This is a genomic window from Sporosarcina sp. FSL W7-1349, from assembly GCF_038003045.1.
Classification (GTDB): Bacteria; Bacillota; Bacilli; order Bacillales_A; family Planococcaceae; genus Sporosarcina.
Map to the genome: position 1 here is coordinate 288,358 of NZ_JBBOOK010000003.1, position 56,504 is coordinate 344,861.

Annotated in this window: 53 protein-coding genes, 20 tRNA genes, 2 rRNA genes and 1 riboswitch (2 of these 76 only partly in view); of the genes, 57 read left to right on the top strand and 18 right to left on the bottom strand. The window is 48.4% G+C overall.

All coding sequences use genetic code 11. The annotated features are described in order from the left end of the window. From MKY41_RS19915 to MKY41_RS20020, 22 genes are all read left to right on the top strand, one after another. Positions 1-1,963, top strand: a 23S ribosomal RNA gene (locus MKY41_RS19915); it begins 970 nt to the left of the window's first position. A gap of 143 nt (positions 1,964-2,106) precedes the next feature. Further along, positions 2,107-2,222, top strand: a 5S ribosomal RNA gene (gene rrf, locus MKY41_RS19920). A gap of 173 nt (positions 2,223-2,395) precedes the next feature. Then, positions 2,396-2,471: transfer RNA gene (locus MKY41_RS19925), tRNA-Val, on the top strand. 16 nt (positions 2,472-2,487) lie between these two features. Next, positions 2,488-2,563: transfer RNA gene (locus tag MKY41_RS19930), tRNA-Thr, on the top strand. A gap of 6 nt (positions 2,564-2,569) precedes the next feature. Next, positions 2,570-2,645, top strand: a tRNA-Lys gene (locus MKY41_RS19935). Between the two features lie 14 nt (positions 2,646-2,659). Then, a tRNA-Leu gene (locus MKY41_RS19940) sits at positions 2,660-2,741 on the top strand. Positions 2,742-2,749: 8 nt separating this feature from the next. After that, positions 2,750-2,824, top strand: a tRNA-Gly gene (locus MKY41_RS19945). Between the two features lie 6 nt (positions 2,825-2,830). After that, a tRNA-Leu gene (locus MKY41_RS19950) sits at positions 2,831-2,919 on the top strand. 12 nt (positions 2,920-2,931) lie between these two features. Continuing rightward, a tRNA-Arg gene (locus tag MKY41_RS19955) sits at positions 2,932-3,008 on the top strand. Positions 3,009-3,021: 13 nt separating this feature from the next. Continuing rightward, positions 3,022-3,098: transfer RNA gene (locus tag MKY41_RS19960), tRNA-Pro, on the top strand. Between the two features lie 6 nt (positions 3,099-3,104). Beyond that, positions 3,105-3,180 (top strand) — tRNA-Ala (locus MKY41_RS19965). A 20-nt stretch (positions 3,181-3,200) separates the two neighbouring features. After that, a tRNA-Met gene (locus tag MKY41_RS19970) sits at positions 3,201-3,274 on the top strand. Between the two features lie 6 nt (positions 3,275-3,280). Continuing rightward, a tRNA-Ile gene (locus MKY41_RS19975) sits at positions 3,281-3,357 on the top strand. Between the two features lie 19 nt (positions 3,358-3,376). Then, positions 3,377-3,469 (top strand) — tRNA-Ser (locus MKY41_RS19980). A gap of 254 nt (positions 3,470-3,723) precedes the next feature. After that, positions 3,724-3,798 (top strand) — tRNA-Met (locus MKY41_RS19985). 3 nt (positions 3,799-3,801) lie between these two features. Next, positions 3,802-3,877, top strand: a tRNA-Asp gene (locus tag MKY41_RS19990). Positions 3,878-3,941: 64 nt separating this feature from the next. Further along, positions 3,942-4,014: transfer RNA gene (locus tag MKY41_RS19995), tRNA-Phe, on the top strand. 8 nt (positions 4,015-4,022) lie between these two features. Further along, positions 4,023-4,096, top strand: a tRNA-Gly gene (locus tag MKY41_RS20000). Between the two features lie 2 nt (positions 4,097-4,098). Further along, positions 4,099-4,175: transfer RNA gene (locus MKY41_RS20005), tRNA-Ile, on the top strand. A gap of 1 nt (position 4,176) precedes the next feature. After that, positions 4,177-4,251, top strand: a tRNA-Asn gene (locus MKY41_RS20010). Between the two features lie 6 nt (positions 4,252-4,257). Beyond that, a tRNA-Ser gene (locus MKY41_RS20015) sits at positions 4,258-4,348 on the top strand. A 7-nt stretch (positions 4,349-4,355) separates the two neighbouring features. Further along, positions 4,356-4,427, top strand: a tRNA-Glu gene (locus tag MKY41_RS20020). Positions 4,428-4,763: 336 nt separating this feature from the next. Here MKY41_RS20020 and MKY41_RS20025 read toward each other — a convergent pair. Together MKY41_RS20025 and MKY41_RS20030 are read right to left on the bottom strand one after the other, a co-directional pair. Then, the gene (locus MKY41_RS20025) at positions 4,764-5,504 is read right to left on the bottom strand and encodes a TraR/DksA C4-type zinc finger protein (protein WP_340746721.1); all 741 of its coding nucleotides are present in this window, start codon (positions 5,502-5,504) and stop codon (positions 4,764-4,766) included. Between the two features lie 216 nt (positions 5,505-5,720). Beyond that, positions 5,721-6,632 carry a 1,4-dihydroxy-2-naphthoate polyprenyltransferase gene (locus MKY41_RS20030; protein ID WP_340746722.1) on the bottom strand — a complete coding sequence of 304 codons (912 nt, stop codon included), beginning with the start codon at positions 6,630-6,632 and terminating at the stop codon, positions 5,721-5,723. Positions 6,633-6,796: 164 nt separating this feature from the next. On the opposite strand from MKY41_RS20030, the gene MKY41_RS20035 reads away from it, so the two are divergent. The 5 genes from MKY41_RS20035 to MKY41_RS20055 all read left to right on the top strand — a co-directional run bounded on the left by MKY41_RS20035 (position 6,797) and on the right by MKY41_RS20055 (position 13,063). Continuing rightward, the gene (locus MKY41_RS20035; RefSeq protein WP_340746723.1) at positions 6,797-8,182 is read left to right on the top strand and encodes an isochorismate synthase; all 1,386 of its coding nucleotides are present in this window, start codon (positions 6,797-6,799) and stop codon (positions 8,180-8,182) included. Beyond that, complete coding sequence (menD, locus tag MKY41_RS20040; protein ID WP_340746724.1) at positions 8,175-9,887, top strand: 2-succinyl-5-enolpyruvyl-6-hydroxy-3-cyclohexene-1-carboxylic-acid synthase; 1,713 nt, start codon at positions 8,175-8,177, stop codon at positions 9,885-9,887. The genes MKY41_RS20035 and menD overlap by 8 nt, the downstream gene beginning before the upstream one ends. Then, positions 9,880-10,698, top strand: coding sequence for a 2-succinyl-6-hydroxy-2,4-cyclohexadiene-1-carboxylate synthase (gene menH / locus MKY41_RS20045; RefSeq protein WP_340746725.1), 819 nt, complete (start codon positions 9,880-9,882; stop codon positions 10,696-10,698). The genes menD and menH overlap by 8 nt, the downstream gene beginning before the upstream one ends. A 12-nt stretch (positions 10,699-10,710) precedes the next feature. Further along, positions 10,711-11,529: a 1,4-dihydroxy-2-naphthoyl-CoA synthase gene (gene menB / locus MKY41_RS20050; RefSeq protein ID WP_041070666.1), complete on the top strand. Its 819-nt coding sequence runs from the start codon at positions 10,711-10,713 to the stop codon at positions 11,527-11,529. A 61-nt stretch (positions 11,530-11,590) separates the two neighbouring features. After that, a complete protein-coding gene (locus MKY41_RS20055; RefSeq protein ID WP_340746726.1) occupies positions 11,591-13,063 on the top strand; it encodes an o-succinylbenzoate--CoA ligase in 1,473 nt (490 codons plus the stop codon). A 210-nt stretch (positions 13,064-13,273) separates the two neighbouring features. Here MKY41_RS20055 and MKY41_RS20060 read toward each other — a convergent pair whose 3' ends face one another. Together MKY41_RS20060 and yidD are read right to left on the bottom strand one after the other, a co-directional pair. Next, on the bottom strand, positions 13,274-14,278 hold the full coding sequence (locus tag MKY41_RS20060) for a metal ABC transporter solute-binding protein, Zn/Mn family (protein ID WP_340746727.1): 1,005 nt from the start codon (positions 14,276-14,278) through the stop codon (positions 13,274-13,276). Positions 14,279-14,408: 130 nt separating this feature from the next. Further along, on the bottom strand, positions 14,409-14,645 hold the full coding sequence (gene yidD / locus MKY41_RS20065) for a membrane protein insertion efficiency factor YidD (RefSeq protein ID WP_340746728.1): 237 nt from the start codon (positions 14,643-14,645) through the stop codon (positions 14,409-14,411). 153 nt (positions 14,646-14,798) lie between these two features. Between yidD and MKY41_RS20070 the strand changes: the two genes are divergently transcribed. The 5 genes from MKY41_RS20070 to MKY41_RS20090 all read left to right on the top strand — a co-directional run bounded on the left by MKY41_RS20070 (position 14,799) and on the right by MKY41_RS20090 (position 17,177). Next, on the top strand, positions 14,799-15,248 hold the full coding sequence (locus MKY41_RS20070) for a Dps family protein (protein ID WP_340746729.1): 450 nt from the start codon (positions 14,799-14,801) through the stop codon (positions 15,246-15,248). Positions 15,249-15,310: 62 nt separating this feature from the next. Further along, a complete protein-coding gene (locus MKY41_RS20075) occupies positions 15,311-15,493 on the top strand; it encodes a putative motility protein (RefSeq protein WP_340746730.1) in 183 nt (60 codons plus the stop codon). A gap of 85 nt (positions 15,494-15,578) precedes the next feature. Continuing rightward, positions 15,579-15,887 carry a transposase gene (locus tag MKY41_RS20080; RefSeq protein WP_340746731.1) on the top strand — a complete coding sequence of 103 codons (309 nt, stop codon included), beginning with the start codon at positions 15,579-15,581 and terminating at the stop codon, positions 15,885-15,887. Positions 15,888-15,934: 47 nt separating this feature from the next. Next, positions 15,935-16,396, top strand: a complete 462-nt coding sequence (locus MKY41_RS20085; protein ID WP_340746732.1) for an NUDIX domain-containing protein — start codon at positions 15,935-15,937, stop codon at positions 16,394-16,396. Next, positions 16,386-17,177 (top strand): alpha/beta hydrolase family protein, encoded by a 792-nt coding sequence (locus MKY41_RS20090; RefSeq protein ID WP_340746733.1) that lies wholly within the window; start codon positions 16,386-16,388, stop codon positions 17,175-17,177. The genes MKY41_RS20085 and MKY41_RS20090 overlap by 11 nt, the downstream gene beginning before the upstream one ends. Positions 17,178-17,252: 75 nt before the next feature. Here MKY41_RS20090 and pckA read toward each other — a convergent pair whose 3' ends face one another. Beyond that, positions 17,253-18,839 carry a phosphoenolpyruvate carboxykinase (ATP) gene (gene pckA / locus MKY41_RS20095; RefSeq protein ID WP_340746734.1) on the bottom strand — a complete coding sequence of 529 codons (1,587 nt, stop codon included), beginning with the start codon at positions 18,837-18,839 and terminating at the stop codon, positions 17,253-17,255. 182 nt (positions 18,840-19,021) lie between these two features. Further along, positions 19,022-19,141: riboswitch (SAM riboswitch) on the top strand. 190 nt (positions 19,142-19,331) lie between these two features. On the opposite strand from pckA, the gene metK reads away from it, so the two are divergent. Beyond that, entirely contained in the window at positions 19,332-20,537 is a 1,206-nt protein-coding gene (gene metK, locus MKY41_RS20100) for a methionine adenosyltransferase (protein WP_340746735.1), read from the top strand. A 323-nt stretch (positions 20,538-20,860) separates the two neighbouring features. Here metK and MKY41_RS20105 read toward each other — a convergent pair whose 3' ends face one another. Next, positions 20,861-21,373: a gamma carbonic anhydrase gene (locus tag MKY41_RS20105; RefSeq protein ID WP_340746736.1), complete on the bottom strand. Its 513-nt coding sequence runs from the start codon at positions 21,371-21,373 to the stop codon at positions 20,861-20,863. A gap of 114 nt (positions 21,374-21,487) precedes the next feature. Between MKY41_RS20105 and MKY41_RS20110 the strand changes: the two genes are divergently transcribed. The 7 genes from MKY41_RS20110 to MKY41_RS20140 all read left to right on the top strand — a co-directional run bounded on the left by MKY41_RS20110 (position 21,488) and on the right by MKY41_RS20140 (position 28,422). Further along, entirely contained in the window at positions 21,488-22,276 is a 789-nt protein-coding gene (locus MKY41_RS20110) for an alpha/beta hydrolase (protein ID WP_340746737.1), read from the top strand. A gap of 174 nt (positions 22,277-22,450) precedes the next feature. Beyond that, complete coding sequence (locus MKY41_RS20115; protein WP_340746738.1) at positions 22,451-24,442, top strand: methyl-accepting chemotaxis protein; 1,992 nt, start codon at positions 22,451-22,453, stop codon at positions 24,440-24,442. Between the two features lie 149 nt (positions 24,443-24,591). Then, positions 24,592-25,119: a signal peptidase I gene (lepB, locus tag MKY41_RS20120; RefSeq protein ID WP_340746739.1), complete on the top strand. Its 528-nt coding sequence runs from the start codon at positions 24,592-24,594 to the stop codon at positions 25,117-25,119. An 85-nt stretch (positions 25,120-25,204) separates the two neighbouring features. Beyond that, positions 25,205-25,384 carry a hypothetical protein gene (locus MKY41_RS20125; protein WP_340746740.1) on the top strand — a complete coding sequence of 60 codons (180 nt, stop codon included), beginning with the start codon at positions 25,205-25,207 and terminating at the stop codon, positions 25,382-25,384. A gap of 103 nt (positions 25,385-25,487) precedes the next feature. Further along, entirely contained in the window at positions 25,488-27,671 is a 2,184-nt protein-coding gene (locus MKY41_RS20130; protein WP_340746741.1) for an ATP-dependent helicase, read from the top strand. Next, positions 27,668-28,045 carry a fluoride efflux transporter FluC gene (locus tag MKY41_RS20135; protein ID WP_340746742.1) on the top strand — a complete coding sequence of 126 codons (378 nt, stop codon included), beginning with the start codon at positions 27,668-27,670 and terminating at the stop codon, positions 28,043-28,045. Before MKY41_RS20130 ends, MKY41_RS20135 begins: the two co-directional genes overlap by 4 nt. Then, on the top strand, positions 28,042-28,422 hold the full coding sequence (locus tag MKY41_RS20140; protein WP_340746743.1) for a fluoride efflux transporter FluC: 381 nt from the start codon (positions 28,042-28,044) through the stop codon (positions 28,420-28,422). The genes MKY41_RS20135 and MKY41_RS20140 overlap by 4 nt, the downstream gene beginning before the upstream one ends. 72 nt (positions 28,423-28,494) lie before the next feature. On the opposite strand, the gene MKY41_RS20145 is transcribed toward MKY41_RS20140, so the two are convergent. Then, positions 28,495-30,147, bottom strand: coding sequence for an alkaline phosphatase (locus tag MKY41_RS20145; protein WP_340746744.1), 1,653 nt, complete (start codon positions 30,145-30,147; stop codon positions 28,495-28,497). A 367-nt stretch (positions 30,148-30,514) separates the two neighbouring features. Here MKY41_RS20145 and MKY41_RS20150 point away from each other — a divergent pair, with 367 nt between their 5' ends. Together MKY41_RS20150 and nhaC are read left to right on the top strand one after the other, a co-directional pair. Next, on the top strand, positions 30,515-31,219 hold the full coding sequence (locus tag MKY41_RS20150) for a thermonuclease family protein (RefSeq protein WP_340746745.1): 705 nt from the start codon (positions 30,515-30,517) through the stop codon (positions 31,217-31,219). A gap of 284 nt (positions 31,220-31,503) precedes the next feature. After that, positions 31,504-32,883 carry a Na+/H+ antiporter NhaC gene (nhaC, locus tag MKY41_RS20155; protein ID WP_340746746.1) on the top strand — a complete coding sequence of 460 codons (1,380 nt, stop codon included), beginning with the start codon at positions 31,504-31,506 and terminating at the stop codon, positions 32,881-32,883. A 32-nt stretch (positions 32,884-32,915) separates the two neighbouring features. Here nhaC and MKY41_RS20160 read toward each other — a convergent pair whose 3' ends face one another. Then, positions 32,916-33,464: an isoprenylcysteine carboxyl methyltransferase family protein gene (locus tag MKY41_RS20160; protein WP_340746747.1), complete on the bottom strand. Its 549-nt coding sequence runs from the start codon at positions 33,462-33,464 to the stop codon at positions 32,916-32,918. Between the two features lie 10 nt (positions 33,465-33,474). Then, a complete protein-coding gene (locus MKY41_RS20165; protein WP_340746748.1) occupies positions 33,475-34,554 on the bottom strand; it encodes a type III polyketide synthase in 1,080 nt (359 codons plus the stop codon). A gap of 247 nt (positions 34,555-34,801) precedes the next feature. On the opposite strand from MKY41_RS20165, the gene MKY41_RS20170 reads away from it, so the two are divergent. Both MKY41_RS20170 and MKY41_RS20175 read left to right on the top strand, forming a co-directional pair. After that, positions 34,802-35,806, top strand: coding sequence for an LLM class flavin-dependent oxidoreductase (locus MKY41_RS20170; RefSeq protein WP_340746849.1), 1,005 nt, complete (start codon positions 34,802-34,804; stop codon positions 35,804-35,806). Between the two features lie 22 nt (positions 35,807-35,828). Then, positions 35,829-36,128 carry a hypothetical protein gene (locus MKY41_RS20175; RefSeq protein WP_340746749.1) on the top strand — a complete coding sequence of 100 codons (300 nt, stop codon included), beginning with the start codon at positions 35,829-35,831 and terminating at the stop codon, positions 36,126-36,128. A 97-nt stretch (positions 36,129-36,225) separates the two neighbouring features. On the opposite strand, the gene MKY41_RS20180 is transcribed toward MKY41_RS20175, so the two are convergent. Then, the gene (locus MKY41_RS20180) at positions 36,226-36,684 is read right to left on the bottom strand and encodes a YaiI/YqxD family protein (protein ID WP_340746750.1); all 459 of its coding nucleotides are present in this window, start codon (positions 36,682-36,684) and stop codon (positions 36,226-36,228) included. Between the two features lie 129 nt (positions 36,685-36,813). Here MKY41_RS20180 and MKY41_RS20185 point away from each other — a divergent pair, with 129 nt between their 5' ends. Then, positions 36,814-37,050 (top strand): hypothetical protein, encoded by a 237-nt coding sequence (locus tag MKY41_RS20185; RefSeq protein WP_340746751.1) that lies wholly within the window; start codon positions 36,814-36,816, stop codon positions 37,048-37,050. Positions 37,051-37,074: 24 nt separating this feature from the next. Here the strand turns inward: MKY41_RS20185 and MKY41_RS20190 are convergent, their stop codons facing one another. The 4 genes from MKY41_RS20190 to MKY41_RS20205 form a co-directional block, all read right to left on the bottom strand. Further along, positions 37,075-37,986, bottom strand: a complete 912-nt coding sequence (locus MKY41_RS20190; protein WP_340746752.1) for a DUF4097 family beta strand repeat-containing protein — start codon at positions 37,984-37,986, stop codon at positions 37,075-37,077. Next, positions 37,976-38,539, bottom strand: a complete 564-nt coding sequence (locus MKY41_RS20195) for a DUF1700 domain-containing protein (RefSeq protein WP_340746753.1) — start codon at positions 38,537-38,539, stop codon at positions 37,976-37,978. The genes MKY41_RS20190 and MKY41_RS20195 overlap by 11 nt, the downstream gene beginning before the upstream one ends. Before the next feature lie 68 nt (positions 38,540-38,607). Then, positions 38,608-38,946, bottom strand: coding sequence for a PadR family transcriptional regulator (locus tag MKY41_RS20200; RefSeq protein WP_340746754.1), 339 nt, complete (start codon positions 38,944-38,946; stop codon positions 38,608-38,610). Between the two features lie 128 nt (positions 38,947-39,074). Beyond that, positions 39,075-39,755 carry a DNA alkylation repair protein gene (locus MKY41_RS20205; RefSeq protein ID WP_340746755.1) on the bottom strand — a complete coding sequence of 227 codons (681 nt, stop codon included), beginning with the start codon at positions 39,753-39,755 and terminating at the stop codon, positions 39,075-39,077. Between the two features lie 108 nt (positions 39,756-39,863). Here MKY41_RS20205 and MKY41_RS20210 point away from each other — a divergent pair, with 108 nt between their 5' ends. The 6 genes from MKY41_RS20210 (at position 39,864) to MKY41_RS20235 (ending at position 47,026) form a co-directional block, all read left to right on the top strand. Beyond that, on the top strand, positions 39,864-40,022 hold the full coding sequence (locus tag MKY41_RS20210) for a hypothetical protein (RefSeq protein WP_340746756.1): 159 nt from the start codon (positions 39,864-39,866) through the stop codon (positions 40,020-40,022). 53 nt (positions 40,023-40,075) lie between these two features. Next, positions 40,076-41,455 carry a leucyl aminopeptidase family protein gene (locus MKY41_RS20215; protein WP_340746757.1) on the top strand — a complete coding sequence of 460 codons (1,380 nt, stop codon included), beginning with the start codon at positions 40,076-40,078 and terminating at the stop codon, positions 41,453-41,455. Positions 41,456-41,629: 174 nt separating this feature from the next. Next, a complete protein-coding gene (locus tag MKY41_RS20220) occupies positions 41,630-42,997 on the top strand; it encodes a sensor domain-containing phosphodiesterase (RefSeq protein WP_340746758.1) in 1,368 nt (455 codons plus the stop codon). 29 nt (positions 42,998-43,026) lie between these two features. Further along, positions 43,027-44,757: a methyl-accepting chemotaxis protein gene (locus MKY41_RS20225; RefSeq protein ID WP_340746759.1), complete on the top strand. Its 1,731-nt coding sequence runs from the start codon at positions 43,027-43,029 to the stop codon at positions 44,755-44,757. A 104-nt stretch (positions 44,758-44,861) separates the two neighbouring features. Then, entirely contained in the window at positions 44,862-45,509 is a 648-nt protein-coding gene (locus MKY41_RS20230; protein WP_340746760.1) for a response regulator transcription factor, read from the top strand. Beyond that, a complete protein-coding gene (locus MKY41_RS20235) occupies positions 45,506-47,026 on the top strand; it encodes a sensor histidine kinase (RefSeq protein WP_340746761.1) in 1,521 nt (506 codons plus the stop codon). The genes MKY41_RS20230 and MKY41_RS20235 overlap by 4 nt, the downstream gene beginning before the upstream one ends. 308 nt (positions 47,027-47,334) lie before the next feature. On the opposite strand, the gene MKY41_RS20240 is transcribed toward MKY41_RS20235, so the two are convergent. After that, positions 47,335-48,276, bottom strand: coding sequence for a TRM11 family SAM-dependent methyltransferase (locus tag MKY41_RS20240; protein ID WP_340746762.1), 942 nt, complete (start codon positions 48,274-48,276; stop codon positions 47,335-47,337). Then, the gene (locus tag MKY41_RS20245) at positions 48,277-48,735 is read right to left on the bottom strand and encodes a hypothetical protein (protein WP_340746763.1); all 459 of its coding nucleotides are present in this window, start codon (positions 48,733-48,735) and stop codon (positions 48,277-48,279) included. Positions 48,736-48,893: 158 nt separating this feature from the next. On the opposite strand from MKY41_RS20245, the gene argH reads away from it, so the two are divergent. After that, positions 48,894-50,222 (top strand): argininosuccinate lyase, encoded by a 1,329-nt coding sequence (argH, locus tag MKY41_RS20250; protein WP_340746764.1) that lies wholly within the window; start codon positions 48,894-48,896, stop codon positions 50,220-50,222. 320 nt (positions 50,223-50,542) lie between these two features. Here argH and MKY41_RS20255 read toward each other — a convergent pair whose 3' ends face one another. Continuing rightward, positions 50,543-50,716: a hypothetical protein gene (locus MKY41_RS20255; RefSeq protein ID WP_340746765.1), complete on the bottom strand. Its 174-nt coding sequence runs from the start codon at positions 50,714-50,716 to the stop codon at positions 50,543-50,545. Positions 50,717-50,966: 250 nt separating this feature from the next. Further along, a complete protein-coding gene (locus tag MKY41_RS20260) occupies positions 50,967-51,749 on the bottom strand; it encodes an SDR family oxidoreductase (RefSeq protein WP_340746766.1) in 783 nt (260 codons plus the stop codon). Positions 51,750-51,919: 170 nt separating this feature from the next. Between MKY41_RS20260 and fabG the strand changes: the two genes are divergently transcribed. The 5 genes from fabG to MKY41_RS20285 form a co-directional block, all read left to right on the top strand. Continuing rightward, positions 51,920-52,684 (top strand): 3-oxoacyl-ACP reductase FabG, encoded by a 765-nt coding sequence (gene fabG / locus MKY41_RS20265; protein ID WP_340746767.1) that lies wholly within the window; start codon positions 51,920-51,922, stop codon positions 52,682-52,684. Positions 52,685-52,799: 115 nt separating this feature from the next. Then, positions 52,800-53,834, top strand: a complete 1,035-nt coding sequence (gene argC / locus MKY41_RS20270) for an N-acetyl-gamma-glutamyl-phosphate reductase (RefSeq protein ID WP_340746768.1) — start codon at positions 52,800-52,802, stop codon at positions 53,832-53,834. Positions 53,835-54,065: 231 nt separating this feature from the next. After that, positions 54,066-55,292 (top strand): bifunctional ornithine acetyltransferase/N-acetylglutamate synthase, encoded by a 1,227-nt coding sequence (gene argJ, locus MKY41_RS20275; protein WP_340746769.1) that lies wholly within the window; start codon positions 54,066-54,068, stop codon positions 55,290-55,292. Then, on the top strand, positions 55,255-56,034 hold the full coding sequence (argB, locus tag MKY41_RS20280; protein WP_340746770.1) for an acetylglutamate kinase: 780 nt from the start codon (positions 55,255-55,257) through the stop codon (positions 56,032-56,034). The genes argJ and argB overlap by 38 nt, the downstream gene beginning before the upstream one ends. Continuing rightward, positions 56,031-56,504, top strand: partial view of an acetylornithine transaminase gene (locus MKY41_RS20285; protein WP_340746771.1) — the start only. 669 nt of this gene lie beyond the right edge of the window; only the first 474 of its 1,143 coding nucleotides appear in the window; the start codon lies at positions 56,031-56,033; its stop codon lies beyond the right edge, outside the window. The genes argB and MKY41_RS20285 overlap by 4 nt, the downstream gene beginning before the upstream one ends.

Below are 56,504 nucleotides of genomic sequence, written 5' to 3' on the forward strand. Positions count from 1 at the left end.
TGATTTAGGTTTGGGAGTCAGACTGCGGGTGATAAGATCCGTAGTCGAGAGGGAAACAGCCCAGACCACCAGTTAAGGTCCCCAAGTATCCGTTAAGTGGAAAAGGATGTGGCGTTGCCCAGACAACCAGGATGTTGGCTTAGAAGCAGCCACCATTTAAAGAGTGCGTAATAGCTCACTGGTCGAGTGGCGCTGCGCCGAAAATGTACCGGGGCTAAACGGATCACCGAAACTGTGGATTGACACCATTGGTGTCAGTGGTAGGAGAGCGTTCCAAGGGCGTCGAAGCCAGACCGGAAGGACTGGTGGAGCGCTTGGAAGTGAGAATGCCGGTATGAGTAGCGAAAGAAGGGTGAGAATCCCTTCCACCGAATGCCTAAGGTTTCCTGAGGAAGGCTCGTCCGCTCAGGGTCAGTCGGGACCTAAGTCGAGGCCGAAAGGCGTAGACGATGGACAACAGGTTGATATTCCTGTACCACCTCCCCGCCGCTATCAGCAATGGGGGGACGCAGTAGGATAGGGTGAGCGCGCTGTTGGTCATGCGCGTCGAAGCAGTGAGGTGTGGAACGAGGCAAATCCCGTTCCTGTAACATTGAGCTGTGACCGCGAGGGGAATTATTCCCCGGAGTCCCTGATTTCACACTGCCAAGAAAAGCCTCTAGCGAGGCGGGAGGTGCCCGTACCGCAAACCGACACAGGTAGGCGAGGAGAGAATCCTAAGGTGATCGAGAGAACTCTCGTTAAGGAACTCGGCAAAATGACCCCGTAACTTCGGGAGAAGGGGTGCTCTGGTAGGGTGAATAGCCCGAGAGAGCCGCAGTGAATAGGCCCAGGCGACTGTTTAGCAAAAACACAGGTCTCTGCAAAACCGTAAGGTGACGTATAGGGGCTGACGCCTGCCCGGTGCTGGAAGGTTAAGAGGAGAGGTCAGCGCAAGCGAAGCTTCGAATTGAAGCCCCAGTAAACGGCGGCCGTAACTATAACGGTCCTAAGGTAGCGAAATTCCTTGTCGGGTAAGTTCCGACCCGCACGAAAGGCGTAACGATCTGGGCACTGTCTCAACGAGAGACTCGGTGAAATTATAATATGCGTGAAGATGCGCATTACCCGCGACAGGACGGAAAGACCCCGTGGAGCTTTACTGTAACCTGATATTGAATTCCGGTGCAGCCTGTACAGGATAGGTAGGAGCCTTGGAAGCCGGAGCGCCAGCTTCGGTGGAGGCATTGGTGGGATACTACCCTGGCTGTATTGGACTTCTAACCCATGCCCGTGATCCGGGCAGGAGACAGTGTCAGGCGGGCAGTTTGACTGGGGCGGTCGCCTCCTAAAGTGTAACGGAGGCGCCCAAAGGTTCCCTCAGAATGGTTGGACATCATTCGTAGAGTGCAAAGGCATAAGGGAGCTTGACTGCGAGACCTACAAGTCGAGCAGGGTCGAAAGACGGGCTTAGTGATCCGGTGGTTCCGCATGGAAGGGCCATCGCTCAACGGATAAAAGCTACCCCGGGGATAACAGGCTTATCTCCCCCAAGAGTCCACATCGACGGGGAGGTTTGGCACCTCGATGTCGGCTCATCGCATCCTGGGGCTGTAGTCGGTCCCAAGGGTTGGGCTGTTCGCCCATTAAAGCGGTACGCGAGCTGGGTTCAGAACGTCGTGAGACAGTTCGGTCCCTATCCGTCGCGGGCGCAGGAAATTTGAGAGGAGCTGTCCTTAGTACGAGAGGACCGGGATGGACACACCGCTGGTGTACCAGTTGTCTTGCCAAAGGCATCGCTGGGTAGCTATGTGTGGACGGGATAAATGCTGAAAGCATCTAAGCATGAAGCCCCCCTCGAGATGAGATTTCCCTTTACATTCGTAAGTAAGATCCCTCAAAGAAGATGAGGTGGATAGGTCCGGGGTGGAAGTGCGGCGACGCATGGAGCTGACGGATACTAATCGATCGAGGACTTGACCTCAATACAAAGGTTGCATGGCTTGTGGCAGACAATGTTGGTTTTATCCGGTTTTGAACGAACAAGCGACGTTCATGAAAAAAATGCTTGTAATTATCATGAGAATTGATATAATGAATACTGTCTTTGAGAAAAGATAGGACAAGTCTGGTGACGATGGCGAAGAGGTCACACCCGTTCCCATACCGAACACGGAAGTTAAGCTCTTCAGCGCCGATGGTAGTCGGGGGCTTCCCCCTGTGAGAGTAGGACGTCGCTAGGCTTGTAAGGTTCATTACATAGTACAATGCGAAGCTTATCGCACTCCCGTTAAAATTGGGAGAAGCGAGCAGAGCAAGGAAGCGATTGAGCAAGGAAAGGAGCGTACTATCGTACGTGACTGACCAAGCGAATGAAGCTGACGCAGCAATGCGAAGCTTATCGCAATTTTAACTTGGAGGATTAGCTCAGCTGGGAGAGCACCTGCCTTACAAGCAGGGGGTCGGCGGTTCGAACCCGTCATCCTCCACCATATGATTTATTGATTTGCCGGTGTAGCTCAATTGGTAGAGCAACTGACTTGTAATCAGTAGGTTGAGGGTTCAAGTCCTTTCGCCGGCACCACTTTTCGAGCCATTAGCTCAGTTGGTAGAGCATCTGACTTTTAATCAGAGGGTCGCAGGTTCGAATCCTGCATGGCTCACCATTTTAATTTCATACGCGGGTGTGGTGGAACTGGCAGACACGCTAGACTTAGGATCTAGTGCCGCAAGGCGTGGGGGTTCGACTCCCTTCACCCGCACTTTCAATGCGGAAGTAGTTCAGTGGTAGAATACGACCTTGCCAAGGTCGGGGTCGCGGGTTCGAATCCCGTCTTCCGCTCCAGATTTTGCCGGGGTGGCGGAACTGGCAGACGCACAGGACTTAAAATCCTGCGGTAGGTGACTACCGTACCGGTTCGATTCCGGTTCTCGGCACCAGTTATATCAAGTGCGCCCGTAGCTCAATTGGATAGAGCGTCTGACTACGGATCAGAAGGTTATGGGTTCGACTCCTGTCGGGCGCGCCAACAACACATAGTACGGGAAGTAGCTCAGCTTGGTAGAGCACTTGGTTTGGGACCAAGGGGTCGCAGGTTCGAATCCTGTCTTCCCGACCATTTTCTGGGGCCTTAGCTCAGCTGGGAGAGCGCCTGCCTTGCACGCAGGAGGTCAGCGGTTCGATCCCGCTAGGCTCCACCAACAATTTCAATAAAGATCCTGGCGGCGTAGCTCAGCTGGCTAGAGCGTACGGTTCATACCCGTAAGGTCGGGGGTTCGATCCCCTCTGCCGCCATCTTAAGGACCTTTAGCTCAGTTGGTTAGAGCAGACGGCTCATAACCGTCCGGTCGCAGGTTCGAGTCCTGCAAGGTCCACCAGAATTTATTACTACTATACGGAGGAATACCCAAGCCTGGCTGAAGGGATCGGTCTTGAAAACCGACAGGGGTGTTAAAGCCCGCGGGGGTTCGAATCCCTCTTCCTCCGCCATTTTTACTAAAATGGTGTACCTGAAAAAAAGAGTTTCTTAATTCCCAAAGTTGTTGTATACTTATTAGTGTCGGCAACGAAGCGTAAGGCGTACCTTATGCGAAATGTGTTAAAGTCATTATGACTAATGAATATTATTATCGCGGGGTGGAGCAAATCGCATTACGAAGAATGTGATTAACACCGACAGCGGAGCGTAAGGTGTCCCTTATGCGAAATGCGTTGAAGTCATTATAACTAATGAATATTATTATCGCGGGGTGGAGCAGTGGTAGCTCGTCGGGCTCATAACCCGAAGGTCGCAGGTTCAAATCCTGCCCCCGCAACCAAATGGTCCCGTGGTGTAGCGGTTAACATGCCTGCCTGTCACGCAGGAGATCGCCGGTTCGATCCCGGTCGGGACCGCCATTCTTTTCAAAGGTTATACATAAGGTTTGAAAAGCATCGAAAACGCTTCTTCAATCAAATCTGTGGCTCAGTAGCTCAGTCGGTAGAGCAAAGGACTGAAAATCCTTGTGTCGGCGGTTCGATTCCGTCCTGAGCCACCTTCTACGCGGGTGTAGTTTAGTGGTAAAACCTCAGCCTTCCAAGCTGATGATGAGGGTTCGATTCCCTTCACCCGCTCCAATGGGCCTATAGCTCAGCTGGTTAGAGCGCACGCCTGATAAGCGTGAGGTCGGTGGTTCGAGTCCACTTAGGCCCACCATTCCGCAGTAGCTCAGTGGTAGAGCAATCGGCTGTTAACCGATCGGTCGTAGGTTCGAATCCTACCTGCGGAGCCATATAATGGGGAAGTACTCAAGAGGCTCAAGAGGTGCCCCTGCTAAGGGCATAGGTCGCGAAAGCGGCGCGAGGGTTCGAATCCCTCCTTCTCCGCCATATGTTTGGCCCCTTGGTCAAGCGGTTAAGACACCGCCCTTTCACGGCGGTAACACGGGTTCGAATCCCGTAGGGGTCATAATGAAAAAGCGAGAGAATCCTATTTTTGTAGGGTTCTCTCGCTTTTTTTATTACTTTGCTTAGATTGTGTATCAGCGTCTCACTTCGAGCCTCTAATGCTCGAAGTGGGATGCGAGTCAGTCCTCCGTTGCCAATCGAACAGCCAAGGGTTCGTTTGGCTTTAATTCATCTTTGCGGAAATTAAGGCATCCTCAGGATGCGGCGAAGCCAGGCTTTTCAAAACGGCTCCGTTTCCAAAGCCTACCGCAACTGTTGTTTGTCGGGCAGCTGCTCTGTACTTTAGGTTCTTTTGAATTCGTAACATAGGATTCTTCCATGATACAAGATGCCCTTGTTACTTCTTTCGATCATTTACATAACTGTCTTTTTCATGATACGGGATATTTCCCAATGGGGATTCGAGGTTTTCCGCATCTAATCGTTCTTCATATTCTTGTGCTTCCTCGGTCCGGATGAATCCACGTTCTTTTCCGCTCATATCCGTGCCCGTGAACTCTTCTATCTCTTCTGCTGCTCCATTTTGGAGACCGGCATCATATAGCGAGTTGTAGTCATCATAATCCCCTGTAAAATCAGATGGAGTCTCTGAAGTGCCGAACGTCGCGATTTCTGCAAAACTGTCCTTCCCGTCCCTTGATCTTCTTTTGTCAGCAAAGGTGTTCGGATTGGCCATGACGAGGACGTCTTCCTCTGAAGGCCGGTCGCTCGGTACATCTCTTTCCCTTTCTGGAACATGGTCGATGCAAAACGTCGTATATGGAAGGGCCTCCAGCCTTTCGATATCAATTTCCCTCTGACATACTTCGCATTTGCCGTAAGAGCCGTCCTCCAATGCTTGTAAAGCCTGCTCCACTTTGCCGAGTTCTCCCTCCGCATGAATATTGAGTGCCAGGTCCTTTTCTCTTTCAAACAGTTCAGTGCCCATATCACCTGGATGGTTATCATACATGGAGAGCTCTCCGACTTCATCCCGGGGGCTATCCTTAAGATCCGTTTCTCGTTCTGTCTTTCGTAATTCACGCTTCATCATAAGCAGCTCTTGTTTCAACTTCTGCTTTTGTTGATCGGTCAACATAGAGGTCACGTCCTTTTTGGTTATTTCTATAGCATGCTCAATTTTGAATTGATTCATGAATTCAGTGGAGTTCATTCTTTTTAATTCCCTTTCGAAGGCATCGTTTAAACCTACATGCCAAAAAGCCGCACCCGTCATTATATGAAGGGTACGGCTTTTAAGTCCCAGATGCTTGTCCGATGGCGCAGCAGGGACTCCTGGGCTGTTTAGGCCAGCTTACAGTAAATGTCCAATTAGGATTCCGATACCGAGCAGCGTGGCAAACAAAGTGTTGGTCACTGCCGTGTTTTTCATAGCCGGCATCATCTGGATTGGTAACCGATTTTTTCGAAATTCCGAAATGGCGGAAGCCGGCTTTTTCACTGCCAAAAAGATCAGCAACGCCCAAGGGGTCAAGTGACCGAAAAGGACAAGTGCCAAAATCCAGATATACGAAAGGATGAAAAACGACATCAATATCGTGATTGCTTTGGATCGGCCAACTAAGATGGCGAGTGTTCTCCTTCCGCCTTCCTTATCGCTCTCCAAGTCCCGGATATTATTGGCTAGCATGATCCCACCAACCAATAGCACACTCGGAATGGAAAGCAGGACAGCTTCTCTCGTGATTTCTCCCGTCTGGATATAAAAGGCGATGAGAATCAAAAACATGCCCATCACAACACCTGAAAACAATTCCCCAAAAGGCGTATACGCTATCGGATAAGGGCCTCCTGTATAGAAATAGCCGACCATCATCGACAGTGCCCCGACCAGAGCAAGCATCCAAGAGGTTTCGGAACAAATATAAATGCCAATCAGCACGGAAATCCCGTAAAGAGCCAGCGCGAGATTCAGTACTGTTTTCGGCTTCACCCCATTGCGGACGATTGTTCCGCCGATTCCAACGGAGTGTTCCGTATCGAGTCCTCTTTTATAGTCATAATACTCATTGAACATATTTGTCGCCATTTGAATGAGTATACTTGCGATTAGCATGGCGAAAAATAGAGGAAGATGAATTGGTCCTTGTGTTAAAGCAATCATCGTCCCTAAAAAAACAGGCGCAAACGCAGCGGTCAATGTATGGGGACGTGTCAGTTTCCACCAAATGCGCCAGCCGGTATCCGCCTTCATCGTCTGTTGCAAGATTCGTTCGCTCCTTTTTATTCAGTACTCGTCTCTATTGTACTCCAAAATCAAGTTTCTGGACATCCCACCTGCATAAATAATGCCGAATCTTGAAGAATTCTGTATGATAGAATAGAGGTATCAACATACTATGGGCTTCACGAAAATACGGAGGGAACAGAATGAATCGGAAGTTGACCGCTACTCGGGACGCCAAGACCGGCGTCGGCCAAAAAGATATTCGTTTTTTTACAGAGACCATTGATGTAGGCCGAATATCTCCTCTGGCATTTTTTGAAGCGGGGGATTCTTGTTATAAAAACGAACGTTTCTTTTGGCAAAATGCAAATAAAACATTGACTTTGGTCGGCATTGGGCATGCAACAGTCCTGACGACAGATTACGGGGAAGACCGATACACGAGCATATCCAACAGTTGGAAGCAGTTGAGGGAAGCGCTCATCAAAGAAGAAAAGGATATGGAACCTGTTTTGTTCGGCGGATTTTCATTTGACCCGGAAGTGGGTGGGGAGGAGGAATGGAAAGGATTCCCTTCCTCCTATTTCGTTGTCCCTTCCTTCCAATTGAAAATCCAGGACGGCAAGACGATGATTGCCATCAACTTGGTGACGGATCGCGCTTCGTCTGCGGAGGAATTTGAGAAGCTTCGCGAGGAACGGGACAGGCTCCTCCATATTGCACAAGTGGAGGACTTTCCTGAGGTATCGAAGCCTCAAGTGCTCGCAATCGAGGAACGGGAGAAAGAGGGCTATTTAGCAGCTGTGGAACAAGTGACGGAACGGATTCGAGCGGGCGAGGCGGAAAAAGTGGTCATTGCCCGTTCAATTGACCTGCGCTTCCAAGAGCCGGTCCCGTCCATTTCAGCGTTGCATCATATTACGAATGAACAACAAGAGAGCTATCAATTCGGTTTGCAGAAGGATGACCGCCTGTTTTTCGGGGCGACTCCGGAAAGGCTGATCCGGATAGAAAATGGAAAAGCATTCTCCGCTTGTGTCGCCGGCTCGACTCGCCGTGGCAAGTCTGCCGTGGAGGACCGGCTTCTTGGCGAGGAATTGCTTGGAGACCGCAAGAACCGGGAGGAGCATCAATATGTGGTTCATATGATTTCTACAGTGTTCCAATCGTTATGTAAATCGGTGACTGTGCCGAAAATGCCGAAACTGATGAAAATCCGGGATATCCAGCATCTCTTCACACCAGTTGTCGGTGAGTTGGAAGAGGAGATTGATATTTTTGATTTGGTCCGTGCGCTCCATCCCACCCCGGCGCTTGGGGGTTCGCCCACTCATGTTGCGATGGAGATGATCCGGGAGTTGGAAAAGATGGATCGTGGCTATTATGCGGCCCCGATCGGCTGGACGGACACTGCGGGGAATGGAGAGTTTGCCGTTGCAATCCGCTCGGGCCTGCTTGATGGGAATCGTGCTCATTTGTATGCGGGAGGCGGAATTGTCGCAAATTCTGAGAAGGACATGGAATACGAAGAGACTTGGGTCAAATTCAGACCGGTGCTCCGAGCACTTGGAGGAAAGTTGAATGGATAATCGACAAATATTGACCGCTCACGTACGGCGGATTACCGGGGCATTGCTCCAAGCAGGCGTCCGATCGGCGGTTATCAGCCCGGGATCCCGTTCCACTCCGCTTGCCTATGCGTTTGCTTCGACGCCTGACTTGCAGACGCATATACAGGTGGACGAGCGTTCTGCGGCTTATTATGCACTTGGAATGGCCAAGGCATCCGGGCAGCCTGTCGCCTTGCTCTGTACGTCTGGCACGGCAGCTTCCAATTATCACCCTGCCATCACGGAGGCCTATTATGCACGGATTCCACTCGTTGTCATTACAGCGGACCGGCCGCATGAATTAAGAGAAGTCGGCGCTCCGCAGGCGATCGATCAAATCCGGATGTACGGCGGCCATGTAAAGTATAGCGTGGATTTTCCTATGGCTGAAGAGAGCGCCGTGATGGACGATTTCATCGATCGCCATATCCGCAGGGCCCTATCGGTGGCGCAGACCGTTCCGCAAGGTCCTGTCCATTTGAATATGCCTTTCCGAGAACCGCTTTTGATCGACTTTGATTTGCCGGCGTCGCCAACGACGTTCCAAGGGCGGATTCGTTCAAATGACTGCCTGGATGAAAACGCCAAACGGGAGATTGTCGATGTATTGACGAAATCGAATAACGGAATGGTCGTTGTAGGCGAGTTGTCTGCGACACTTGATAAAACCGCCTTTTGGCGATTTGCACAGCAATTGGGCTGGCCGGTCCTTTGCGATCCTTTATCTCAGCTCCGTTCGGAAGTACCGGCTTCTTGTTCATCACTTTGCATCGACCATTACGACGCTATCTTGAAGAGTGAAAGTTTCCAAGAGAAAGCGGTGCCTCAGACGGTGATCCGATTCGGCTCGCACCCGGTGTCGAAGCCATTGGCACTTTATTTATCCGGCGTGCGTCCATCGACAGTACTCGTCGTGGATGAATCGCCTGAATTTCGTGATCCATTCGGTGTGGCGACGCATCATATCCAGGCATCACCCGAAGCGGTCTGGCAACTTGAAGTGTCTGGCTCCAATTCGTCCTACGCAAAGCTTTGGGCACAGGCGAATGAGATCGCATCCGATATTACATCCAATTATGCTGGCAGTATCGGCGACGAAGGGATCTACGCTAAGATGCTATTCGATCATTTGCCGGATGGGAGCGATTTATTTAGCGGCAGCAGCATGCCGATCCGGGATGTCGATACGTTCTTTCGTAAAACGGACCGAGACATTGCAGTATTTGCAAATCGGGGTACAAATGGCATTGATGGCGTCATTTCCTCGGCATTCGGTGTCCAAGAAACACGGAAACGGCCGACTTGGCTGTTAATCGGGGATTTGTCCTTCCTTCATGACGTCAATGGCCTGATCATCACTCGCTTCCAAGAGACGGATTTGACGATTGTTATTATGAATAATGACGGAGGCGGCATCTTTTCCTATCTGTCCCAGTCCCAAGTGAGCCAGCATTTCGAGCAACTATTCGGGACCCCGACTGGGCTGACGTTCAACCATATTGCGGCGATGTATGACGCCCAATATTCCGATGTCCGGACGCCCGAACAGTTTGCGGAAGTGCTTGCCGAGCCGAAAACGAAGCCTGTCCGGATCATTGAGGTGTTTACGGATCGACCGTCGAATGTCAAGGCGCATCGGGAGCTTTGGTCAAAGATCGTGGAAGGGATCGATTCGATTGAATGATAGGGTGTTATCGGTCCGGGGAATAGAGGTATATGTGGAAATTCAAGGGGACGTCCATCTCCCAACGATTGTCATGCTCCATGGGTTTACAGGCAGCACACGGACGTGGCAAGAAATTACACGGCGGCTTCAGGGGCGATTCCGTACAATAGCCATTGATTTGATTGGCCATGGAAAGACTGCAAAGCCTTCGGAGCTTAGCCGGTATTCGATGGACGAGCAAATCAAAGACCTCGATGACGTGGTAATACAGCTTGGCCTGGAACGTTTCACATTGCTTGGCTATTCCATGGGCGGGCGCACGGCACTTGCCTACGCGGTGGGATCCCCTGAAAAAGTAGAGATGTTGATTCTCGAAAGCACCTCACCAGGACTTCAAGGGAAAGAGGAGAGGGAGTCCCGAAAAAATTTGGATAATCAGCTTGCCAATCAAATCATCGAGAAGGGACTCACTGCTTTTGTGGATAGGTGGGAAAATATCCCTTTATTTGATTCGCAGAAAGCCTTGGATGAAAAGACCCGTTCTGCCATCCGGGAAGAACGTCTAAGTCAAAGTGAAATTGGACTCGCGAATAGCTTACGGGGCATGGGAACGGGATGTCAGCGCTCCTACTGGAGTGAACTCGACAAACTAGATATTCCCGTTCTTCTCATTACGGGGGAATTCGACAAGAAATTCGTCAATATTTCCCGGGAAATGGCCGCGCACTTGCCCAATAGCGTCCAAAAGACCGTTTTGGGAGCGGGCCATGCGATTCATGTGGAAAAACCGGATGTTTTTGCTACAATGATAGAGGAGTATATAAATTAGAGGAGGAGTAAAATGACACGTCAATGGGAAACAATTCGTACATACGAAGATATTAAATACGAAAAGTATAATGGGATTGCCAAAGTGACGATCAACCGTCCGGAAGTGCGGAATGCTTTCAGACCGAAAACAACAGCGGAACTGATTGATGCTTTTACACGGGCCCGCGATGATGAGAGCATCGGAGTCATCATCCTAACAGGTGAAGGGGAGATGGCGTTCTGTTCAGGCGGTGACCAATCGGTTCGCGGCCACGGCGGCTATGTCGGGGAAGATGAAATTCCTCGTTTGAACGTATTGGATCTGCAACGGCTGATCCGCGTCATTCCAAAACCGGTTGTCGCAATGGTTGCTGGTTATGCAATCGGCGGAGGCCATGTCCTTCATGTCGTTTGCGATTTGACGATTGCTGCTGAAAATGCTCGATTCGGGCAAACGGGTCCAAAAGTTGGATCATTTGACGCAGGATACGGTTCCGGGTATCTGGCTCGTATCATCGGCCATAAAAAAGCACGGGAAATTTGGTATCTCTGCCGTCAATACGATGCGCAGCAAGCGTTGGAGATGGGGCTAGTCAACACGGTTGTCCCATATGAGCAATTGGAAGATGAAACGGTGAAATGGTGTGAGGAAATGTTGGCGATGAGCCCGACTGCCCTTCGTTTCATCAAAGCGGCGATGAATGCCGATACGGACGGCTTGGCTGGTTTGCAACAGCTTGCCGGAGATGCGACGCTCCTATACTATACAACGGATGAAGCGAAAGAGGGACGCGATGCGTTCAAAGAGAAACGCAAACCGGACTTCGGCCAATTCCCGCGTTTCCCTTAATCTGTAATTATGAAGCTGCCTTGAAATGGGCAGCTTTTTCTGACGAAAGGAAGGTGATTGCATGATTCCAAACTGGCTCATGCAGCGCGCTTATTTGACACCGCACAAAACGGCCTTCTCGTTCGGCGAGGAACGTTGGACCTTTTGGGAAATGAAAGACAGGGCTTTACAGCTTGCCGGGAAGTTGAAAGGGCAAGGCTTGGCCTCCGATAGCCGCATTGCATTGCTCGGTTCGTCCAATCCGGAAATGGTCTTCATGATCCAGGCGTGCCTTTTGGCCGATCTGGAAATCGTCATGCTTAACAGCCGGCTGACAGCGGAGGAGCTTCAGTGGCAAGTGAAGGATTCGAAAGCCGCGACGGTGTTGGTTCAAGATTCGCTGCGCCACCTCGTCCATCCCAATTTGCCGGTTCTCCTGTTTTCGGAAGTGGAAGCGGGGCAAAGCATGGCGCATGTTCCCCAAGAATTATGGGGACCCGACCGCACGATTACGATCATGTATACATCCGGCACAACCGGATTGCCTAAAGGCGTCCGCCAAACTGCGGGAAATCACACATCCAGCGCATTGTCTTCCGTGTTGAACCTCGGACTGGAGGAACAGGATGTCTGGTTATGCGCAATGCCGTTGTTCCATATTAGTGGCTTTTCTATCTTAGTCCGTTCGCTGCTATACGGGATGGAAGTGAGATTGTATGAGAAATTTGACGCGGTTGCTGCGGCGGAGGAAATCCGACAAGGGACAGTGACTCGGATGTCCGTTGTAGCCACGATGTTGAATCGGATTTTGCAGGAACTGGAGAAGCAGGATCAGATGGCGCATCCTTCTTTCCGGACCATGCTTCCCGGAGGCGGGCCGGTGCCCGTGAATTATTTGGAACGAGCTGCTGAACGGAACATGCCAGTCCTGCAAACGTATGGCATGACCGAAACGAGCTCCCAAACGGCCACCTTGGCTGCACAGGATGCAATTCGGAAAATCGGTTCCGCAGGGAAACCGCTCTTTTTTAACCAAATCAAAATAAACGGCGCCCACGCTGCAGGAGATGTGGGGGAAGTACTCATTCGAGGCCCGCATGTCACGCCAGGGTATATTGGCCATGCGGCGACGGAAGATCCGCTACGGGACGGCTGGTTGCCGACGGGAGACCTCGGTTATATTGATGAGGAAGGGTATTTATTTATCGTCGACCGGCGTTCGGACTTGATCATTTCAGGCGGAGAGAATATTTATCCGGCCGAGATTGAAAACATCCTTGCTTCGCATCCAGCTGTGTTGGAGGCGGGCGTCTGCGGACAAGCCCATCCGGAATGGGGCACCGTACCGGTGGCGTTTATCGTGAAGCAAGGCGAGGTGACGGCTGATACGCTGACCGCATTTTGCGAGGAGAGACTCGCCCGTTATAAATTGCCAAAAGCATACTACTTTGTGAACCAGTTACCTCGCAACGCGTCCAATAAACTGCTGCGGCGCGAATTGAAACAGTGGGCCGCCCAACAGGAAGGCCATGGGAACTTGGAACGTTCGGATTAATGTGCTTGGCGAACTGTCATGGCTTGTGCGAACTGTCACGGCAATTCCGCGAATTGTAAGGACAACTCGGAGAACTGTCATGGCCCTGCGCAAAACTATCATGGCGCGTACGGACCACCATGGTTCAGCGTGAAACGGTCCCATTTTGTCCAAAATTCCAAATTCCACAAAAGGACCGCTCCCAAATCCAAATCCAGGAGCGGTCCTTTCTCATTCACTACTTAGCGCGGTGCGTAATGTTTCTAAATTATGTTCCATCAACGTAAAATAGGTTTCTTCGTGTTCTACATCTTCTTTCGTCAACACGCCTAAATTATGGAGTGTTAGCGACTCCGCTCCGATTTCCTTGCGGATGACTTCCGTCAATTTGGATGAGACATTCTGTTCAAACAGGACAAACTTGATGTCCTTTTCTTTTGCTTCCTCGACAAGGATCGCTAGTTGTTTTTGAGATGGTTCGCTTTGCGAATTTAGGCCTGCGACTGCGACTTGGTCTAAACCGTAGCGATCTGCCAAATAACCAAAAGCGGCATGGGACACGAAAAAGGTTTTATTCGGAGCTTCGTCAGCCATTTCTTGGAATTTCTTATCCAGTTGTTCCAAGTCTTCTTTCAATTGCTCGAAATTCTTTTCAAACTCCTCTTTTGCTTCAGGTGCTGCATCGATAAGCGCCTCTTTGATAGAGGTAGCGAGTTCGATACTCAGATTTGGCGAGATCCATACATGCGGGTCATGCAGATGAGATTCGTGCCCGTGGCCATCATGTTCTCCTTCGTCATGCTCGTGCCCGTCGTGCTTGTCATGCCCATGCTCCTCGTCTTCATGGCTATGTCCCTCTCCAAGCTGCTCCTCCGGAATCAGGTCCGCAGTCGGAATCAATTTCACATGCTCATTCTTCAAAGTTTTTTCTGCATTTTCCACAAAACCTTCCAGTCCAAGTCCGATATAGAAAAATAAATCCGCGTCGGCAAGGGCCATCATATCCTTTTGAGTTGGGTCGAATGTATGTTCATCGGCCCCGGCAGGATAGATGGAATGGACGTCGACATGGCTGCCGCCAATCCGTTCCGAGAAATACTGAAGCGGATAAACCGTCGTATAGACAGTCAATGTTTCCTCGTCTTTCTCATTCGCTTCGTTATTCTCATTCTTGCCGCAAGCGCTCAGCAAGAAAAGAACCGATAGACAAAGAATAAAAAATCGTTTGTATCCCATCATTCTGAATCTCCTTTTCTTAATAGTAATGATTACGATTTAGGTAGTGCGCTTTTTTATCATACATAAGAGTCGGGGTTTTGACAACCCATTTATACAAAAGAAAAAAGTCCGGTTCACAAGACCGAACTTACACTTTGTTCTTTTCTTCCACTTTTTCCGGAACAGGATCGAATCCGCCTTCATGGAATGGGTGGCATTTTGAAATCCGTTTGATGGTCAACCATCCCCCTTTCCACGTTCCATGTTTTGCAATGGCCTCTATACCATAATGGGAACAAGTCGGATAGAAGCGACAAGAGGGAGGTGTCAGTGGAGATATGACTTTTTGATATATTTTAATTAAACCGATTAGCAATTTTTTCAAATTATTTACTCCTGAATATGTCATTATGTTTATTCTAGAGCTATCTGTGGTAAATTAAAAGAGAGATGATTTTTCATTCAGCAAAAGCCTTCCATCATCCATGAGTAAACGTTCGCTGAATGGGAATAGAGTAGATAAAAGGAGCTGTTTTTTATGTCTAAAGAGCTATTAGAAGAGTTGAACACACAGGTTTCCACATGGTCAGTCATGTATGCGAAACTCCATAATTACCATTGGTATGTAAAGGGGAATCAATTCTTCACCCTCCATGCGAAATTCGAGGAACTTTATAATGAGGCTACGCTACATATGGATGAAATCGCCGAGCGTATTTTGACACTAGGTGGAAATCCGGTTGCCACGCTAAAAGAGCACCTGGAGCAATCTGTCGTGGAAGAAGCGAGCGGAAGCGAGAAGGCGGAAGGCATGGTTCAAACCTTGGTGGAGGATTTCGATAAAATCATGAAATCGCTGAAAAAGGGAATGGACCTCGCTGCAAAAGACGGCGATGATATGACCGAGGATCTATTGAATGCGACGTATCAAAGCATCGAAAAACACCAGTGGATGCTGAATGCCTTCCTCGGAGAGGATAATAAATAAAAGCCCGCCTTGAAAACAAGAGGGAAAAACCGATAGTAGAAGTGTGAAAGGAGGGATGGGAAATGGATATCAACTCCATGATGGCCAGTCAACTGCGCAGTTTGCAGTCCACTGTCCAAATGAGTGTGATGACGAAAGCCCTCTCGATGAACACAGCTGCGGCGACAGAAATGTTGGACAGTTTGCCGGCTCAGCCGGTTGCCGCACATCCTACTAAAGGGATTTCCGTCGATGTGAAAGCTTAATTGCGGAAGAGACATGCATCTCCATAACGGAGGTGCATGTTTTGTTTTGCACGGACCATACTAACCGGAAAAAAGGATGGTTCGTATGGAAAAGATGAAATTATACGTATCGGTCGTCAATCAGCAAGTATATCCGCATCCCCATGATTCTCCGTGGGAATATGAAGTGGAAATTACGAGGGAGGCTGCGCCCGTCTTCAAGCGGATTTTCAATCAAATGGACCGTTTGGAATTCCGGAATTTCCTTCGTGCTCATCTTCCTTACGTTCCGTATCACTCTGACAAAGACAATTATGACGTGGACCGGAGAACGATGATGATTTATGCACTGATTCATGAATTCACGGATGAAGAGTCGAAGCGGTTCATCGAACAACTGCCATATTTCCGTTGAAAACGGTTTTGTCCTTCGCTACACTGAACAAAAGGATGTGAAGTGACATGATGGTTTTTACGGATGTCAACGGGGGACGTGTGGAGCTGACATTCGGTAAGAATCCGGATGGAATGGAAGCGAGACACGTCCTCGTTGTGCTGAAGCATGAAGGGAAATGGCTAATGACCCGGCATCCCGGACGCGGTATCGAGTTCCCTGGCGGAAAGGCAGAAGAAGGGGAAACGATCGAGGAAGCGGCCGTTCGCGAGACGATGGAGGAGACCGGTGTCTCCATTTCTGGCCTGGCCCACGTGGCCGAATACGTCGTACGCAGCAACCAGACGTTTTGCAAGGCGGTTTTCACGGGGACAGTCGACTCGATCGAACTACACCCGGAACTTCATGAAACGGAAGGCGCTTTGTGGTTGACGGACGAAGAGATCGAGACTTGTGGCGAGTTAAGTTTCCATATGACAGGCACCGGGATGGAGCAAATCAGGAAGCGGGTGGAAGCATATGCAGAGTGATGGAATGATTTATCATCGAAGACCTTACCCGTCCCCGAACCCGAATGTCCAATTAGAGGAAATCACCTATTGGTCGGATGGTCTGAGGGTGAAAGGGCTTCTCGCTGAGCCGATTGCGGAAGGGGAGTATGAAGGTCTCCTCTATTTGCGTGGTGGCATTCAGCATGTCGGCATGGTCCGGCCTGCCCGCATCGCCCAGTTCGCATCACAAGGATTTGTCGTGTTCGCCCCTTATTATCGTGGGAATCGTGGAGGGGAAGGACGAGATGAATTCGCCGGCGCCGATCGATTGGATGCAGTCCATGGGGTGGATGTCTTAAAGCAGTCCCCGAAACTGCGGGACGGACGGATTCACCTATTTGCCTTTTCAAGAGGAGGCATCATGGCATTATGGACAGCCATTTTACGCGAAGACATTGCGTCCGTCGTCACCTGGGCAGGCGTCTCGGATATCGTTTTTACATACAAGGAACGGAAAGATATGCGGCGGATGATGAAACGCGTCATCGGGGGAACGCCGAATAATATGCCGGATGAATATCGGGAACGGACCGCCCTCTTCCGGGTGAATGAAATCGCGTGTCCTGTTTTAATTATTCACGGAATGAAAGATGATAATGTTTCCTTTGAACAAGCGATCCTATTGGAAGACGCATTACGCGAACACGGGAAGCCGTACGATACTTGGTATTTCCCTGACTATACCCACTATTTCCCGCCTGCCATCAATGCGAAAACCGTCCGGGACGCCTGTCTCTGGATGAAAGAACAGACCGTTTAAGGTGCCTGTGGACGACCAATAAAACAGGTACCAAAAAACCCCAGGTATGATTTCATACCTGGGGTCGCGTATTTATTAGGCGATCGGTCCGCCTTTTTGGACGATATCCTCTGACACATGACCGAATTTTTTGAAGTTCTCACGGAAAAGTCCCGCCAATTCTGATGCCTTTTCATCATAAGCCGCTGAATCCGCCCAAGCGTTGCGTGGGTTCAATACCTCGCTCGGAACGCCTTCGATGGCAACCGGCATTTGGAGTCCGAAGATTTCATTCGTTTCGGTTTCCACATCGTTCAGTTTGCCCGCCAATGCTGCGCGGACCATCGCACGTGTATATTTCAGATCCATCCGTTTCCCAACGCCGTAGACGCCGCCAGTCCAGCCTGTGTTGACCAGAAAGACTTGTGCGTTGTGCTCGTCGATTTTATTTCCTAGCATTTCCGCATAGACCATCGCTGGAAGCGGTAGGAACGGTGATCCGAAGCATGTGGAGAATGTTGCTTCCGGAGAAGTGATGCCACGCTCTGTACCTGCCAATTTAGAAGTGAATCCGCTAAGGAAGTGGTACATCGCTTGTTCCTTCGTCAATTTTGAAATCGGAGGCAATACGCCGAATGCATCCGCCGTCAAGAAGACGATGGTTTTCGGGTGGCCTGCGACAGACGGCATGACAATATTCTCGATATTCTGAATCGGGTAAGCTGCACGCGTGTTTTCCGTCAACGAGTTATCATCGTAATCCGGAATGCGTGTATCTTCGTCGATAACGACGTTTTCCAGAACTGAACCGAATTTGATCGCACCGAAGATTTCCGGCTCTTTTTCTTCGGACAAGTTGATGCATTTTGCATAGCATCCGCCTTCGATGTTGAAGACGCCATTATCGGACCAACCGTGCTCATCGTCACCGATCAGCTTGCGGTCAGCATCCGCTGAAAGTGTCGTTTTCCCTGTGCCGGAAAGGCCGAAGAATAGGGCAACATCGCCTGCTTCGCCGACGTTCGCCGAGCAGTGCATCGGAAGGACACCTTGTTCAGGAAGAAGGTAGTTCATGATGGAGAAGATGGATTTTTTCATTTCCCCAGCATATTCCGTACCACCGATCAAAACAATGCGCTTTTCAAGTGAAACGATGATGAAAGTCTCAGAATGAGTACCGTCTACAGCCGGATCTGCTTTGAATGAAGGAGCCGCCAGAATGGTGAACTGGGCTTCGTGCGTTTTCAATTCTTCTTCCGTCGGACGGATGAACAATTGGTGGACGAAGAGGTTCTGCCATGCATATTCGTTGACGACTTGGATAGCCAAGCGAGAGTCCTTATCTGCACCTGCAAATCCTTTGAAAACGAAAAGCTCATCCTTTTTGGAAAGGTGATCCAGCACTTTCGTATATAAGGAATCGAAAATTTCGGAGGAAATCGGCCGGTTCACTTTGCCCCAGTCAATTTTGTCTTTGGAAGACGCTTCCTCGACGATATACTTATCTTCCGGGGAACGTCCTGTATATTTTCCTGTCCGCGCAGTGATGGCTCCGTCTGCTGTAAGCTGAGCCTCTCCACGGGAAGTCGCCTTTTCGACCAGTTGTGGCACCGAAAGCTGGATGTTTACATTTTCTCCTGCAAGAAGATTTTTTAGTGCATCGCCAATTTTCGCTGAAATCATAATGTAAGTACCGTCCTTTGCATATAATCCCTAAATTTTTGGGTGTCCATCACAATTCACGAATAGTATAACACATTACCAATAATAATCTACACTAATTTGCAACCTCAATGAATTAGACACAATTGCCATACATTGTTGACAAGGAAGAAAAAATTTCGTAGCATAGGTATGAACGGATACTCTTATCCCGAGCTGGTGGAGGGGTCAGGCCCTATGAAACCCGGCAACCTGCAAAGACATAATCGTCTGCGAGAAGGTGCCAAACCTGGACCAAGGTAAAATTCCTTGAACGATAAGAGTGAAAGGTGCTTTTCGAAATCATGCCTTTCCTCATGTTTTTACGTGAGTGAAGGGCTTTTTTTATTAGATTGCCCTTTATCCCTCGTGTTAAAGCTCGAAATGGCTTAAAGTTTGTACTTCATTCTGGACAAACTTAACATGGGACTTATGAGTACCGTATCAATCTCGTAGGATATAGGAGGAAATTGTATGTCAAACCGTAAATTGTTCACGTCAGAATCTGTAACCGAGGGCCATCCGGATAAAATGTGCGATCAGATTTCGGACGCTATCCTCGACGCCATCTTAAAGGAAGATGCGAATGCACGGGTGGCTTGCGAAACAACAATCACGACCGGGCTAGTCTTGGTCACAGGTGAAATTACGACAACTACGTATGTGGATATTCCGAAAGTGGTACGGGAAACGGTGAAGGGAATCGGATATACACGCGCGAAATTCGGATTCGACTGGGAAACATCGGCGGTTCTCACTTCCATCGATGAGCAATCTCCTGAAATTGCAGCAGGAGTTGACCAAGCATTGGAAGCACGGGAAGGGACGATGACGGACGAAGAGTTAGAAGCAATTGGGGCAGGAGACCAAGGTCTCATGTTCGGATTTGCTTGTAATGAAACACCGGAATTAATGCCTTTGCCGATCAGTTTGGCACATAAATTGTCACGTCGCCTGTCCGAAGTGCGCAAAGAGGAAATCCTCCCTTATTTGCGTCCGGACGGAAAAACACAAGTGACAGTGGAATACGATGAGGAGAATAAACCGGTACGGATCGACACGATCGTCATCTCGACGCAGCATCATCCAGAAGTGACCATTGAGCAGATCACCCGGGATATGAAAGAAGTCGTCATCGGTGCGGTCGTTCCGGAAGAGTTGTTGGATGAAGACACAAAATATTTCATTAATCCATCCGGAAGATTTGTCATCGGGGGCCCTCAAGGGGATGCGGGTCTGACAGGCCGAAAAATCATCGTCGATACATACGGCGGCTATGCGCGGCACGGCGGCGGTGCGTTTTCAGGGAAAGACGCGACGAAAGTTGACCGCTCTGCCTCCTATGCGGCACGGTATGTAGCGAAAAACATTGTGGCGGCAGATTTGGCGGATCGTTGTGAAGTACAACTGGCTTACGCAATCGGAGTGGCTAAACCGGTCTCGATCAATGTTGATACATTTGGCACCGGTAAAATTGAAGAGAGCAAATTAGTGGACTTGGTACGAGAGTTGTTCGACCTGCGTCCGGCCGGCATTATTAAAATGCTCGACCTGCGCCGCCCAATTTATCAGCAAACGGCGGCATACGGACATTTCGGACGTACCGATATCGAATTGCCATGGGAACAGACGGATAAAGCGAATGCGCTCAGGGAGTTGGCGGAGCGCGTGATTGGATGATTGAATGATTAAAGGAAGGGCGCCCGAAAATGGCGGCCTTCCTTTTGGATTTTGCGAAGCGCTGATACTGTACTCTCACGCTATAACTCTCATCAATCTTTGATGTATTGAGTCAAGTGCTGATAACCCGCGCCATATGCTGATATTTTGCTCCAATGACTGATACTTCATTTCAAACGCTGATACATTGCATCAACAGCCGATACTTAGATCCACTTGCTGATAGTTTGTGCCAAGCGCTGTTATCTTACACCGAACCCTGATACCTCAATCCAAGCGCCAAACTTTATCTTTTCAATTGCCCTCAGCTTCATTCCACCCAATCAGTTTTGCAAACTCTTATAATACTGCCCTTTCTCCGCGTATTCCCGGACGATGCGTTCCATATCTTTTTTATCGTCGTCGTTTAGTTCACGCACGACTTTAGCGGGGGAGCCCATGACCAATGTGTGGGGCGGCACTTTTTTACCCGGAGGGACTAAACTGCCTGCCCCGACAAATGCGCCTTCTCCGATTTCCGCTCCATCCAACACGATGGCGCCCATCCCAACGAGCGCTCCTTTGCGGATTGTGCAGCTATGTAGTGTCACTTGGTGGCCGATCGACACTTCGTCTTCCAGCACCAATGGACGATTGGGGCTTTGATGGAGGCAGCAGAGGTCTTGGATGTTGACCTTGCTCCCGATAATGGTCGGGGAGACATCCCCGCGGATGACGGTGTTGAACCAGATGGAGGATTCTGGACCGATTGTCACGTCTCCCGTAATAGTTGTATACTCTGCAATGTAAACGGACGGATCGATTTTAGGGGTCTTGTCTTTATATGGATAAATCATTTCGTTCTCCCTCTTCCTCTAGTGGTGTATAATTATCCTAACAAAGTTCGGGTTTTTATTGAACTGAAAACGGTAAAAATAAGAGTAGACGATGGATAGATGAGGAGGTTGCTCATGTGGAAATGGGAAGCGGACGGACAGCCTAAGGCGGTCGCAGTCATCGTTCACAGTGCGTATGAACATCATAACCGTTTCGCATGGTTGATCCAGAAACTGAGAGCTAGCGGTTACCATGTCGTAACCGGAGATTTGCCCGGCCATGGGGAGGAGAGCGGCAGAAGGATTCATAATGAATCCTTCCGTACATATGAAGAGTATGTCAAGAAATTGATCGGTGTCGGATTGGCGGATCATTTGCCTCTGTTTGTGTTTGGGCATGGACTAGGGGCGACCTTGGTCGCGCGTCTCCTGCAAATGGAGAAACTGGAAGTCGCGGGCTTGATTCTCAGTTCGCCTTGGTTTTCATTGAAACACCAGCCGCCCAAATTCTCGGCGATGCTGACGAAATTTTCTTCTTCCATGAAACTGAATCATGAGATCAGTATTGAAATGTTGACCCGCAATTACGATGTGTACGTCGATGCGCAATCGGATCGTCTCTATAACCCGGTTGTGACGGCGGTCTGGTATAAAGAATTGCAAACTTTCATGAAGTCGGTCTTCCAGCACGAGGACACCATCCAAGACGTGCCCGTCCTTCTCCACCTTGGCGGCAGTGATCAGTTGAGTGATATTGCCTATGCGCGAAGCTGGGTATGGAAACAGCAGTTGTCGGAAGTCCAAGTCAAACAGTGGAAGCGGCTTTACCATGATATCTACCAGGAACCGGAACGCGAAGACATCTATCTATACACGGAGGCATTTATGGATAATGTCTTGCGGTCCCTTGGATATGTAGTATGAAAGACATCTGAAAAGGTGTCTTTTTTTGGATTTTTTCGAGAAGATTCCCTTATATCAAAATAGTTTTAATCTGTGAGAATATCTATCTTATATAAGACTTGTATATTATAATGAGCAGGATTAACTGACTAGTTTCGGGATTGAAACAACCGGCAGATGAAGGAGAATAGCGAATTGAAGTCCATTAAAACAAAAATAATTGTAAGCGTCTTCGCCATGTTTTTTATAGTGCTTAGCGTTATTAATTTATTTGTCAATGATCAGATGCTGAAGCAGACGAAGCAGGTACTGTATTCCCAAAGCGACGTCGCGGTCACGGTCATGGGCCAGTCGATCGATAATTTCATGCTCCAATATGAGCAGGCGTTGCAGCTGCTGGTCAATCATCCAGCCGTTGCAGATTATGTGGAAGAACAGAAGGCCACCGGGTCAAATGAATCCTTGTCCCATACTGGCATTGAAAACGCACTCGGCAATTTTTTGGAAGAGCTGCCGGCGGCGAGCTTGACGTTTTTTACACTGGAAAGTAATGCAACGATATTTATGCCGCTTGTCGATCTAACCGATTTTGACGCGGTAGGTCGCAGTTGGTACATTGACGCGAAAGCGAATCCCAGCCAGGTCGTCTGGTCTGATCCGTATATCGATCTGACTACCGGGGAATATGTCATTACGGCATCCAAAGCGGTGACGCAAAATAATGAGGTCATCGGTGTACTTGGGGCTGACATCAGTTTGGCGATGATGACCGAACGGGTTTCGGAAAGCGAGTTCGGATTTCAGGGCTATCCTTTCCTGTTGGATAAATCCGGTAACGCGATTGTCCATCCATCCGGCGTCACCGAAAGTGGCGAGAGGGCGGACCTTTCATATATGAATGCGGCACAGCAGAACGGCATTGCGCGTTACGAAGAAAACGGCAAGACGATGACGGCCGTCTCCGCGGAAATTCCGCGCCTCGGCTGGACGGTTGGCGCCGCATTCAATGAAGATGCCATCATGGACACTGCGAAAGAGACGAGGAATCTTGTCATCTTCATATTCATCCTAGCGGAATTACTCATCGGAGCCCTCTTATGGTTCCTGATCACTAAAATGATCAAGCCGCTCGATATCATCGGTGCGGAGATGGATAAAATGGCGATGGGTGAATTGGATGTCCATGCCGAAGTCCGCTCAAAAGACGAATTTGGCAAATTGGCTGCCAACTTTAATGTCATGGCGGCGAAAGTACATGATATTATTACAACTGTCCGGCAATCCGTCCAAGAAGTACGCCTTTCCGCAGAGAGCTTGAGCGCTTCCGCGGAGGAGACGAACGCAATTAGTGAACAGATGGCAGGGGCGGTTGAGGATGTTGCAGCTGGGGCGACCAAATCTGCTCATGATACCGAGGATGCGACACGGACAGTGGATCTGCTAGGTCAGCAGATTATGGGCATCCATGATAAAGCCGGCGTCATGCGATCAATTGCAACGGATGCGGAAGCGGCAAATGCAGAAGGGCGTACTCAGGTTAATGAGTTGCAGACGGCCTTTGCTGACTGGCGGACCAATTTGCTGTCCATGGGGAATTCCGTCCAAGATCTAGAGCATAAAGTCGAAGCGATCGGCACCATTTTGGAGACCATCACGGAAGTTTCCGCCCAGACGAATCTGCTAGCGCTCAACGCAAGCATCGAAGCGGCAAGAGCGGGAGAACATGGAAAAGGATTCGCCGTGGTGGCGGAGGAAGTCCGAAAACTCGCCGAACAATCAAGTCGTGCGACGGATGAAGTGAGAGCGACTGTCGCGGAACTTCAGGAAGGATCTCACCGGGTGGCGACGGAGATGCGGGAGACCGGCCAGTCTTTCCAAGATCGAGCAATTGTCGTCCAAAATACGGAAGCGACATTCGGAAATATTACCGATCTGATGCAGCGTTTAGAACAATCCATCGCGAGCGTCTACGATGAGGTGAATGAAGTCGTCCGTCACAAGGAAACCGTATTGGAGACCATTGAAACGATGGCAGCCACATCTCAGGAAACGGCTGCTGCGAGCGAGGAAATCAATGCTTCGACAACCGAGCAATTGCATGCCATCCGCGAAGTGGCAGGCTCCGCGGATCGGCTGTCAGGCCTCAGCGATGAATTGCATAAGGCAATCAGTCAATTTAAAGTGTAAGGAGCAAGCGAACCCTTGAAAACCGGCCGATTACTGGTTTTCAAGGGTTTTCATTTCCGGTATATTCATAATGAACGATTGAAAAATATCATTTCATGCAAATGAATATGCTAGAATGGAGACATATTTTCGAGGACGGGGGTTGCTGAATGTACGAGAGAAGCCATACTGAATTTTATTCATGGTTGAGATCCATCTTCATCGCCTTCCTCTTGGCTATCCTGATCCGGCATTATCTATTCACGCCCGTCATCGTTTCCGGGCAGTCGATGGAACCGACGTTTGAGCATAATAATAAACTAGTCATTTCCAAAATATATAAAATCCATCATTTTGATATGATTGTATTTCATGCGCCGGGAACGGAGGACGATTTCATCAAACGGGTTATCGGATTGCCGGGGGATGTCATCGAGATGGTCGATGATACACTTTACATCAACGGGGAAGAGTATGAGGAAGAATATATCCAATCGGTGAAAGCGCGGATTGGGGAAGGGCAGAAGCTGACGGAGGATTTCGCCATCCGGGTACCGGAAGGGCAGTTGTTCGTCTTGGGGGACAACCGGCGCAACAGTATGGACAGTCGCGTCTTGGGCTGTATCGATAAGGACTCCGTCGTCGGTGTCGTGAAATTCCGTTTCGCCCCTATCCGAGAAATGGGAGTGCCGAAGTAAGAAGTTTCTCTCGTGTCGGTTTTGATTAAACCTATTTGGAAATGGGTATATTCTAACCGACAATTCACGAATGGGAGTGAACGGCATGCCAAAAGAAAAAAAGGATCCGAATGCGCAGAACAAGATGGAAAATCCGAAGCAGATCGGTCAGGAATTCTCGGATGAAAAGCGCCGCAAGAACGAAGTCGCCTCTTCGGAATATACGGGGGGCGGCGAAGGAAAAGTGGACTTGCAGCAGGATAAGAACGAGACGGGTGGATTTTGAACCCTCTTCAAATAGAGCCTTTGCACATCAACGTGCAAAGGCTTTTGTCTGTTTTTATGGTACAGTAAATGGAGAATAGTTACGGATAAAAGGAGTTCGCACCATGGAAGACTTTTTTGTACGGAAGAAAAGGGAACTGAATATCGATTTGAATGATGTACAACGGCAAGCGGTTTTGCAGACGGAAGGCCCTCTTCTTTTGCTCGCTTGCCCGGGTTCCGGCAAGACGACAACGATGATTATGCGGATCGGCTATTTAATCGAAGAAAAAGGGGTATCCCCTGGACGGATCAAAGCCGTCACCTTCAGCCGTGCCGCTGCCCGAGAGATGGCGGAACGGTTTTCTCGTTTTTTTCCGGATAGCCCGCCCGTTGATTTTTCGACCATCCATAGTTTGGCGTTTTCCATCGCACGGAACTATTTAGGGAAACTGGGAAGCGGATATGAACTGATCGAGGGAGGCGGAAAAGGACGGGGTGCGATTACGAAAACGTCCTTGCTGAAACAGTTGTATAAAGAGATACTGCGCGATGAAGCGACGGAAGATGAACTGTCCTCCCTTTCCACATTCATCAGCGCGCTGAAAAACAAAATGGTCCCGATGGAAAAGTGGACAGCCGTGGAAGGGCCATTCAAACTGGCAGGGGAGATCGCTTTGAAATACGAGCGGTATAAGTCCCGGGACGCTCGGCAGCGGCTTCTTGATTTCGATGATCTGCTCCTGATCGGGGAAGAAGCGCTTCGGGTGGACGAAGCGCTTGCGGGGCAGTTCCGGAGCCGCTATGACTATGTCTTGACAGATGAAAGTCAGGATACCTCGCTCGTCCAACATAAAATCGTGGAGCATCTCGTCGCGCATCATGGAAATCTTTGCGTCGTGGCAGATGACGACCAGTCGATCTATACATGGAGAGGGGCCGACCCTTCCTACTTACTGGATTTCCGGAAAGTGTATCCGGATGCCGCCATCTTGCGGATGGAGCAGAATTACCGTTCCTCGAAAGAAATTGTCGAAACGGCCGCCTCGTTCATCAAATGCAACACACAGCGCTATCCGAAAGAAATGCGGACGGAAAATGGCGGGAAAGGGCCGATCCATATCCAGCGGCTCGATGACGCAAAACGCCAGCTCGAATACATTACATATGAATTGTTGAGTGAAAAAGAGTTGGGGGAAGTGGCGATCCTGTTCCGGAATAATGCCTCCTCGACACTGTTCGTCAGTGAATTGACAAGGCGGGGCATCCCTTTTTATATGAAGGATGCCGACGACCGGTTTTTCTCCCATTGGATTTTGAAGGACATCCTGAATTTCATGCGGCTCAGTTACAATACAAACCGGAAAGACATCTTCTCGCAAATCGTCATGAAGATGAATCTCTTCGTGTCCCGCAATCAGGTGAGCCGTTTTCTTTCGGCAGAAACAGACGGGGATGTATTCGATAGTTTCATCGAAGCGGTTGAATTAAAGACAAACCAAACCGAGAAATTAAAAGAATTTCAGGAAGTGTACAGAAATATTCCCGATATGCGGCCGGCTCAAGTCATCCGTGTTATTCGGTATGAACTGGAATATGAAGAGTCGTTGCGGAGCAGGTCGGAAAAGTACGGATTCCGGCTGGATGGCTTGCAAGGGATTTTGGATACGTTAGAGGAAATTGCAAGTTCGTGCAGGACAATGGTCGAGTTTGCCAATCGCTTGCAGGAACTCGAGCAAGCGGTCCAACAGGCGAAATATGATCCGCCGGAAAACGCAGTGACCTTGTCCACATTCCATAGCGCGAAAGGCCTTGAATTCCGGAGGGTGTTCATGATCGATCTTGTCCAAGGCGTTATTCCATCGGAAGAGGATGTGATGGATACATTAATGCTGGAAGAAGCTCGACGATTGTTCTACGTCGGAATGACGCGGGCAAAGGAACGGTTGGAGTTGCTATCTTATCAAAAGTCGGGAAATACGCGGAAAAGCGACTCCCGGTTTATCAATGAAGTGAAAAGGATCTTGGTGGGGGAACCAATGCAGATTGCTGAAAGAAGAAAAGTTGCCGTCCAGCAGGAACGGAAATCCAAAGGGAAGTCAGTTAATCCTCCTCCGCTGAACCCGAACGGTATCCGAAGTCGGGAGGAATTGACGGCAGGGACTGATGTGTTGCATCGGGTGTTCGGCCAAGGGGTCATTCTGAAAGTGGACGGGGAAGAGATCCATATCCGCTTCGGCAACACAAGCAAAAAGCTGTCTTTGGAGATGGTACTGGAGCGCCGGTTGCTGGAGAAGGCTGCGCAATGAAGGCCTGGCTATGGATTGGTCTAGCGGGTATGGCCGGTGCCGGTTGCCGTTTTTTATTCAGCCAAGTAGTTGCGCAAGCCCATTTTCCTTGGGCTACGTTTGCGGTCAATCTGATCGGTTCGTTTTTACTTTGTTACCTTGTGGGCGGCGTATTGCAAAGATGGACGAGTCGGAAAGAGGTGCAAGATGCCATAACGACAGGGTTTCTAGGGTCGTTCACGACATTTTCCGCTTTGGGCATGGAAGTTATTTTACTAATGGAAGAGGAACGTTTTGGCTTGGCTGCGCTTTACGTCGCCGTCAGTCTGATCGGTGGTCTGACTGCTGGATCGGCGGGCTTTTATTTGAGCGGAAAACAGGAGGGGCGCATATGAATTGGATGACACTTGCTCTAGTCTGTATTGGCGGGTTTATCGGCGCTGTCTCCCGGTATTGGATCGCTCAAAAGTGGAATGCCCCGAAAGGTTTTCCAAAAGGCACATTCATTGCTAATCTGGCTGGATCTGTATTGATTGGACTCGTATTTGGTCTGCCGTTGTCCATTTGGTGGAAAGCGTTAGGAACAACCGGCATCGCGGGATCATTGACGACATTTTCAACGTTGACGAAAGAATGGTGGGAACTCTGGCGAAGTGGACAGAAGCGTTTGGCCATCCTTTATCTACTTCTGACATATGGGGCGGGTATCAGCCTCGTCTATTTCGGATATTTTCTTGGCGGGAGCTTGTTTGACGAGCTAAAAAGGGAATAGAGTAGGGGACTACGATTTTAAAACGAATGCTTCCCCTAGACAAACTGCATAAGGGAATCATTCGTTACAAGATTATTTGGATAGGTTCAATGCAGATTCCGATACATAGAAATCTTTTTCGTTATAAACGGTTACACCGTCAAGTGTCTTTGTATACGATTGGTTTGGCTTCGTTACATGGGCAATGTTTTTATTCACAGGTAGTTCGATCCTGATATTATTCTTTTCTGCAATAAATACAGGGTTGTTTTCATCTGTCACATCAATGCGCGTTTCGAATCCTCTTTGCTCGAAATTCTCTTTTGCATTAACAAATAACTTGTCTGTTGTTTTATTCAGATCAAATCCTAAGAAGGACGCCATTGTTTTCGCAAGATCGGTGTTGTCTACCAATCCGTATGGTTTAGATGGGCCATAGGCGTAAAGGAAGACATCCTCACCAGTATGACCACCTGTAGAGAAGCCGATGTTTGCACGATTTGACAGCATTTTCGACATATCAGCTTGTAAAGATTCTGATGCTTTAAGAGCTTCGATTTCTGTTTCTGTCAGATTGTCCAAACCGTATAATTCAGCTACTTCTTTCATATTGGAACGATCGTCGTTCAATTGCTTTAAAGCACCTTCAACAGTCATCGTTGCTTTTTTCAAAGGATCGATATAAGTAGAAACCGGAATTTCGGGGTAGTTGCTATTTGTGTTGACATTCCCCATTGTAATTCCGCTGTTCCCGTGGTCACTCACTGCAATGACCATTGTGTTTCCGTCTTTTTTCGCAAAGTCCAATGCTTCTTGTACCGCATCGTCAAATGCTAATACGTCACTGATGATGCCAATCGGGTCATTTGCGTGTGCCGCCCAATCCACTTTACTTCCCTCAACAAATAGGAAGAAACCATCTTCATCTGTAGAGAGTGTATCAATCGCTTTTTCCGTCATTTCAGCAAGAGTTGGTTCATGATTACTCGTTGTTTCGCGATCAAAGTCATAAGCTAACGCAGATGGAGCAAAGGATCCCCAAATTTTATCTGAATTTGTTTGTAATAGCTCCTCACGTGTTTCAACAAAGTCATATCCCTTTTCATCAAGGACTTTAGTCAAATCTTCGCCGTCCACTCGTGAATTTTTCCCTTCGCCAGGTAATAGGGATTCTTTACCTCCCCCGAGAACAACATCGATTTCCTGATACACTTGTTGCTCAGCGATATCCTGGTAGTTGCTGCGGTGTGTTGCGTGAGAAGAGAAGCCCGCAGGAGTTGCATGTTGAATTTCGGATGTAGAAATGATCCCCGTTGCCTTGCCTTGCAGTTTTGCACCCTCTAATACATTCGCAACTGGTTTGAAGGCATCCTCAGGATCCACCGCTTCGACACCTGGTGTACTCACTAACTCAGGAAGAAGTCCAACAATCTTATCATTACTCTTATGCCCCGTCGCCAAGGCAGTGGCAGCTGGCGCAGAATCGGTGATCGCTGACTCGGCTGAATGCGTTCGCACGCCTCCGATTACGATTTCATCCATCGCCAGGTTTTCGCCTTTGTACCATCTGGCAAGCGAAGTAGCCCCTGCACTCGTTCCATCCATCACCATCATAATGACATTGGTCGGTTCATTCTGATTGTTCTTCGCCTCAGTGATATGATTGTAGCCAAAGCCTAACGATGAAAAAGCTACAACAGCGGCCATTGAGACAATTGCTGTTTTCTTTCTCAACACATTCTTCATGTTGCCATCCCCCTCAATGAAAGTAGTAACCTCATCAGTTATCATAGGGGGTGTTTATTAATCTAATATGAATCATAGGTAAATAAATTGTTAATGATATTAAAAGTGTGGATTTTGAGCCATTACTTTATTTTAACTGAGAGAGAGGGCTTACTGTTTTTATTCCGGGGATAGTCCTTACAGTTCGTCAAATTGCCATAAGAGTTTCTAAGGGCCCTTACAGTTTTTAAAATGTAGTCATGACAGTTGTCCCCAGCCTCCACTTCTAAACCATGCCCGACTCTTGATTTCCCCCATTTGAACCGATTCTGCGAAACTGGTAACATTGGATGGCACTAGTTGAATAGGAAAGGAAGAGCTTCTTTTGATGAAAAAATTGCAAATGGGCCTAGGAGCTATTTTTCTTGGGTTGGTGTCAGTCTTTTTATATGACACTTTCGGTAATGGAGAACAGTCTCCCACGCGAGAAGGGCTGGTCCCGGTAGAGCTGGTGAAGGTAATAGACGGCGATACGATCAAGATCATATACGAGGGGAAAGAGCAGAATGTCCGCTATTTGCTCATCGACACCCCTGAAACCAATCATCCGCGGCTCGGAAAGCAGCCATTTGGCGACGAAGCCAAAGCACGAAACCAAGAGCTGATAAACAGCGGAACACTTGAAATTGAATTTGATATCGGTGAACGAATTGATAAATATGGCCGACTACTTGCTTATGTGTATGTCGACGGGGAGAGCGTCCAAGAAAAGTTATTGGAAGAGGGATTGGCCCGTGTAGCTTATGTGTATCCGCCGAATACGCGCCATTTAGATCCGTATGAAAAGGCTCAAAATGTCGCAAAGAAGAAAGGGCTCGGCATCTGGTCCATCGAGGATTATGCGACAGATCGCGGTTTTGACAGCGAAGCATATGATAAAGAGAATGCGGAACAGAGTCCAGTCTCGGAACCCGTGGAAGTTTTCAAAAACTGTACGGAATTACGAACGAAATATCCGAACGGCGTGAAGAAAGGGCACCCGGCCTATTCGGAAAAAATGGACGGCGATCGGGACGGTTATGCTTGTGAATAAGCGGCTTTTTCGTTAGATGAACTTACTATGACGCCTTAGTATATGTTACACTAGGGAAGTTGAATATATCTATCATTGATTGGATCCCCTCCTCACTGGATATGCTAAAAGGAAATTAGGCATACCGGATGAAATGTTGGGGGATTGTATGTATACATTCTAACACCAGGGCGTGTTTGAAAGTCCGTCCCATCCGCTCGTTGTAAAAGACTTTTTCATCCCTGACGCGGGGCTGAAAAAGTTTTTTATTTTTTTCATTATTTACACACATCAGGAGGCTCATCATGTTTCAAATAAAATCAGTCTTGCGCCCAGCCTTTTGGGAAGCGCTGCTGCTCACCGGCCTAGTCATTGCTATGATCAGTGTCAGTATCATCGTATTTGACGCCGTACCGCATATCCCCATTTTTTTCGCCATTCTTTTATTAATCGCGTATGGCCTTCTTAAAAAACTGCCTTTTGCACAGTTGGAGAAAGGACTGGTGGATGGAGCGAGTGCCGGGATGGGGGCAGTCTTCCTGTTTTTCTTCATAGGCATTCTGATCAGCAGTTGGATGATGAGTGGCACGATTCCGACGTTGATCTACCTAGGCTTTCAATTGATCACTCCCGCTTTTTTCTTTGCGATCGTCTTCGTTGTGACATCGATTGTCGGTGTATCCATCGGCAGTTCCCTTACGACAGTCGCTACTGTGGGGGTCGCTTTCATCAGCATGGCGGATGTCATGGACCTCTCTTTGCCGATGGTGGCGGGCGCTATCGTGTCCGGTGCATTTTTTGGTGATAAAATGTCGCCTCTCTCGGATACGACGAATCTAGCCTCTTCGATAGTGGGGGTTGATCTGTTTGAACATATCCGGAATATGGGATGGACGACGATTCCTGTGTTTTTCATTTCATTGATTTTCTTCGGTATACTGTCCCCTCGGATGGAAGGGGTGGACTTTGGGAAAATTGATGCTTTCCAGGCGGGCTTATTGGATACGGGGCTCATTCATTGGTACGCCTTCATCCCGCTTATCGTCCTTTTTGTGATGACGATCGGCAAAATACCGGCCTTGTTGACGTTGGCGTCCAGCTCCCTTTCGGCCATCCTTTTGTCGTTCATCCACCGATCTAATGGCATGGCGGACTTGTTCGGTATTTTATTCGGAGGGTATGTTTCCAAGACGGGAATCCAAGATATCGATGCCTTGCTTACCCGGGGCGGGATGGAAAGCATGATGTTCACCGTTGCGCTTGTGCTGCTTGCGTTGAGCATGGGTGGGCTATTGTTTACGCTTGGCATCGTCCAATGCTTACTTGATAAACTGGCCGGCGTTTTGAAACGGGCGGGTTCGGTCATTACCTCTTCAGCACTGACCGCGATCGGCATCAATGTGCTGATCGGGGAGCAATATCTGTCCATTTTATTGACGGGCCAAGCTTTCCGCCCTCAGTATGAGAAAATCGGATTGAAAAGCAAGAATTTAAGCCGAGTGATGGAGGATGCTGGCACGGTCGTCAACCCATTGGTCCCCTGGAGTGTTTGCGGGATCTTCATCACGAAAGTGCTCGGGGTGGCAACCGTTGCCTATTTCCCGTTCGCCGTCTTCTGCTTGCTGTCTCCCGTCCTGACGATCCTGTTCGGATTGATGGGCAAGACATTGACGTACGATAAATGAAAGAAGCTTCCCTCGCGCCGGGGAAGCTTCTTTCATTTGGCCGGATGTTTTTTTAATGAAAAACGTTCTTCATAATCGGTTGTTTCTCGCAATGCTTTTTCTTCTGTGGGAATCCGGACAGATAACATCCAAATATTGAGCAGGGAATAGACGAACGCTGTGAAGTAGGCACTGAATAATAAGGGAAGGACTAGAATTTCAATGGATACGACGACATAATTTGGGTGGCGAAGCCATTTGTACGGACCTTTCCGCACAACATCCGCACCGGGCATAACGAGTATTTTCGTATTCCAGAACTTGCCGAGAGAAGACAGGCACCAAACCCGCATCACTTGGGCCAGCAAAAAGATCGGCAGCAGGAAATGCCAGAGAGGGGAGAGCGGGCGATCGAGCATGGCTACTTCCATGATGAGTGAAACAAAAAAAGCGATGTGCATCATGACCATGAGCGGATAATGCTCAGCGCCTGCCTCAAAAGCCCCTTGGCGCCGCATCCATTTTTCATTACGTTTGGCAATAGCCAACTCGATAATCCGCTGGATAATGACAATTGAAACGACGACAGTAAAAAATAGCATCCCCTTCACCTCATTCCCATTTCGCTAATATTAATTCCCCGCAGAAACCAGGTCCCAGCGCTGCGAGCAACCCATATTCGCCCACGGCAGGCCCTTGCTGCATGAACCGCTCCAATACATAGAGGATGGTCGGGGAGGACATATTGCCGTTCTCCCGCAATATCTCCCTCGATACATTTGTCATGGACGGATCAAACCCTAAAGCCTCTTCATACGCCTGCAATACCTTTTTACCTCCGGGATGAGCGACGAAATGGGTAATCTCTTCTTTCGTCAATCCTTCTTTTTCGAGAAACTCATGGACGAACGGACCGAGCCATTTCGTAATGATGCTCGGGATGCTTTTCGAGAAAATGACATGAAGTCCGTTGTTTTTTACATCCCATCCCATGACCTCCTCGGAATCTGGCATAAGCTTGGAAGTGGTCGTCAGTATGGCCGGCATTGCTTTCAAGGCGCGTACCGGGGAGCGGTCGCCGGACACAAGTGCACAGGCGACTCCGTCGGAAAATAAGGAAACGCCAACCAGATTACTTTTGGAGTAATCTTCTTTCTGGAACGTCAAACTGCATAATTCAATGGATAGGACGAGTACGTTGGCTTCCGGGAAGGCGAGACAATATTCATACGCCCGGCTTAAGCCGGCAGCACCTCCCGCACAACCGAGTCCCCAGATCGGACTGCGTTTCGTATCATCCCGGAAAGGGAGTTGATTCATAATACGTGCATCGATGCTCGGCGTGGCAATCCCGCTGCTAGAAATGAAAAAGATGGCATCCACTGCATCGGGGGAAAGCGGTTCTTCGAGCCAGCCTTCCCCCTGTAAGCAATCCTTCACGGCTTGAACTCCATATTCCAAGGCATGCTCGATATATAAATCATTCCGTTCTTTGAAATCATGTGTTTCCCCATACCAATCCAATGGCATACAGACATGCCGCTTCTCGATATCCCCATTTTGGAAGACGGTCAACAGACGATTGATATCTTTGAATCGTTTGCTGAACAAAGAGCGTGTTAATTCGACCGCTTCGTCTTGTGTCACCTCATATCGGGGTTGTATCGTACTGATTGAAAGTATCTTAGGCATCAGACCCCACCAACCTCCCACTAACATAATAGTATTGCTATTTCCTAGGACCGTATCGCGTAAACATAGGGCAAATCTGCTGTGCTTGCGATTGATTTGAAAAGTATCTCACTTTCATAATTATGAAGATGAAGGTAAGATTGGATATACAACTAAGATAATTCGAGTTTCCTGTAAAAAAGCTTACACTGCGTCCCTTTTGCGCCTCTGCCTTTGCACGGAAAGGGGACGACGGAAGGGGATTCTGATAGTGGTCAAATTAAGTATCTTGGATCAGTCGCCGATTTCCGAAGGGAGCGACGCCCGGACCGCTCTGCAACAGACGGCGGAACTTGTGCAGCGGGCCGAACAATGGGGGTATGAACGTTTCTGGGTTTCCGAACATCATGACACGGCGACACTTGCCGGTTCTTCTCCGGAAATCCTTATATCCCATCTGGCTTCCGTGACGTCAACCATCTGCCTCGGCTCGGGCGGTGTCATGCTGCCCCATTACTCGGCCTATAAGGTAGCGGAAAATTTTCGCCTGTTGGAAGCGCTGTTTCCCGGCAGGATCGATGCCGGCGTCGGCCGTGCCCCAGGTGGCATGCCGCGTGCCACGTATGCGTTGAATAATGGGGAATACCGAAACGTCCATCAATTTCCCGACCAAGTGGATGATCTGCTCATGTATTTGCATGATACGATGCCGGAGGATCATCCGTATTTCGGCTTGAAGGCGACCCCGGTGACGGAATCGGCACCGCCTGTCTGGATGCTCGGGTCCAGTCCTGATTCGGGCCTGCTTGCGGCTGAAAAAGGCTTGCCGTACATGTTTGCCCAGTTCATCAATGGGGAAGGGGGACCTGTATACGCTGCCAAGTATCGGCAACAGTTTGTCCCGTCTGCGTATTTACAAAAGCCGAAACAGGCGGTTGCCATCTTCTTCGCTTGCGCCGAAACGGAGGAAGAGGCGGAACGACTCATCTCTTCCTTGGATTTATCGTTGATCATGTCGGAGCAGGGGATGCGTTCGGCAGGTACTCCTTCTCCGGAAAAAGCACTGTCTTATGAATACAGTCATTATGAGCGGTTGCGTGTACTCGAAAATCGCAAGCGGATGATCGTCGGCACTCCGAAGACGGTCCGTTCCCAAATAGAGCAGCTTGCGGAAGAATATGTGGCCGACGAAGTGATGCTTGTCATGAAAGCGTACGATTTTGCTGCCAAATTGAAGTCCTATGAATTGATTGCAAACGAAATGCTAAATTGAAAAAGAGAGGGGACCAAGCACTATGGAAGTGATTCCTACGCCATTGAAATTAATTGAAAAAGCAAAGCATTTGGAAAAGGTTGTATCCTTGCCACAGGCAGCCATCATGAACATCCAACTGAAAGCGGGCGAAGAAGTTGCGGAACATCATTCCGAACGGGACGTGATCATTGTCGCTCGGAAAGGGATCGTCCGATTCGAGGTGGAGGGGAATGAAGTCTTCGTCTCCCCGGAAAACCTCCTTCATATGGCGCCATTTGAAAAGCATAGCCTACGGGCGATTGAAGATGCCGACATCCTGGTCATCCAAGTGGAACCATGATTGGTTAAGTATATGATTTTCTGTTTTGACATATGAAAAGCCTGCCAATCGTGGCAGGCTTTTCATATGTCGTGCGCTCTGAATTCAGGCGAGCGCCTCATGTATTCGATTCGATTTTGGCAATACGCTGGCATAGTGCCCGCATGCTCGCTTCGAACTTCACATTGCTTTCTTTGGAGCGTTTTTTCGGACCGCGCAGCCTTCCTCCGGCCATCCGGATCTTTTGTGCGGTGTGGCGTGCGTAGAGCAGTTGATCCATATTATCTTCCGTATAGAGCCGGCCGTTCTGATCAATCGGATGCCCTTGTTTGGCAAGGACCATGGCCGCTAATCCATAGTCCTGTGTTACGACGATATCGTTTTTCTGTACACGGTTGACAAGTACGAAGTCGACTGCATCCGCTCCCTTCGAAACGATAATGGTTTCCGCGCCATCCCGGTGCATTTCATGCGTCGTATCGCAAATAAGCATGCAGCGGAATCCGAACTGCTTGGCGATGCGAATGGTTTCATCCACTACCGGACAGGCATCCGCATCGATAAGAATTGTCGCCATCCAGCAACCTCCCTCTCTATTGTCTTATGATTAGTATAGCAAACATAGAACGGGGAAAATCATCGGTTTGAAACTAGATGGGCCAGGGTAAAGTAGAAAAAATTGTACAAACAGGAAGGAGAATGGGCCATGTTCGAAAAACCGGAAGACGTGCGAATGTCGCGGGAAGAAATGGAAGAGTATGGGCGCGCGATTGATGCGCGAAATGCTGCGCTCGAGAGGACGGAAGTGGAGCCGGATACGATAGAGCTTGCCGCCGACCAAGTGCCACCTCCTCTATCCGAAGAGGAAATCAAGCGCCGGGTCGGGGAACAGAATTACGTCAATATGAAAGACGCGAAAATCATGAACTCCATCAATAGCTGAAAGAGGATGCGCGCGCATCCTCTTTTAGCGTTTCCCCACTTCAATTTTTCCATTCTTAGTGGAAAGCTGAATCAAATTCTCCCCGGCACCGTAACTTCCCGCTCCGTTCTTTTCTCCGAAAACGGTAATGGACCCATTACTGGCATGTGTTTGGATGATTGCGTTTGTAGGCTCCCGATCCGTTTGGATGGATATGGAACCGTTATTCGTTTTCAAGTCCATCGGATGATTTAGCTCGTGGGCGAGAAGTGAAATTCGACCGTTTTTGGCAACGCCTATAATTTGACCTTGGACATGTTGCAAATCGATTTTGCCATTATCCGCTTCCAGCGTCATTGTTTCAGCCGTACTATTTTTCATCGTAATTCGCCCATTGTTCGATTTGGCTTGGATGGTGGAACTGGTCAGTTGATCGGCGCGAATTTTTCCATTTCTTGTATCTGCCCTCAGCTTTTCCGTATCAATATTTGTCAAATCGACAGAACCATTTCTTGTTGTAGCTACAATTTCATGAGCCTGGATCGTGTCCATCTTCATTTTTCCATTGCGGCTTTCCATTTGAATTGCGTCGTATCGGTTTGCGGGCACATATACTTTGACAGCCGGTGTTTTGAAGCTAAAGTTAAAATTAATAAGCTTTTTATTCTTATCCTCTAGATGGACGACTAGGCGATCCTCTTTCGCATCCGCTGACAGTTTATATTTTCCTTGTTGTCCGGAAACCTCAATGCGAGCAGTCGGTTCGTTTGTCGGCAAAAGTTCTGCACTTCCATTGTCCACGGTAATTTGGATGTCCTGAAATCCATTATTTTCTACATTCACGACTTCGGTCATCCATTCCGTATTTTCCATTTTCCCGAATGTCCACGCGCTCCCGACCAGTCCAACGATAAGAAGTACCAAGGCGACGAGGGAGAGCTCTTTTCTATTCAGCATGACGCAAACCACCTTTTACAAGCCTCATATTAAATTTCAAATAGCGGAGAAAGCCACTTTGCAAAAATTTTGTTACGGAATACATGCCCATCGCCCCGAACAGACCTAACCCACAAAATGCGGAGGAGGCAAACACGTCAAACCATTCAAATGTATCCGGATAAAGGAAATAATTTACAAGCACGAGAAGCGGCGCGGCGATAAAACCGGCACTGGCCGCCCATCCGCCAATCAATACCCCGACCAATCCGACAAAAGGTCCCAATACGAAGATCAGATTAAAAAATCCTAACCCCAAGACCGCCCACATAGCCCGGAATACATTGCCGGACGAAATCGTTGTTTCCGCTTTTTCCAGATGATGCGCGGCCAATAAATCCCTCGCCAATGCTTTCGGGGAACCGAGCGCGGCTGTAATTTCCTCTTCGGTTTTTCCGTCCAACATTCCATCCGTAAAATACTCCTCCAAATCCTGTAAGATTTCAGCTTGGTCATGTTCGGGAATTTTGTGAATCAAGCGCTTCAGCTCTTGTAAAAATTCATTCTTTTTCATCTTTCCACCCCTGTGTCTCCCATTTTTAATGTGTTGGAAATTAAAACTCCAGGTCTATAGATCAGTTTCTAATCTGAGGAATCTATGTCATTTCGGACACTCTCCTCGATCAAATTATTAACGCCTTCCGTGAAACTACGCCATTCTTCCAGTTGTTCCTGCAAATAAGCCCGGCCTGTGTCGGTCAACTTATAATATTTACGAGGCGGGCCTTCGGTCGATTCTTGCAAATACGTTGTAAAATACCCATCTTTAGTTAACCGGCGCAGCAACGGATAGACGGAGCCTTCCGAAATGGAAATCTGATCTGAGATTTTCTGGACGAGCTCATATCCGTACCGGTCTTGTTTGTCTAGAAGGACGAGCACGCATAGATTCAGTACTCCTTTTTTAAATTGCACATTCACCTGCTGTACGCTCCTTTCACTACTAATCAATAGACAGTAGCGTTTCATGCTAGGTAGTTATTGACAATAATATATCACACGGTACTATTCTATGCAAGGTACTGTTTAAAGTGAAATAAAAAAGCATCTCATTCGATGCTTGTAAAGTGTTTCAATGCTTCCCGTTTGCTTAACGGTTTCAATGAGTGTGTCGCGACGAAGGTCTGCACCCAATTCGGGTCGGTTTTGGCATACTCGCGCAAGCTCCAGCCAATCGCTTTCTGGATGAAAAATTCGCCGGAGAATGAATGCTGCTCAATGATTTTAGATAAAAGGGAAGTATCCGTTTCGTTCTTATATTTCAGTTGGTGAAGGATGGCTGAACGGTTTGTCCACATATTGCCGGATTGCGACCATTCCGCCATCACGAGGCCCCCTTGCTCCCGATTATGGAATACAATATGGCCCACGAGCTTTGGAGCGATGGTATCCACGCTATCCCACCAAGACTTGGATTCGATCAGTTGACGTAAAACTGGCAAATCATCGATTGTCAGATGCTTTTTCATTTTTTCCAATAAAGCGATCGCTGCATATTGGTACTCCCGTTCCGGCAATTTGTATAATGTCCACACTTCCTCGAAGAGCAGATCCTTTCCAGGCAACTCATATTCTTCGAATTGTTCTTTTAGTAATTGTTGGCGCAGCGGGCTTTTGATCCCGAGGAATGGGAAATGGTTTTTCATATAGGCAGCCATCGGAGTCGCTTGTGCGTCATCGCGATTTGCTTCGAATCGATCAATAATGCCTTGGTGATCCCATCGTTTCATATAGGTCAACCTCCGTTTCGGTAATTAGGAAAAGTGTACCACAGTTGTTCAGGAACTTTCCTTGCTGAAGAACGTAAACGTAGTAGTAGCAAAATCGGAGGGATTCAGATGGATAATGGAAGTTATGTCGTCGGATGGGGGACGTTGGCGCTCATCAATGCGGGAATTGCCCAAGGGAAAAACCGAAGTGGATTGAACTGGTTTCTCCTATCTTTATTTCTTGGTCCAATCGCGACGTTTTTCCTTGTTCTTGCGGAGAAGCGATGAAAATACGTATGATAGAGTGTGAAGATCAATTGGACGTATGAGGAGGAAATGAATTGACGAATGCCGTGAAAATCATGTATCAGGACGATGCGACCATACAGAAAAATGAGACAGTCAAGCGGTTTGTATCCAATCAGCCCGGCGATCATTGCTCTGTGTTCTTCGAGGATGTTCATTATGTAGTTATAAAGAAGATAGCCGATCCGTCTTTGGAGAAAATCCGCAACTTGGCAGGGAATATCTCCAGGAATGTAAGTGCTTCAAAGGTGAATGTCGCGAAACTGAAGGAAGAATCCCTGACTGTTTTGTTCCCGTCTAGTGAAAAGGGGGACTTGCTCACGGCCTTTGTGGAAGGTTGGGAATTGGGGGCCTATCAATTCACCCGTTACCAATCGGATACCACCCCGTTCCAGACGGAATTGGAATTATCCGGCGAAGGGGTAGAACCCTTCGTTGCAGCGGGAAAAAACCGAGCCGAAGCGGTCACTTTTTCCCGTGATTTGATGAATGAAGTACCAAATGTCCTGAATCCCGAGACATTTCCTGAAGTACTGAAGCTCCACTTTAAAGGCACGGACGTGGAAGTGGATGTATGGGATGAAGGGAGGATCCGCCAAGCGGAAATGAACGGCGTTCTGACCGTCTGCCGAGGAAGCAAGTATCAACCGCGGTTTGTCGAACTCATCTATCAAGGGGATGCTTCCAAGCCTCTCGTGGCACTGGTCGGAAAAGGGGTTACATTTGATACGGGCGGCATCAGCTTGAAGAGCGGGAAGGATATTAGCGATATGCGGATGGATATGGGAGGAGCCGCTGCAGTCGCGGGGGCAATGTCCTTGCTAGCCAAATCGAAGGCGGAAGTGAACGTCGTCGCCCTCATCCCGATAGTGGAAAATATGCCGGATAGCCAATCCGTCTTGCCGGGCGAAGTGATTCATTATAAGAATGGATTGACTGTCCAAGTCGGTAATACGGATGCGGAAGGCCGGCTCATCTTGGCGGATGGGTTGATCCGAGCAGGCGAACGCCAAGCGGAGTATATCGTCGACATTGCCACGTTGACAGGAGCCATCGTCAATGCGCTTGGCACGGAAATCGGCGGTGTCTTTGGGGATGAGGAGCTATCCGCGACAATGAAACGGATCGGGGAACGCAACGGTGATTTCATTTGGCCGATGCCGTTGATCGAATCATATGATCAGTCGCTGTCGAGCGATTACGCGGACATGAACAATATCAGTTCCATGAGTGAAGCGGGCGCAATCACCGCCGCCCTCTTCCTGCGGCGTTTCGTGCCGGACGGGGCCAAATGGCTGCATGTCGATATGGCGGGCGTCATGGACAAATCAAAAGCTTCCGGCTATTATACGAAATCGGCGACGGGTTACGGCGCAAGGCTGTTAGCGGATTATACGGTAGAATTGAGCAACTGAAGAAAGGGCATTCCATCGATAGATGGGGTGCTCTTTTAAATTTGGGGAAATACGGTGGTTTATTCCATAAAACTTTAGGGTTTTTCCTTATAGTGGGTTAATCGTCAACTTGCGATAATGTAAGCATCAGCAAGAAACGGATGAGAGAAGAAAGTAACTGAGGAGGGGTTGGATTTGACGGATAGTCAGCGTGTACGGGCTTGGCGGGATCAAGCGACCATCATCCGGCATATTTCTTCCGGTATGCCGCTGCATGAAATATTGGATGTCATGATGACCAGTTTGGAGCGTTCTTGTGAACCGCGTGAAATGAGCGGGTCCATCCTTTTGTATGATCCAGAGCGGAAGTCGCTGAATCGGCTGGTCGCCTCTTCCTTGCCTAAGCTTTATTTGGACAGTCTTCAAACGATCAAAGTGGAGTCGGAGGGACAGCTTTTACATCCTTCTTTTTTAGGCCCGGCTCAAAATGGAGAAGTAGATAGTGTATCTCCCGCTTGGGTAGTATTGCACAAGGAGGCGGGCAAGCTTGGATTTCAGTCGAGTTGGTTGTTGCCGATTGTTTCCACGCAGCGTCGGTTACTCGGCGTCTTTGTCCTTCATTTCCGGGACGTCCTTGGTTCGGACGAAACGTTGTTGGATTTGATCGACGTCTATAATAATTTGGCCGTCATTGCAATTGAAAATGCGCAATGCTGCCGGAATTGGCAAATCGAGCAAATGCTTCCTCATATGGAACGTTCGGCTGATGCAATCGGACATCAAACGGATCTTGAAATTTTATCCCAACTGCATGACGCATTGGAGAAGGAGCAGTTTGAGGTATATTATCAACCTTATTTCGGCTTGGGAAATGGAGGGCGCGGGATGGAGGCGCTCATCCGTTGGAACCATCCGGAAGCTGGCATGTTGCCGCCGGCCGCTTTTCTCGGTGTAGCGGAAGAGTCGGGGTTGATCTTGGAAATGGAGATTTGGGTGTTGCGGCGAGCGTTGCGGGATGCGCTGCAGTTGCAAAAGAAGGGACTCGACGATTTGCTTCTATCCGTCAATATCTCTGCACAGCAACTTGATAGTCCATACTTTCCGAGACTGTTGGCAGATCTTTTGCAAGAAGTTTCCTTCCAGCCGGAACAGTTGACGTTGGAAGTGACGGAGCGGTTCTTGATCAAGAAAAGTACCATCCAAGCGATTGAACGGATCAAACGGCTTGGCGTGCGCATTTCCATTGATGATTTCGGGACTGCCTATTCTTCCTTGCAATATTTGAAGGATTTGCCAATCAATGAATTGAAGATCGACCGAAGCTTCATCTCCGATATGGAAACAGATAGCACCAAACAAAAAATTGTGGAAATGATCATTATGCTTGGGCACCAATTGGATTTGACTGTCGTGGCCGAAGGGGTCGAAACAGAGAAACAGCTCCAGTTATTGGCGGATCTAAAATGCGACAAGGTGCAGGGATTCCTATACAGCAAACCGATTCCGCTGCCGATGTTTGAAAAGCTGTATGTCCCGGTACATAGCACAGCCCATGGTATTTGACAGATTTATTCATCACGGAGGATTGAAAAATGAAATTCAGAGTACAGTCAGTCCGGACAAAGATGATTGCGCTGACAGCAATCTTAGTCATACTGCCGAGTTTATTCATTGGTTTCTATTCGTACTTCAAAGCAAGTGACTCGCTGGACGACTTAGGGCGGAATGAAATAAAAGATAAAGTGGAAATTGCGGTATCGACGTTGGCCTTGCTCCAACAGCAAGTCGATAAAGGGTTCATCACGGAAGAAGAGGCCCAGCAAATCGCCAAGACCGAATTGATTGGGCCGTTGACTGGGGAAGGAAAGCGGAACATCACCTCCGATTATCATTTCGGAGAAGAAGGGTATTTGACCGTCATTAACCATGAAGGGTTGGCACTCGGTCATCCAATGATTGAAGGGGACAATGTGCTCGGCTTGGAGGACCAGAATGGCGTCCGCTATATACAAAAATTTATCGAACAAGCGGATGCAGGCGGGGGATTTACGGAATACATCCATGACGGCGTAAAGAAAATAGCGTACTCCACTACTTTTGAAGAGTGGGACTGGATATTGTCGGGAAGCGCCTCTTACAAGGACTTCAACGCATCAGCGAATCAGCTGCTCCATTCATTATTCATCACGGTCGCGTTGACGGCCGTGCTCGGGGTGGCGCTTGTTTTCATCATCGTCTCCCGGATGACGACTCCCATTATTACAGTACGTGATCATATGCTAGAGCTTGCCGAAGGGAATCTGTCTTTGGATGAACTCGAAATCAATCGGAAAGACGAGCTGGGAGATTTAGGGCGAGGTTTCAACCAAATGCTGCGCAATTTGCGAGGGATGGTGACGAATATCCAGGTGAATGCGGCCGAGGTGGCGGCGACATCGGAAGAATTGAGCGCCAGTGCGGAACAGTCGGGCAGCGCGAGTCAGGAAGTCGCCGCTTCCATCCAAGTCATTTCTGAAGAGACAGCTGAAACGTTGATAGGGGCGCGGCATTCCAAGGATACAGTCCAAACGATTAGCCACGGAATAGAAATGATTACCCGAAGCGTGGAGGACCTGTCCGAATCCGCTATCGGCACCGAGAATAACGCAAAAGAAGGCTATGACATATTGAATCAGGCGAAAGATCAAATGCTGGCGATCCAAGAATCCAGCGATGAGATGTCAAAGGTGATCATGTCGCTCGGCGGTACATCGGCGGAAATCGGCCGGATCATTTCGTTAATTGACGATGTGTCCAATCAGACGAACTTACTTGCTTTGAATGCAGCGATTGAAGCGGCAAGGGCGGGAGAACACGGAAAAGGTTTTGCAGTTGTCGCCGACGAAGTGCGCAAGCTGTCTGAGCAATCGCAATATGCGACGAATCAGGTAAGTGAGTTGGTAAATGACATCCAGCAAAAGGTGAACGAGACGATTGAAGCCGCGAAGCAAGAAGAGACGGAAATACTAGAGGGCCGGAATTTGGTCGATTCCGCAAGCCAATCGATCACTCGGATCCATGCGGATATTGAGAATGTCGCAAGTCAAATCCAAACGATCAACGCATCCATCCAAGAAATCAATGCGGGAACGGAGGAATTGGTCCATACGGTTGAACATGCGGAACAAGTTGCAATTCAAACAGCAGATAATAGTACATCGGTCGCTGCTGCAGCAGAACAGCAGAGCGCTATTGTAGAGGAGATCACATCGGCTTCCGAATCCTTGGCCAATATGGCGACCGACCTGCAAGAAATCATCGGTCAGTTTAAATTGGAAAAGTAAAATTCCTTACACACAGCAAATGACAAAATTTACCCTTTAAAAGTAAAATAATGAAAACTCATGGTATAATGTGTCTAAAAAGCTGTGTAGAGGGGGCAAGATTCATGATATCGGTCCTAGTTGCAGATGATCATGCAATCGTCCGGTCTGGAATCAAACTAATGATTGAGAGCCAGCCCGATATGAAGGTCGTTGGGGAAGCGGAAGATGGAGAAGAGGCGGTCCATAAAGCATTGGAATTAGTGCCTGATATCGTCATTATGGATTTGAAGATGCCGAAAAAGAGCGGTATGGTGGCCATCAAGCAGATTACCGAAGCAAATGATCAGATTAAAATCATCGTTTTGACGATGCACGACGATAAAGAATATATCTTCCGTACATTGCAGGCGGGGGCGACAAGTTATTTATTGAAAAGTCATCATGAAAATGACTTGATTGAAGCGATCCGAACGGTCAGCATCGGCGAGGCTTATTTATATCCGAACGCGACGAAGCTTCTTTTGGAAGATTATATTCAGAAATCGAGTTCGACCCATGATGATAATTTGATGAAACTGTCCGGACGTGAACAAGAGGTCCTGTCCTATCTCGCCAAAGGGTATACGAACCGGGAAGCCGCTGAGCAGCTGTTCGTTTCGATTAAAACCATTGAATCACATCGATCGAAAATCATGGAAAAGTTGAATTTGAAAACTCGTCCCGCTCTTGTGGAATATGCGGCGAAAAATGGGTTTCTGGATTTCTCATGAGCAGTGTCAACTTTGAAAATCCGGTCCGTTTACGAAAACACGAGCTTCGCTATTTATACATAGCAATTCTGGGCATCCTGCTCATGGGAGCCGTTCGCGCGTTTTTTAACTATGAAATGATCAGCATTCCCGGCCCTCAGTTTTTATTGATTCATACGGTGTTGGAATCATTCAGTATTTTCGTGTCGTTTTGCATATTCATTCAAGCGATGATTACTCATTCAAGGGATTCGCGAAATGTGAACCTCTTTATCGGAATGGTCTTTTTCGCGGTCGGTACATATGATTTGCTCCATACGCTATTTTACAAGGGAATGCCATTTTATGAAGATGAATTTTCGGGTAATCGGGCGACGTGGCTATGGATTTTCGCGAGGTTGTCTGAAAGTATCGGCATGGCGGTTGCCGTGATCTTGCCGTATAAAGTGATGGGATTGAAAAGATCACGGGCCCTTTCCCTATCCATTTTATGGGTCAGTTTCATCAGTGCGTCCCTATTTTTTCGGCAAGATCTGTTGCCGACCTTGCTGGATGATGAATATGGGATTACGAGCATGAAAGTGAGTTTGGAATACATTATTTGTACATTTATGCTCGTGACACTGATCGCCTTAATGGCAGAGTACAGAAAAACTCGGAAACTGCATACTCTCCAATTGGCTTTGGCGATCTTTATCATCATGACAGGTGAATTGTACTTTACCCTTTACGATAAAGTGTATGATATTGAAAATCTAATCGGTCATATTTATAAATTCGTTGGATATTTGTATTTATTCCGTGCGGTGTTTTATCCGCAAATCCAATATATTTTGACGAGCAAAGAAGAAGCAGAATCTAAATGGAGGGAGGCCGAGCATATGCTGTTTGAAGCTGAAAAGAACTTGTCGAAACTCGTTTTACAAGCACATGAGGAAGAAAGGAAACGGGTGTCGAGAGAGCTGCATGACGGAATCGGCCAATCGCTATATAGTATTTTAATGACATTGAATTTGGCGGAGAATGAAATCCCGGGAGCAGCGAAACCTCCGAGCTTGCAAAAAGCAAAAAAGATGACTGCAGATGCTATGGTAGAAGTGAAAGAGATTGCCCATTCTTTGCGGCCGAGTTCACTCGACGATCTCGGGTTTTTACCTGCATTGAAAATGTACATCGATCATTTTGAAAAAGTGCATGATATCGAAGTAAGGCTTACGACATCAGGCGATAAGCAACGGCTGGAACCTGAAATTGAAACAGCTCTCTATCGGATTTGCCAAGAGGCTTTGACGAATAGCGCCAAATATGCAAGCCCTCAAACAGTTGAAATCATCTTGGAAAACAATCCGGGAGACATCCGGCTCACGATCCAGGACGACGGCATCGGATTTTCAGTTGAGAGCTATTTGAAGGGGAATCAGCGGAAAGGAATCGGGCTGTTCAGTATGAAAGAGCGCGCCGAAACATATGGCGGCACAATAGACATACAATCCATGTTGAATGAAGGGACAACCACCATCGTCTCCATTCCGAAATAAAAAAGAACGGGTTGCCGTATGGGACGAGGCTGTGCATTGTCCCAGGGCAGCCCGTTTTTTATTGTGTAAAAGGTTTTCAATTACAAGTGATTGGCGGGTGAGTGCAAGGAATGCCGAGATGAGTGCAAGCAAACATTCGGTAGGTTATGTCAGGAAAATCGTTCAGGAACGGCGAGACTCTTGTGGGAGTAGGGTCAGCCGAAGACTCCGGAGGGCGCGAAGCGACCGAGGAGGCTGAGGCGACGCCCACGGAAAGGGAGCCTTCCTGAACGATTTTCCAGGTTTCAGGATAGCCCCCTTCAAGCCGTTCATTCACAAACGAGAATTTGTCTGGAAAAGGTCCCTTTCTTCGCGACACATCGGTCCATGATGGAAAAACCGGCCTCGTGGATCATGTGATCGATCGTATCGATAGTTACGACGACCAATTTCTTCGTGAAGCGCCGCGCCTGCTTCAAAATGTCGAGCTGGCCTTCGTCCGTAATATGGGTGAATAGGTTATACGGCATGTCGATGATGGCAACGTCATATTCGTCCGCAACCGCGGCAATCGGTCCAATGGCCACGTCGCCTTCCAGTCCGAAATGCTTGATGTTCTTCCTTGATCCCCAGACGACGAGCGGATTGATGTCTCGGCCTTTCATCTCAATGTCCATCGAGAGCGCTTCGACGAGCACGGTCCCGATGCCGCAGCACGGATCGATCGCCCGGATGCCTTCCGGGAAGGGGACTGCAATATTCACTACGGCCCGTGCCAGCCGGGTGCCGAGTGCCGTGGAATACATATGCGGCTTTTGCTGGTGCTGGTACCACACCGCTTCACTTAGCTTGTGCTCCCCGAAATACCATCGGTTGTCCTGCTGCACGATCCCATACGTTATTTGCGGTTCATTCAAATCCGGTTCGCCTGGAATCTGCAAGCCGGCATCCCGTTCGATTTTCCGCCGATCTGCGTGGCCGATCTTTTTCGTATCCCCGAGGTCGGTTGAATTCAAACAGAGCACTTTGAAAGTCCGATCACCGCAATCGACAGATTCGATTTGGCGATACAGTTCCTCCAACGTGTCAGCTTCCCATTGCACATCCAGCCGTTCCTTCATGAAAGGGCTTCGGCTCGGATCGATTTCCATAGGGCTGATCAAAATATTGGACGCCACATCTAATCCGAAAAATGCCCGCATTTCCAGCCGGCACAGATCATGCTCATCCCGATGCCGGCTATACGTATAAATAAACTGTCTGTTGTTCAATCAATTCCCATCCTTCGCCGCGTCAACTAAGTCGGCAACGAATCGGACCACCAATTGAACCGCCTGTTCCAACGTAAGAGTTTCATCAAAGCCTTCCATCCCATTCAACGTCACATTGACATCCCAAACCCCGTCATCCCCGGAGAACAGCATGCTGTATTGGATGCCGTCCCCTTGCAAATTTGCATCAAGGAATGATTTCATTGGCTCGCGTAATTTCTTTTGCAGCCCCAATCCGAACAGAGCGGTGTACGTTTGGAAGACATCATCGATTTCGAGCACTAACGCATCGATCCGAATGGCCTCAAACGCAGGTGACTCGATATATAGAAATTCTTCCGTGTTTTCTTTCAGATAAGAAACGCTTCTGCTCAGAAAGTCGCCTGTCTCTTTCTGTATGACTGCTTCCGTCTCTTTATGGCAACGCTCGATCGTTTCAATCGGAAAATGTTTCTCCATTCATTTCAGCTCCTTCATCCATAAAGTATACCGCATCTGTTGGCAGATAGGCGCATTCGGTGCAAATGAAAAACCGCAGAATGTATTGCAATATACAGTTTGGTTAATTATAATACACTATATTGTATAAAAATTCATTCTGGAAGGTTGAGATAGATATGAAGCTTTGGGGTGGACGCTTTACGAGCCGTGCGGATGAAATCATGGAACAGTTTAATACATCATTGCCAGTCGACCATCGTTTATATAAAGAAGATATCACGGGCAGTTTAGCGCATGTGACGATGCTCGTCCATTGTGAATTACTGACACAGGAAGAAGGAGAACTTCTCATCAATGGCCTGCAATCGATCCTCCAAGATATCGAATCAGGGGAATTAAAAATCGAGGGAAATTATGAAGATATCCATTCTTTCGTAGAAATGCAGTTGACGGAGCGCATCGGGGAGACGGGGAAAAAACTGCATACGGCGCGCAGCCGGAATGACCAAGTGGCCGTCGATATGCGCTTGTATGCAAAAAATACGGCGGCAGAAGTGATGGACAGCCTGCAAATGCTCATCGATTCATTGCATGAAAAAGGGGCTGCCAATAATGTCATCATGCCGGGATATACCCATTTGCAACGAGCACAAGTTGTGACGTTCGGCCACCATCTCGGCGCCTATGCCCAAATGTTTGCACGGGATAAAAAGCGGATTGCTTGCGCCATTGAAATTTTGGATGAAAATCCGCTCGGCTGCGGCGCATTGGCGGGGACGACGCATCATATCGACCGCACGGTGACGACATCGCAGCTCGGCTTTGCAAAACCGGTTGACAATTTTCTGGATGGCGTCAGCGACCGCGATTACTTGCTGGAGCTGATGTCCGATTTCTCCATCATTATGATGCACTTGAGCCGTCTGAGCGAAGAACTCATCCTCTGGAGCAGCCAGGAGTTCAAATTCATCACGATGTCCGATGCGTATTCAACGGGAAGTAGCATCATGCCGCAGAAGAAAAACCCGGATGCCGCCGAGTTGATCCGCGGAAAGACAGGGCGCGTGTACGGGTCGCTCTTTTCATTGTTGACGACGCTGAAAGGGCTGCCGTTGACGTACAATAAGGATATGCAGGAAGACAAGGAGCAGTTTTTCGATGCGCTTGATACGGTCATGGACTGCATGGAAATCATGTCAAGAATGATTGATACGCTGGAAGTGAACGCGGATCAGATGAAAGCGGCCATCAAGGCAGGCTTCCTAAACGCAACAGAAGTGGCGGATTATTTAGTAAGCAAAGGGACCGCATTCCGGGATGCGCATGAGATTGTCGGGAAGCTGATCATCTATTGCGAGGAACAGAAGAAGGCGATCGAGGATTTGACGATCGAGGAATTAGCGAAGTTCAGCGGCCAGATCACCAATGATATTTACGAATATATCGATTACGAAAACATTATCACCAAAGGGAATAAGCAATTGATGAAACAAGTGAAGAAATGAGGAAAAGGGGCTGCCTGGGAATGGACAGCCCCTTTACGATTTGGCTGATCTGCTAATACCGCATGATTTTTTCGGCAATCACTTCGGCAGCAAAGAAATATCCGTCAAGTTCACAGCTATATCATCCACTTCTGTTAAAGTATCAGTCAAATTTACAGCGTTATCCGTCCTATTCCTCGTCTTATCCGTCAAGTTCACAATTTTATTCCCAAAACAGGACTTTCGAATCGGAAAAAAGCTGTCCGAGTTTGTTTCGGACAGCTGGTGGTTCACCCTGTAATGTTTCAATAAAAGCCACGCCGTATAGACAGGACCACATCCTATTTCAATGACTTTCTCTCCTGGGTACTTTCGGCAATAGTGGAATTGGCTTGTTTGAAATTTTGATTAATCGGAGGAGAAGAGGATTTCACGGGGTCTCCATAGGCTGTATACGTATTCGGGTCCTCCTTTTTCTTGCCGGCATTGAAATTCGTGTTAATGTTTTTCGTCATTTTCGAGCCTCCCTTTTGTGTTTATTCCTTCTATAATCACCAGTAACACGGTTATTATGTTTCTCAAATAGTAAACGGGGAGGTATTAACCTCCCCACAGTCATCAGTTGATTTAACACCTGATTGCCCTAGTGTAAACATTAGTTGCGGCGGCTATACGAAGAAATATTTGGTTGGTTTAGATATGTTACCAAGAATCTTTATTATGCAAAACAGCTGCCCCGAATTCATCGGGACAGCTGTAATTAATTCAACCCATAATATGATAGCCGGCATCGACGTAGATTGTTTCGCCGGTGACGCCGCTGGACAGTTTGCTGAGCATGGCGATGGTCATTTCAGCGACTTCTTCTTGCGTGACATTGCGCTTCAATGGAGCTTTCTCCTCAATTTGAGACAGGATCGTGTTGAATGAAGGAACCCCTTTTGCGGAAAGTGTCCGGACGGCGCCAGCGGAAATCGCGTTGACACGGATATCGTCTTTCCCGAGGTCGTTGGCCAAATAGCGGACGGATGCTTCCAATGCCGCTTTCGCGACGCCCATGACATTATAGCCGTCGAGTACTCGCTCGGCTCCGAGATAACTCATCGTCACGATGGATCCGCCTTCCTTCATATATGGACGCGCTTCTTTCGCTGCAGCGATGAGGGAGTACGAACTTGTATCTTGTGCGAACGCATACCCGCTTCTCGTTGTTTCGACGAAATCATTACGGAGGTCTTCGGCATGGGCAAATGCTACGGAGTGGACAACGCCGTGAATGACGCCGACTTCCTCGCCGATTTTCGTGAATGCTTCATGCATGCTGGTATCGTCATTGACGTCGCATTGGACGACCATGCGCGCTTCATAGTTGCCTGCTTCCAATGCTTTCTCCATTTTCGCAAGCGAGCGTTCTTTCCGATACGTGAAGATGACATTCGCACCAACGGAAAACAGCGATTTCGCTACTCCCCAAGCCAGGCTCCGCTCATTCGCCACACCCATTACTACAATATTTTTTCCTTTTAAATTAAGTATATCCATCATCATAACCCCCATTTATTTTCATAGCTGCTAATAGGACCTGTTACTAAACTTAGTATAGCATACCGTCATCTTTAGCCACAAATCAATTCTAAAGATTTGATTCTCCAAGAAAACGTAGACAATGGTATGATGAATTTATAGTTAGATAATTCTTGGAAGGGAGAAGGTTGTGAATGGGAAATCGTTTTTCAGGCAAGACCGCGATTGTGACGGGTGGGAGTCAAGGCATCGGCCGGAAAATCGTGGAGGAATTCGCAACGGAAGGAGCGAACGTCGCCATTTTGGATGTCAATCAGGAGGGGCTTGAGAAGACTTTAAAAGAAATGAATGAAATGGGATTTGACATTGCGGGTATCCATGCCAGTGTGACAGATCGCAAGCAGGTTGAAGATGCGATGGAATCTGTATTCGAGAGGTTCGGTTCAATCGATATTTTGGTGAATAATGCAGGCGTCACCCGGGATAATTTACTTTTCAAAATGACGGATGACGATTGGCTTACTGTGATGGATGTTCATTTGAGAGGGGCATTTTATGCAACTCAGGCAGTTCAGCAATACATGGTGAATCAGCGATACGGGCGCATTGTGACGATTTCTTCGACTTCTGCATTAGGGAATCGGGGACAGGCAAACTATGCAACGGCTAAAGCGGGGTTGCAAGGTTTTACGAAAACTTTAGCAATCGAGTTGGGCAAATTCGGTATTACCGCCAACTCCGTCGCACCGGGGTTTATTGAAACCGAAATGACAAAATCAACTGCGGATCGTTTGGGCATTCCTTTTGAAGAACTCGTTCAGGCAAGTGTTCGCCAGATTCCTGTTGGCCGAAGCGGTCAGCCTGAAGATATTGCCAATGCTGTCGCGTTTTTCGCGGATGAACGGTCTTCCTTCGTCAATGGGCAAGTACTGTATGTTGCAGGCGGTCCGAAAAACTAGCACTCTTTCTTGAAAACGGTAACATCTCGAAAAAACAAGAAATACATAAAAATACTATTGACTTTATATTTATACATTACTATACTAATCCTAACATGTAGTTGAGGTGATTGGCATGAAGGTTGGAATTATTGGAGCTTCAGGCTACGGTGGTCTCGAATTAATTCGTTTTCTTCATAACCATCCTGAAGTCGAACAAATAACTTTATTCACATCGTCTGAAGAAGGAACAATTTTTTCACAGAAATACTCACATCTTATGAATATATTTGATCAGCCGCTACAGCGGATTGAGAATGATAGATTGGCACAATTTGATGTTGTATTCTCGAGTGCACCCGCAGGCGTCGCAAGCCAGTTGTTGCCGCCTCTAGTTGGAAAAGGTCCGAAGCTAATTGATTTGTCCGGGGATTTCCGTTTGAAGGATTTGGCGCTCTATGAGGAATGGTATAAAAAAGAGCCGGCTCCGGCAGCCGCAGTGGCGGAAAGTGTATATGGCCTGACCGAGTGGAATAAAGAAGCGATTGCCGATGCGCAGCTGATTGCGAATCCAGGTTGCTATCCGACAGCGGTCCTTCTCTCGCTTTTGCCTTTATTGAAAGAGCAGCTGATCGATCCGTCCCAGCTCATCATCGATGCGAAAAGCGGTGTTTCCGGTGCGGGCAACCAACCGAATCAGATGACTCATTTCAGTGAGACGAATGAAAATACAGCTATTTATAAATTAAATCAGCACCAGCATATTCCGGAAATCGAGCAGGCATTTTCACTATTTGCTCACGAAGCACCGCCGATTACGTTCAGCACTCATCTTGTGCCGATGACACGGGGAATTCTCTCGACGAGCTACGCGGCGGTCGCGGACGGAGTGACGGAACAGGATCTCGTCAACTGTCTGGAAGAAGCGTACAAGGGCAAACCGTTCGTCCGGATTATCCGGGAAGCCAATAAATTCGGTACGAATCAAGTGTACGGTTCGAACTACTGCGATATCCATGTGAAAGTCGATCCACGAACCAATCGTGCTACCATCGTGTCTGTTATAGACAACTTGGTAAAAGGGGCGGCAGGGCAAGCGATCCAGAACATGAACGTCCAGTTCGGACTGGACGAAGCAGCGGGCCTCGAACTTGTCCCGGCATTCATCTAATTTGAATCAACAAAGGGTTAGGTAAAGCGCAAAGCAATACTTTATAGGCACAGGGTTTTAATCCCGGCTGATTCAAATTAGAGCCTCCGGCGGATGTCACAGATTTTGAATGGACCTCACATTGAGGGTGCCTTAATATCTGCAAAAAACGCAGAAATACGGCAAATCGAACCCTTCGCTGTTCGATTCACAATTACGCCAAGGCGAAATTGATTTTTTGGGGGTAGTACGATGACAACGAAAACAGTTTCCATGAAACGAATCTCAGGCTATAACATCCTTTCGCCGAAAGGATTTAAAGCGGACGGCATCCATTGCGGTCTGAAGCATAAAAAGAATGATCTCGGGTTGCTCGTCAGTGAAGTGCCTGCCAATGTCGCAGGTGTCTTTACGACAAATGCCGTCCAGGCGGCTCCTCTTTACGTCACGAAAGAAGCAATTGCCCAGGAAGGGAAGATGCAAGCGATCATCATCAATTCCGGCAATGCCAATGCGTGCACGGGCAAACAAGGTATGGAAGATGCATATGCCATGCAGGAAATGACGGCGGAAAAGCTTGGCATTGCGACTCATCTCGTAGGGGTCGCCTCCACAGGTGTCATCGGAGAAAAGATGAACATGGTCCCGATTATCAAAGGAATTAAAAAAATCGAGCCGAGCTATGGTCTGGAAGGTTCGATCCAGTTTTCCCAAGCGTTGTTGACGACAGATACGGTGACGAAAAACACTGCGTACATCACGGTCATCGATGGCAAGGAAATCACCATTGCCGGTACGGCGAAAGGCTCCGGGATGATCGAACCGAATATGGCGACGATGCTCGGGTTCATTACAACGGATGCGAATGTGGAGACGCCTCATTTGCAGACGGCGCTTAAAACGGTGACGGATTTGACATTCAACGCCATCACGGTTGATGGTGACACTTCGACGAATGACACGGTCCTCTTGTTGGCAAACGGCTTGGCGGAAAATGAATCCCTGACGCCGGACCACCCGGAGTGGGATAAATTCATTCAAACCTTACATGCCGTGGCACAAGACTTGGCGAAGATGATCGCAAAAGACGGTGAAGGGGCGACGAAACTGATCGAAACCGAAGTTGTCGGAGCCATCTCTGATGAAGAAGCACGGAAAATCGCCAAAACGGTCGTCGGTTCCCCATTAGTCAAAACTGCGGTCTTCGGTTGCGATGCGAACTGGGGACGAATTATCGCAGCGGTCGGCTATAGTGGCGCAACTGTCGATCCAAACGCGATCAGCATCCAGATCGGCGATACAACGGTCGTCGAAAGCGGAGAGCCGGTCAGCTTCTCGGAAGAGCATTTGCGTGAATACTTGAAACAGCCTGAAGTGAAAATTGTCGTCCAGCTTCATCAGGGAGAAGGGCAAGGATTGGCATGGGGGTGCGACTTGACATATGACTATGTCCAAATCAACGCCACTTACAGAACGTAAGCGGATTGTCATTAAATTAGGCGGCAGCATGCTGGAAGGATTGAGCGAACAGTTCTTCATTCAGCTGAAACAATTGATGGCGGATGGAGTGGCTCCGATCATCGTCCATGGCGGCGGTCCGGCTATCAATCAAGAGCTTGCGAGAAGCGGTGTCACATCGACAGCGGTGAACGGTATCCGTGTTACGTCTGACGAGGCAATCGGCATCGTCCAATCAACATTGATCGGCAAAGTGAATCCGGCTTTGGTTCATCAGCTAAATAGCGAGGGCATTGCAGCGATCGGCTTGAGCGGATTCGATGGGCAACTGATTACATGCAGCTTCTTAGATGAAAAGGTATATGGCAATGTCGGGGAAATCCAGAACATCCGGACGGAAGTGTTGGAGAAGGTGACGGATGCCGGCTTCATGCCGGTACTATCCTGCATTGGCGTTTCTGAAGATGGCAAGCCTCTTAATATTAACGGGGATACCGTTGCAAGCCGGATTGCGCTTGCAGTGGAAGCGGATAGTCTGCTGCTCGTGACGGATACACCCGGCATCCGGATCCATGATGAAGTGCAACAAACCGTTTCGCCATCTTCCATTACAAAATGGATCGAGACTGGCGACATTTATGGCGGTATGGTGCCGAAAGTGGAAGCGGCTCTTGCTTGCTTGTCGGCGGGCATTCCGTCCGTCAAGATTGTTGATCAGCATTTAAGCGGGACGGATATACGCAGTGAGGGGGTTACGGCTTGAGTGCTTTATTCAACAACTATGCACGGCGACCGGTCCATCTTGTAGAGGGGCAAGGGACCCGCGTCATGGATGACCAAGGAAAAGAATATTTGGACTTCACGAGTGGGATTGCAGTTGTCAGTCTCGGGCATGCGCATCCGGCCATTGTGGAAGCCGTGCAAAAGCAAAGTGAAAAACTATGGCATACATCGAATATATTTGCTAGCCCGGAACAGGAAAAACTGGCTGCATCGCTTGTGAACGATACGCATTTCGGCCATGTCTTCTTCTGCAACAGTGGAGCGGAGGCGAACGAGGCGGCTATCAAATTGGCCCGCAAACATACGCAGAAGCATACGATCATCACATTTGAACAGTCTTTCCATGGCCGTACAATCGCGACCATGTCGGCAACCGGACAGAAAAAGGTCCAAGAAGGGTTCGGTCCATTGCTCGAGAAATTCAAGACGATCCCTTACAATGACATCGAT

What these genes read in the sequence shown, in the direction of transcription:
- MKY41_RS20025 (WP_340746721.1), bottom strand. Translation starts at nt 5,504, where the DNA reads ATGTTGACCGATCAACAAAAGCAGAAGTTGAAACAAGAGCTGCTTATG.
- MKY41_RS20035 (WP_340746723.1), top strand. Translation starts at nt 6,797, where the DNA reads ATGAATCGGAAGTTGACCGCTACTCGGGACGCCAAGACCGGCGTCGGC.
- menD (WP_340746724.1), top strand. Translation starts at nt 8,175, where the DNA reads ATGGATAATCGACAAATATTGACCGCTCACGTACGGCGGATTACCGGG.
- menB (WP_041070666.1), top strand. Translation starts at nt 10,711, where the DNA reads ATGACACGTCAATGGGAAACAATTCGTACATACGAAGATATTAAATAC.
- MKY41_RS20055 (WP_340746726.1), top strand. Translation starts at nt 11,591, where the DNA reads ATGATTCCAAACTGGCTCATGCAGCGCGCTTATTTGACACCGCACAAA.
- MKY41_RS20060 (WP_340746727.1), bottom strand. Translation starts at nt 14,278, where the DNA reads ATGGGATACAAACGATTTTTTATTCTTTGTCTATCGGTTCTTTTCTTG.
- MKY41_RS20070 (WP_340746729.1), top strand. Translation starts at nt 14,799, where the DNA reads ATGTCTAAAGAGCTATTAGAAGAGTTGAACACACAGGTTTCCACATGG.
- MKY41_RS20075 (WP_340746730.1), top strand. Translation starts at nt 15,311, where the DNA reads ATGGATATCAACTCCATGATGGCCAGTCAACTGCGCAGTTTGCAGTCC.
- MKY41_RS20080 (WP_340746731.1), top strand. Translation starts at nt 15,579, where the DNA reads ATGGAAAAGATGAAATTATACGTATCGGTCGTCAATCAGCAAGTATAT.
- MKY41_RS20085 (WP_340746732.1), top strand. Translation starts at nt 15,935, where the DNA reads ATGATGGTTTTTACGGATGTCAACGGGGGACGTGTGGAGCTGACATTC.
- MKY41_RS20090 (WP_340746733.1), top strand. Translation starts at nt 16,386, where the DNA reads ATGCAGAGTGATGGAATGATTTATCATCGAAGACCTTACCCGTCCCCG.
- pckA (WP_340746734.1), bottom strand. Translation starts at nt 18,839, where the DNA reads ATGATTTCAGCGAAAATTGGCGATGCACTAAAAAATCTTCTTGCAGGA.
- metK (WP_340746735.1), top strand. Translation starts at nt 19,332, where the DNA reads ATGTCAAACCGTAAATTGTTCACGTCAGAATCTGTAACCGAGGGCCAT.
- MKY41_RS20105 (WP_340746736.1), bottom strand. Translation starts at nt 21,373, where the DNA reads ATGATTTATCCATATAAAGACAAGACCCCTAAAATCGATCCGTCCGTT.
- MKY41_RS20110 (WP_340746737.1), top strand. Translation starts at nt 21,488, where the DNA reads ATGTGGAAATGGGAAGCGGACGGACAGCCTAAGGCGGTCGCAGTCATC.
- lepB (WP_340746739.1), top strand. Translation starts at nt 24,592, where the DNA reads ATGTACGAGAGAAGCCATACTGAATTTTATTCATGGTTGAGATCCATC.
- MKY41_RS20125 (WP_340746740.1), top strand. Translation starts at nt 25,205, where the DNA reads ATGCCAAAAGAAAAAAAGGATCCGAATGCGCAGAACAAGATGGAAAAT.
- MKY41_RS20130 (WP_340746741.1), top strand. Translation starts at nt 25,488, where the DNA reads ATGGAAGACTTTTTTGTACGGAAGAAAAGGGAACTGAATATCGATTTG.
- MKY41_RS20135 (WP_340746742.1), top strand. Translation starts at nt 27,668, where the DNA reads ATGAAGGCCTGGCTATGGATTGGTCTAGCGGGTATGGCCGGTGCCGGT.
- MKY41_RS20140 (WP_340746743.1), top strand. Translation starts at nt 28,042, where the DNA reads ATGAATTGGATGACACTTGCTCTAGTCTGTATTGGCGGGTTTATCGGC.
- MKY41_RS20145 (WP_340746744.1), bottom strand. Translation starts at nt 30,147, where the DNA reads ATGAAGAATGTGTTGAGAAAGAAAACAGCAATTGTCTCAATGGCCGCT.
- MKY41_RS20150 (WP_340746745.1), top strand. Translation starts at nt 30,515, where the DNA reads ATGAAAAAATTGCAAATGGGCCTAGGAGCTATTTTTCTTGGGTTGGTG.
- nhaC (WP_340746746.1), top strand. Translation starts at nt 31,504, where the DNA reads ATGTTTCAAATAAAATCAGTCTTGCGCCCAGCCTTTTGGGAAGCGCTG.
- MKY41_RS20160 (WP_340746747.1), bottom strand. Translation starts at nt 33,464, where the DNA reads ATGCTATTTTTTACTGTCGTCGTTTCAATTGTCATTATCCAGCGGATT.
- MKY41_RS20165 (WP_340746748.1), bottom strand. Translation starts at nt 34,554, where the DNA reads ATGCCTAAGATACTTTCAATCAGTACGATACAACCCCGATATGAGGTG.
- MKY41_RS20175 (WP_340746749.1), top strand. Translation starts at nt 35,829, where the DNA reads ATGGAAGTGATTCCTACGCCATTGAAATTAATTGAAAAAGCAAAGCAT.
- MKY41_RS20180 (WP_340746750.1), bottom strand. Translation starts at nt 36,684, where the DNA reads ATGGCGACAATTCTTATCGATGCGGATGCCTGTCCGGTAGTGGATGAA.
- MKY41_RS20185 (WP_340746751.1), top strand. Translation starts at nt 36,814, where the DNA reads ATGTTCGAAAAACCGGAAGACGTGCGAATGTCGCGGGAAGAAATGGAA.
- MKY41_RS20190 (WP_340746752.1), bottom strand. Translation starts at nt 37,986, where the DNA reads ATGCTGAATAGAAAAGAGCTCTCCCTCGTCGCCTTGGTACTTCTTATC.
- MKY41_RS20195 (WP_340746753.1), bottom strand. Translation starts at nt 38,539, where the DNA reads ATGAAAAAGAATGAATTTTTACAAGAGCTGAAGCGCTTGATTCACAAA.
- MKY41_RS20205 (WP_340746755.1), bottom strand. Translation starts at nt 39,755, where the DNA reads ATGAAACGATGGGATCACCAAGGCATTATTGATCGATTCGAAGCAAAT.
- MKY41_RS20210 (WP_340746756.1), top strand. Translation starts at nt 39,864, where the DNA reads ATGGATAATGGAAGTTATGTCGTCGGATGGGGGACGTTGGCGCTCATC.
- MKY41_RS20225 (WP_340746759.1), top strand. Translation starts at nt 43,027, where the DNA reads ATGAAATTCAGAGTACAGTCAGTCCGGACAAAGATGATTGCGCTGACA.
- MKY41_RS20230 (WP_340746760.1), top strand. Translation starts at nt 44,862, where the DNA reads ATGATATCGGTCCTAGTTGCAGATGATCATGCAATCGTCCGGTCTGGA.
- MKY41_RS20235 (WP_340746761.1), top strand. Translation starts at nt 45,506, where the DNA reads ATGAGCAGTGTCAACTTTGAAAATCCGGTCCGTTTACGAAAACACGAG.
- MKY41_RS20245 (WP_340746763.1), bottom strand. Translation starts at nt 48,735, where the DNA reads ATGGAGAAACATTTTCCGATTGAAACGATCGAGCGTTGCCATAAAGAG.
- argH (WP_340746764.1), top strand. Translation starts at nt 48,894, where the DNA reads ATGAAGCTTTGGGGTGGACGCTTTACGAGCCGTGCGGATGAAATCATG.
- MKY41_RS20255 (WP_340746765.1), bottom strand. Translation starts at nt 50,716, where the DNA reads ATGACGAAAAACATTAACACGAATTTCAATGCCGGCAAGAAAAAGGAG.
- MKY41_RS20260 (WP_340746766.1), bottom strand. Translation starts at nt 51,749, where the DNA reads ATGATGATGGATATACTTAATTTAAAAGGAAAAAATATTGTAGTAATG.
- fabG (WP_340746767.1), top strand. Translation starts at nt 51,920, where the DNA reads ATGGGAAATCGTTTTTCAGGCAAGACCGCGATTGTGACGGGTGGGAGT.
- argC (WP_340746768.1), top strand. Translation starts at nt 52,800, where the DNA reads ATGAAGGTTGGAATTATTGGAGCTTCAGGCTACGGTGGTCTCGAATTA.
- argJ (WP_340746769.1), top strand. Translation starts at nt 54,066, where the DNA reads ATGACAACGAAAACAGTTTCCATGAAACGAATCTCAGGCTATAACATC.
- argB (WP_340746770.1), top strand. Translation starts at nt 55,255, where the DNA reads ATGACTATGTCCAAATCAACGCCACTTACAGAACGTAAGCGGATTGTC.